At 60.4% G+C, this 56,939-nt stretch carries 53 protein-coding genes and 1 tRNA gene (1 of these 54 only partly in view); 21 read left to right on the plus strand and 33 right to left on the minus strand.

Annotated elements, in window-relative coordinates:
- Nucleotides 1-58 precede the first annotated feature (58 nt).
- Both PH552_RS14945 and olsE read right to left on the minus strand, forming a co-directional pair.
- Entirely contained in the window at nt 59-3,382 is a 3,324-nt protein-coding gene (locus tag PH552_RS14945; RefSeq protein WP_112340387.1) for a thiamine pyrophosphate-dependent enzyme, read from the minus strand.
- Between the two features lie 225 nt (nt 3,383-3,607).
- Nucleotides 3,608-4,603, minus strand: a complete 996-nt coding sequence (gene olsE, locus PH552_RS14950; RefSeq protein WP_112340386.1) for an ornithine lipid hydroxylase OlsE — start codon at nt 4,601-4,603, stop codon at nt 3,608-3,610.
- A gap of 132 nt (nt 4,604-4,735) precedes the next feature.
- On the opposite strand from olsE, the gene aac(6') reads away from it, so the two are divergent.
- On the plus strand, nt 4,736-5,176 hold the full coding sequence (gene aac(6'), locus PH552_RS14955) for an aminoglycoside 6'-N-acetyltransferase (RefSeq protein WP_112340385.1): 441 nt from the start codon (nt 4,736-4,738) through the stop codon (nt 5,174-5,176).
- 21 nt (nt 5,177-5,197) lie between these two features.
- Here aac(6') and PH552_RS14960 read toward each other — a convergent pair whose 3' ends face one another.
- Together PH552_RS14960 and PH552_RS14965 are read right to left on the minus strand one after the other, a co-directional pair.
- Nucleotides 5,198-5,860, minus strand: a complete 663-nt coding sequence (locus PH552_RS14960; protein WP_112340384.1) for a GNAT family N-acetyltransferase — start codon at nt 5,858-5,860, stop codon at nt 5,198-5,200.
- 29 nt (nt 5,861-5,889) lie between these two features.
- The gene (locus PH552_RS14965) at nt 5,890-6,573 is read right to left on the minus strand and encodes a pyridoxamine 5'-phosphate oxidase family protein (protein WP_112340383.1); all 684 of its coding nucleotides are present in this window, start codon (nt 6,571-6,573) and stop codon (nt 5,890-5,892) included.
- A 94-nt stretch (nt 6,574-6,667) separates the two neighbouring features.
- On the opposite strand from PH552_RS14965, the gene pdxR reads away from it, so the two are divergent.
- Nucleotides 6,668-8,092, plus strand: coding sequence for a MocR-like pyridoxine biosynthesis transcription factor PdxR (pdxR, locus tag PH552_RS14970; protein WP_112340382.1), 1,425 nt, complete (start codon nt 6,668-6,670; stop codon nt 8,090-8,092).
- Here the strand turns inward: pdxR and PH552_RS14975 are convergent.
- Entirely contained in the window at nt 8,082-8,945 is an 864-nt protein-coding gene (locus tag PH552_RS14975; protein WP_112340381.1) for a helix-turn-helix domain-containing protein, read from the minus strand. The two genes, pdxR and PH552_RS14975, sit on opposite strands and share 11 nt — an antisense overlap.
- Before the next feature lie 134 nt (nt 8,946-9,079).
- On the opposite strand from PH552_RS14975, the gene PH552_RS14980 reads away from it, so the two are divergent.
- A complete protein-coding gene (locus PH552_RS14980) occupies nt 9,080-10,015 on the plus strand; it encodes a phytanoyl-CoA dioxygenase family protein (RefSeq protein WP_112340380.1) in 936 nt (311 codons plus the stop codon).
- 90 nt (nt 10,016-10,105) lie between these two features.
- Here the strand turns inward: PH552_RS14980 and PH552_RS14985 are convergent, their stop codons facing one another.
- From PH552_RS14985 to PH552_RS15005, 5 genes are all read right to left on the minus strand, one after another.
- On the minus strand, nt 10,106-10,687 hold the full coding sequence (locus PH552_RS14985) for a histidine phosphatase family protein (protein WP_112340379.1): 582 nt from the start codon (nt 10,685-10,687) through the stop codon (nt 10,106-10,108).
- A gap of 131 nt (nt 10,688-10,818) precedes the next feature.
- The gene (locus PH552_RS14990) at nt 10,819-11,025 is read right to left on the minus strand and encodes a hypothetical protein (protein ID WP_112340378.1); all 207 of its coding nucleotides are present in this window, start codon (nt 11,023-11,025) and stop codon (nt 10,819-10,821) included.
- Nucleotides 11,022-11,768: a COG4280 domain-containing protein gene (locus PH552_RS14995; RefSeq protein ID WP_112340377.1), complete on the minus strand. Its 747-nt coding sequence runs from the start codon at nt 11,766-11,768 to the stop codon at nt 11,022-11,024. The genes PH552_RS14990 and PH552_RS14995 overlap by 4 nt, the downstream gene beginning before the upstream one ends.
- 132 nt (nt 11,769-11,900) lie before the next feature.
- Complete coding sequence (locus PH552_RS15000) at nt 11,901-12,800, minus strand: MurR/RpiR family transcriptional regulator (protein WP_112340376.1); 900 nt, start codon at nt 12,798-12,800, stop codon at nt 11,901-11,903.
- Nucleotides 12,801-12,945: 145 nt separating this feature from the next.
- Complete coding sequence (locus PH552_RS15005; protein ID WP_112340375.1) at nt 12,946-13,983, minus strand: LLM class flavin-dependent oxidoreductase; 1,038 nt, start codon at nt 13,981-13,983, stop codon at nt 12,946-12,948.
- A 213-nt stretch (nt 13,984-14,196) separates the two neighbouring features.
- On the opposite strand from PH552_RS15005, the gene PH552_RS15010 reads away from it, so the two are divergent.
- Nucleotides 14,197-14,574, plus strand: a complete 378-nt coding sequence (locus PH552_RS15010) for a cupin domain-containing protein (RefSeq protein WP_112340374.1) — start codon at nt 14,197-14,199, stop codon at nt 14,572-14,574.
- Between the two features lie 54 nt (nt 14,575-14,628).
- Here PH552_RS15010 and PH552_RS15015 read toward each other — a convergent pair whose 3' ends face one another.
- Entirely contained in the window at nt 14,629-16,290 is a 1,662-nt protein-coding gene (locus PH552_RS15015; protein ID WP_112340373.1) for a phosphoethanolamine transferase, read from the minus strand.
- 245 nt (nt 16,291-16,535) lie between these two features.
- Between PH552_RS15015 and PH552_RS15020 the strand changes: the two genes are divergently transcribed.
- On the plus strand, nt 16,536-16,922 hold the full coding sequence (locus PH552_RS15020) for a response regulator transcription factor (RefSeq protein ID WP_183762925.1): 387 nt from the start codon (nt 16,536-16,538) through the stop codon (nt 16,920-16,922).
- 11 nt (nt 16,923-16,933) lie between these two features.
- Here PH552_RS15020 and PH552_RS15025 read toward each other — a convergent pair whose 3' ends face one another.
- On the minus strand, nt 16,934-17,701 hold the full coding sequence (locus PH552_RS15025) for a phosphatase PAP2 family protein (protein WP_112340371.1): 768 nt from the start codon (nt 17,699-17,701) through the stop codon (nt 16,934-16,936).
- Between the two features lie 214 nt (nt 17,702-17,915).
- Nucleotides 17,916-18,293 (minus strand): VOC family protein, encoded by a 378-nt coding sequence (locus PH552_RS15030; protein ID WP_112340370.1) that lies wholly within the window; start codon nt 18,291-18,293, stop codon nt 17,916-17,918.
- A gap of 353 nt (nt 18,294-18,646) precedes the next feature.
- On the opposite strand from PH552_RS15030, the gene PH552_RS15035 reads away from it, so the two are divergent.
- On the plus strand, nt 18,647-19,039 hold the full coding sequence (locus PH552_RS15035; RefSeq protein WP_113250552.1) for a YciI family protein: 393 nt from the start codon (nt 18,647-18,649) through the stop codon (nt 19,037-19,039).
- Between the two features lie 31 nt (nt 19,040-19,070).
- Nucleotides 19,071-20,342, plus strand: coding sequence for an RNA polymerase sigma factor (locus tag PH552_RS15040; RefSeq protein WP_112340561.1), 1,272 nt, complete (start codon nt 19,071-19,073; stop codon nt 20,340-20,342).
- 32 nt (nt 20,343-20,374) lie between these two features.
- Here the strand turns inward: PH552_RS15040 and PH552_RS15045 are convergent, their stop codons facing one another.
- Nucleotides 20,375-21,775: an MFS transporter gene (locus PH552_RS15045; protein WP_112340367.1), complete on the minus strand. Its 1,401-nt coding sequence runs from the start codon at nt 21,773-21,775 to the stop codon at nt 20,375-20,377.
- Nucleotides 21,776-21,895: 120 nt separating this feature from the next.
- Between PH552_RS15045 and PH552_RS15050 the strand changes: the two genes are divergently transcribed.
- A complete protein-coding gene (locus PH552_RS15050) occupies nt 21,896-22,891 on the plus strand; it encodes a LysR family transcriptional regulator (protein WP_112340366.1) in 996 nt (331 codons plus the stop codon).
- Between the two features lie 19 nt (nt 22,892-22,910).
- Complete coding sequence (locus PH552_RS15055; RefSeq protein ID WP_112340365.1) at nt 22,911-23,429, plus strand: GNAT family N-acetyltransferase; 519 nt, start codon at nt 22,911-22,913, stop codon at nt 23,427-23,429.
- Here PH552_RS15055 and PH552_RS15060 read toward each other — a convergent pair.
- Nucleotides 23,426-23,887: a cupin domain-containing protein gene (locus tag PH552_RS15060; RefSeq protein WP_112340364.1), complete on the minus strand. Its 462-nt coding sequence runs from the start codon at nt 23,885-23,887 to the stop codon at nt 23,426-23,428. The two genes, PH552_RS15055 and PH552_RS15060, sit on opposite strands and share 4 nt — an antisense overlap.
- Before the next feature lie 370 nt (nt 23,888-24,257).
- On the opposite strand from PH552_RS15060, the gene PH552_RS15065 reads away from it, so the two are divergent.
- Together PH552_RS15065 and PH552_RS15070 are read left to right on the plus strand one after the other, a co-directional pair.
- Nucleotides 24,258-25,358, plus strand: coding sequence for a porin (locus PH552_RS15065; RefSeq protein ID WP_112340363.1), 1,101 nt, complete (start codon nt 24,258-24,260; stop codon nt 25,356-25,358).
- Between the two features lie 288 nt (nt 25,359-25,646).
- The gene (locus PH552_RS15070; protein WP_112340362.1) at nt 25,647-25,958 is read left to right on the plus strand and encodes a hypothetical protein; all 312 of its coding nucleotides are present in this window, start codon (nt 25,647-25,649) and stop codon (nt 25,956-25,958) included.
- A gap of 333 nt (nt 25,959-26,291) precedes the next feature.
- Here PH552_RS15070 and PH552_RS15075 read toward each other — a convergent pair whose 3' ends face one another.
- The 5 genes from PH552_RS15075 to xylF form a co-directional block, all read right to left on the minus strand.
- Nucleotides 26,292-26,609 carry a hypothetical protein gene (locus PH552_RS15075; RefSeq protein ID WP_112340361.1) on the minus strand — a complete coding sequence of 106 codons (318 nt, stop codon included), beginning with the start codon at nt 26,607-26,609 and terminating at the stop codon, nt 26,292-26,294.
- A 229-nt stretch (nt 26,610-26,838) separates the two neighbouring features.
- Nucleotides 26,839-26,915, minus strand: a tRNA-Arg gene (locus PH552_RS15080).
- Nucleotides 26,916-27,077: 162 nt separating this feature from the next.
- Nucleotides 27,078-27,860, minus strand: a complete 783-nt coding sequence (locus PH552_RS15085) for an ATP-binding cassette domain-containing protein (RefSeq protein WP_112340578.1) — start codon at nt 27,858-27,860, stop codon at nt 27,078-27,080.
- Nucleotides 27,861-27,875: 15 nt separating this feature from the next.
- On the minus strand, nt 27,876-29,189 hold the full coding sequence (locus PH552_RS15090) for a sugar ABC transporter permease (RefSeq protein WP_112340721.1): 1,314 nt from the start codon (nt 29,187-29,189) through the stop codon (nt 27,876-27,878).
- 290 nt (nt 29,190-29,479) lie between these two features.
- The gene (gene xylF / locus PH552_RS15095) at nt 29,480-30,520 is read right to left on the minus strand and encodes a D-xylose ABC transporter substrate-binding protein (RefSeq protein ID WP_112340579.1); all 1,041 of its coding nucleotides are present in this window, start codon (nt 30,518-30,520) and stop codon (nt 29,480-29,482) included.
- 223 nt (nt 30,521-30,743) lie between these two features.
- Here xylF and PH552_RS15100 point away from each other — a divergent pair, with 223 nt between their 5' ends.
- Entirely contained in the window at nt 30,744-31,985 is a 1,242-nt protein-coding gene (locus tag PH552_RS15100) for an ROK family transcriptional regulator (protein WP_112340580.1), read from the plus strand.
- Nucleotides 31,986-32,042: 57 nt separating this feature from the next.
- Here PH552_RS15100 and PH552_RS15105 read toward each other — a convergent pair whose 3' ends face one another.
- The 4 genes from PH552_RS15105 to iolG form a co-directional block, all read right to left on the minus strand.
- Complete coding sequence (locus PH552_RS15105; RefSeq protein WP_112340581.1) at nt 32,043-32,666, minus strand: ATP-dependent Clp protease proteolytic subunit; 624 nt, start codon at nt 32,664-32,666, stop codon at nt 32,043-32,045.
- Nucleotides 32,667-32,711: 45 nt separating this feature from the next.
- Complete coding sequence (locus PH552_RS15110; protein ID WP_112340582.1) at nt 32,712-33,071, minus strand: SRPBCC family protein; 360 nt, start codon at nt 33,069-33,071, stop codon at nt 32,712-32,714.
- On the minus strand, nt 33,068-33,382 hold the full coding sequence (locus tag PH552_RS15115) for an ArsR/SmtB family transcription factor (RefSeq protein WP_112340583.1): 315 nt from the start codon (nt 33,380-33,382) through the stop codon (nt 33,068-33,070). The genes PH552_RS15110 and PH552_RS15115 overlap by 4 nt, the downstream gene beginning before the upstream one ends.
- A 171-nt stretch (nt 33,383-33,553) precedes the next feature.
- On the minus strand, nt 33,554-34,546 hold the full coding sequence (gene iolG / locus PH552_RS15120; RefSeq protein ID WP_112340722.1) for an inositol 2-dehydrogenase: 993 nt from the start codon (nt 34,544-34,546) through the stop codon (nt 33,554-33,556).
- Nucleotides 34,547-34,776: 230 nt separating this feature from the next.
- Between iolG and PH552_RS15125 the strand changes: the two genes are divergently transcribed.
- Nucleotides 34,777-35,037: a hypothetical protein gene (locus tag PH552_RS15125; RefSeq protein ID WP_112340584.1), complete on the plus strand. Its 261-nt coding sequence runs from the start codon at nt 34,777-34,779 to the stop codon at nt 35,035-35,037.
- On the opposite strand, the gene PH552_RS15130 is transcribed toward PH552_RS15125, so the two are convergent.
- Together PH552_RS15130 and PH552_RS15135 are read right to left on the minus strand one after the other, a co-directional pair.
- Nucleotides 35,038-35,505: a hypothetical protein gene (locus PH552_RS15130; RefSeq protein WP_183762927.1), complete on the minus strand. Its 468-nt coding sequence runs from the start codon at nt 35,503-35,505 to the stop codon at nt 35,038-35,040. It abuts the gene before it with no gap.
- 71 nt (nt 35,506-35,576) lie between these two features.
- A complete protein-coding gene (locus PH552_RS15135) occupies nt 35,577-36,584 on the minus strand; it encodes a LysR family transcriptional regulator (RefSeq protein ID WP_112340586.1) in 1,008 nt (335 codons plus the stop codon).
- A 273-nt stretch (nt 36,585-36,857) separates the two neighbouring features.
- On the opposite strand from PH552_RS15135, the gene chvE reads away from it, so the two are divergent.
- From chvE to araD, 6 genes are all read left to right on the plus strand, one after another.
- Complete coding sequence (gene chvE / locus PH552_RS15140; protein WP_112340587.1) at nt 36,858-37,922, plus strand: multiple monosaccharide ABC transporter substrate-binding protein; 1,065 nt, start codon at nt 36,858-36,860, stop codon at nt 37,920-37,922.
- 105 nt (nt 37,923-38,027) lie between these two features.
- Nucleotides 38,028-39,566, plus strand: a complete 1,539-nt coding sequence (mmsA, locus tag PH552_RS15145) for a multiple monosaccharide ABC transporter ATP-binding protein (RefSeq protein ID WP_112340588.1) — start codon at nt 38,028-38,030, stop codon at nt 39,564-39,566.
- Nucleotides 39,563-40,771 (plus strand): multiple monosaccharide ABC transporter permease, encoded by a 1,209-nt coding sequence (gene mmsB / locus PH552_RS15150; protein ID WP_112340589.1) that lies wholly within the window; start codon nt 39,563-39,565, stop codon nt 40,769-40,771. Before mmsA ends, mmsB begins: the two co-directional genes overlap by 4 nt.
- A 118-nt stretch (nt 40,772-40,889) precedes the next feature.
- On the plus strand, nt 40,890-41,888 hold the full coding sequence (gene araD1 / locus PH552_RS15155; RefSeq protein ID WP_113251534.1) for an AraD1 family protein: 999 nt from the start codon (nt 40,890-40,892) through the stop codon (nt 41,886-41,888).
- A gap of 66 nt (nt 41,889-41,954) precedes the next feature.
- Nucleotides 41,955-43,388 (plus strand): aldehyde dehydrogenase family protein, encoded by a 1,434-nt coding sequence (locus PH552_RS15160; protein WP_112340590.1) that lies wholly within the window; start codon nt 41,955-41,957, stop codon nt 43,386-43,388.
- Between the two features lie 62 nt (nt 43,389-43,450).
- On the plus strand, nt 43,451-45,196 hold the full coding sequence (gene araD / locus PH552_RS15165) for an L-arabinonate dehydratase (RefSeq protein WP_112340591.1): 1,746 nt from the start codon (nt 43,451-43,453) through the stop codon (nt 45,194-45,196).
- Between the two features lie 67 nt (nt 45,197-45,263).
- On the opposite strand, the gene PH552_RS15170 is transcribed toward araD, so the two are convergent.
- Genes PH552_RS15170 through PH552_RS15180 form a run of 3 tightly spaced genes read right to left on the minus strand, consistent with a single transcriptional unit; the run spans nt 45,264 to nt 48,452 of the window.
- Nucleotides 45,264-46,082: a transglutaminase family protein gene (locus tag PH552_RS15170; RefSeq protein WP_112340592.1), complete on the minus strand. Its 819-nt coding sequence runs from the start codon at nt 46,080-46,082 to the stop codon at nt 45,264-45,266.
- Between the two features lie 12 nt (nt 46,083-46,094).
- A complete protein-coding gene (locus PH552_RS15175; protein ID WP_112340593.1) occupies nt 46,095-47,036 on the minus strand; it encodes an alpha-E domain-containing protein in 942 nt (313 codons plus the stop codon).
- 6 nt (nt 47,037-47,042) lie between these two features.
- The gene (locus tag PH552_RS15180; protein WP_069612769.1) at nt 47,043-48,452 is read right to left on the minus strand and encodes a circularly permuted type 2 ATP-grasp protein; all 1,410 of its coding nucleotides are present in this window, start codon (nt 48,450-48,452) and stop codon (nt 47,043-47,045) included.
- 395 nt (nt 48,453-48,847) lie between these two features.
- Here PH552_RS15180 and PH552_RS15185 point away from each other — a divergent pair, with 395 nt between their 5' ends.
- Nucleotides 48,848-49,741 (plus strand): DMT family transporter, encoded by an 894-nt coding sequence (locus tag PH552_RS15185; protein WP_112340594.1) that lies wholly within the window; start codon nt 48,848-48,850, stop codon nt 49,739-49,741.
- Between the two features lie 28 nt (nt 49,742-49,769).
- Here PH552_RS15185 and PH552_RS15190 read toward each other — a convergent pair whose 3' ends face one another.
- The 4 genes from PH552_RS15190 to PH552_RS15205 all read right to left on the minus strand — a co-directional run bounded on the left by PH552_RS15190 (nt 49,770) and on the right by PH552_RS15205 (nt 54,986).
- The gene (locus PH552_RS15190) at nt 49,770-50,651 is read right to left on the minus strand and encodes a DMT family transporter (RefSeq protein WP_113251071.1); all 882 of its coding nucleotides are present in this window, start codon (nt 50,649-50,651) and stop codon (nt 49,770-49,772) included.
- Nucleotides 50,652-50,899: 248 nt separating this feature from the next.
- Nucleotides 50,900-52,561 carry a DEAD/DEAH box helicase gene (locus PH552_RS15195; protein WP_112340596.1) on the minus strand — a complete coding sequence of 554 codons (1,662 nt, stop codon included), beginning with the start codon at nt 52,559-52,561 and terminating at the stop codon, nt 50,900-50,902.
- 376 nt (nt 52,562-52,937) lie between these two features.
- Nucleotides 52,938-53,252 (minus strand): hypothetical protein, encoded by a 315-nt coding sequence (locus PH552_RS15200; RefSeq protein WP_112340598.1) that lies wholly within the window; start codon nt 53,250-53,252, stop codon nt 52,938-52,940.
- A gap of 147 nt (nt 53,253-53,399) precedes the next feature.
- Complete coding sequence (locus PH552_RS15205; RefSeq protein WP_112340599.1) at nt 53,400-54,986, minus strand: trimethylamine methyltransferase family protein; 1,587 nt, start codon at nt 54,984-54,986, stop codon at nt 53,400-53,402.
- Nucleotides 54,987-55,202: 216 nt separating this feature from the next.
- On the opposite strand from PH552_RS15205, the gene PH552_RS15210 reads away from it, so the two are divergent.
- Nucleotides 55,203-56,939, plus strand: the 5' portion of a protein-coding gene (locus PH552_RS15210) for a response regulator (protein ID WP_183762930.1). Its footprint extends 1,512 nt past the window's final position; only the first 1,737 of its 3,249 coding nucleotides appear in the window; its start codon is at nt 55,203-55,205; the stop codon falls past the right edge of the window.

Consider the following 56,939-nt stretch of genomic DNA (forward strand, 5'->3'; position numbering starts at 1 on the left):
GGCGATGTTGCGTTCGTCGTTCTGAAGGCTTCGAGGCGCCAGGGGAATGAAACTGAGGTTATTTCACTGTCCGTACGATTGCAGCACCTGCCGTCATGCCACCACCGAAAGCCACGAGGCCGAGGTTGAGCGGTTCGGAGTGTTCGTCGGCAACATGCAGCATGGCGAGCGGAATGCTTGACGAGCTGGTGTTGCCGTAGGTCTCGATGACGCTGAGGGCTGGGCGGCCACTGCGCTTGGCAATCGTGTCGATGATACGCTGGTTGGCCTGATGCGGCACCAGGAGATCGAGATTGGCAAGCTCGATGCCGGCATCGACGCAGGCGTTTTCGATCGAACGGGTCATCGAATGCACCGCTTCGGTGAAGACCGAGCGGCCGTTCATGGCAATGACGCCATCGTCCGGCAGCGGAACGTAGAGTAGATCGCCCGGTTCCGGCCGACCGCTGACGATCGGACGGCTTGCGGTGAAGAGCGGATTGCGCGCCATGTCGCGGCTGGTCACGAGGCTGGCGGTTGCGGCATCGCCGAACAGGATCGCCGTCGAGAAATCGTTCATGTCGAGCAGCGGCGACAGGACTTCCGAGGTGATGATGAGCACCTTGGCGTCGTTCTGCTGGGCAATGAAATCATAGGCCTGCTGCAGCGCGTAGAGATAGCCGGAGCAGGCGGCGCCCATGTCATAGGCGGCAAGCGACGGCCGCACGCCGTCTTCGGCGACGGCAACCGCGACGCGGCTTGCGAGCGACGGCGTGGCGATGTCAGGCGTGCCCGTGGCGGCAATCACCAGATCGATATCGTGGATCGAGATCTGGTTCTGCTTGAGGAGATCGCGAGCCGCCTTCGTCGCGAGGCTCAGCGTGCCTTCGTCAGGCCCGACCCAGAAGCGGCTCTTGATACCCGTCAGTGCAAGAATCTCGTCGGCGCGGCGATTTGGCCAATTGTGGATGATCTCTTCGTTGGTGACGCGGCGGGCGCCGGTGGCGATGCCGATGCCGTTGATGACGACTTCCGAGAAGCTGCCGGTGTGGCGGCGCAGCGCCGGGATGACGTGCGACTTCAGGCGCCGCAGCACGAACTTGTTCTGGATTTCGGAGGCAAGCGCAAAATTCTGTTCGCTCAGATCGCGGTTGGCATCGACGGTCAGAAGCGGGCTGTCGGTGGCGATCTGGTCGCCGACCTTGGCGAAGACTTCCTGCACGACGCCGCCGATATTGGCGCAGATCTCGACAGAGGCTTTCGTCGCCTCGACGACGGCAACGAGCTGACCGACCTCGATCTTGTCGCCAGGCTTGACGAGCAGATCCGTCACCAGGACGTTTTCGTCCGCAGGGCCGGAGCCGATAGCCTTGATAGCTGCCGTCGGGCCGCTGTCATCTTCTTCATGCCAGGTCACTTCGCATTCGAGAACCTCTGCCATCAGATCGACCAGCTTGCGGTAGGAGGGCAAGGTTTCGAGCTGATTGCGGAAGTTGAAGGGAATGTGGGCATCCGAGCGCGCCAGCCTGCGCACGACGACGGGCACGTCGGTCTTTTCGGTGACGGTCGCGATGATTTCCGCACCCATGCCGACGGTGCGATTATCTTCATGGACGACGATCAGACGGCGGGTGCGCCGGGCGCTCGCCAGCACTTCCTTCTCGTCCCAAGGCGAGATCGAGCGCAGATCGATCACCTCGACGGAAAAGCCCTGGGCCTCGAAAGCGCTCGCGGCATTGGCGCAGAGCGAAACGGTATTGCCGTAGCTGACGAGCGTGATGTCGCGGCCGCGGGTAACATGGCGTGACAGGCCGGGATGGACGAAGTGCTTGTCGATATCCTCGGAGGTGCGGCCGTCGGAATTGTTGAGCACGGCCTTCGGATAAAGGAAAACCGTGGGGCGCCGTGAGTCGAAGGCGGCATTGAGAAGCCCCGCCGCATCGCCGGCGCTGGAGGGCATGACGACGTCGATACCCGGTGTGTGCGCCAGCATGCCCTCGAAGCTCTGGGCGTGGAACGGGCCAAGGCCGGGCTTATAGCCGCCGCAGCTCACCATCAGAATGACGGGAGCTTCCCATGCCCCCTCCGTGCGCCAGAACATGCTGCCCATTTCCGAGACGATCTGGTTATAGGCGAGCGGCAGGAAATCGGCGAATTGCAGGAAGGCGACCGGGCGCTGCCCGGCCAGCGCACGGCCGACGGCCGTGCCGACGATGGTGGACTCGCTGAGAGCGGCATTGCGGACGCGATCGGGATATTTCGTGCTGAGACCGCGGGTAACGCCGAAGACGTCGCCCTTCGGATCTTCGATATCCTGGCCGAACAGGACGACGTCGGGATTGGCGGCAAGCTGTTTGTCGAGGACCGCATTCAGCGCTTCGCGCATCGTCAAGGTCGATGTTTTTTCATTGCCGCGATATTCAGTCTTTCCCTTGAAGGAAGCCGGATAGGGAGCCTTCGCCTCCGGTTCGACCTTGGGCGCGTCTTCCTTGCGGGCGAGGGCGGCTTCCGCCTGGACTTCGGCCGTCAATTCCTGTTCGAGCTTTCGAAGCGCGTCGGCGTCGGTGCCTGCCTTCTGCAGCATGGCTCGCAGGTTCGGCAGCGGATCACGCGAGGAGCCGGCCTCGATTTCGAGCAGGGTGCGGTAGGTCTTCTGGTCGTCGGCGTTGGTGTGGTCGGACAGCCGCTCGACATTGAGGAGCACGATGCTCGGCGTGCGGTTGTTGCGGCTGTGGCGGACCGCCTTGTGAAAGGCCTCGCGCGAGGCCCGCAGATCGTCACCCTCGGTGCGGATGATCTCGACGCCATAAAAGCTGGAGGCCGGGCCGCCGGGCAGGTCGAAGAAGGTCTGCTTGCTCGTTCTTGTCGAAATGGAGAAGCTGTTATCCTCGATAACGAAGACGACGGGATACTGGCCGCGCACGGCCTCGGCGACCGCTTCGACGAATTCGCCCTGCTGGGTGGTGCCGTCGCCGACACAGCAGACGGCAATCGGCATGCCGGGCTTGTGCTTCAGGGATGCGGCAACGCCGACAGCGTGCAGCGCATTGTTGCCGACAGGGCCGACGATGGAGGTGATATTGAGAGCGCGGGAAGAGAGATGCGCGCTCATCTGCCGGCCGGCCGAGTGTGAACTGGCTGTGGCGAGCAGGCTGGAGAAGAACTCACGAATGGGCATGCCGCGCGCGAGCATCAATGCCTTGTCGCGATAATGGAGATGCAGCCAGTCGTCGTCTTGGAGAAACTCGTTGAGCAGCGCCGTGGACTCATGTCCGGCGCCGGAAACATGGAAATGTGCTATGCCCTGCTTGATGAATTCTCGCTCAAGACGGTCTATTTCTCTGGAAACGAAAAATATTCTGTGAAGTTGCTTGAGGTATTCTGTTGTAAACCTCCCTTCCATCTCAATGATTTTCCTAATCTTTCGTCCAAATTAATTGCGTGGACCTAGGTAGACCCCTGGGCTACCTTTTTCAATACACGTTAAATGACAATATTTTCTCGGTTTGAAACCGAAATACGTGAATCGCCGGGCTTGAGTTTTTCGCGATGTTTCTGTCCACAGGCATGTATCGATGAACGCATCCGTCCGTGCGCCAGGCGATCGGCGCGTTTATCGAAAGCGATCCTAGCCTGATTTGCGGATCCTGATGTTGCTGTTCCGCCTTGCCGCGGCGGCCTTTGCGGCTTGTTCTTCCTGAAGGATCAATTCCTTCGGCTTCTTGCCGATAATCTCCTTGCGGCCCTTCTTCGAGAAGGGCTGCGCGAGCTGGGCGAGGAAGCCTTTGGCGATCTTGCCGGTGATGCCGATATCCGTGGAGGAGGGGCGCGGCGGATTGTAGAAGGTGCCGAGAAGCTGGTCCCAGATCACGAGGTTTTCCCCATAATTCGTATTGCCTTCGGCAAGCACTTTTGAATGATGCCAGCGATGCAGGCGCGGCGTCGAGAATATGAGGTCGAGCGGGCCGGTGCGCATGTCGACATTGCAATGGGTCAAAAGGCCGATGAAAGCCGTGACCGCACCGATCCAGAGGAAGACCGGCAAAGGCGCGCCGAGCAGATAGAGTGGAATCTGACCGAGCGCGATCTTGAAGAGCGTATCGATGACGTGAAAGCGGCCTGTATTGATGACCCATAGCCGCTCGACGCTGTGATGCAGCGCATGGAAGCGCCATAGCGACAGATGCTCATGCGCGAGACGATGGGCCATATAGAGGCCGAACTCGGCGATGACGAGGCCGAGCGCCACCTGGAATATCATCGGCCACTGATCCGGCCAGAAATGCGAATGGTAGCTCAGTGCCGGCTGCGCAACCGTTGCAACGGCCATGGGGAAAGAGGTGCCGATCGCAGCGGCGATCTGCACGCCGCCTTTGTTCAGCAGCGTATGGGCGACATCGTTGAAGGTTTCGCCATCGCGTTTCTGCCAAGTCTTCTCGTAAGGCATCAACCGCTCGAAGAGGGCGATTATGGCCACCGTCGAAAGATAGACGACATTGAACCAGAGAAGATGCATATCCGACTGGAAGGCGAAATAGGCTCCCGTTAGTCCACCGCATAGGATGGCAGGCCACAACAGGGAGGAAACAGCAGCGTAAAGACGCGAACTGCTTTGAAATGTCATTCCATCATCCTCAGATTCTGATCAGCGAAAAATTTGCGCGTGAGTATGCGGGATATGTAGCGCGATGATTGTGGAGTCGAAAGCGAAATTTTTCCGATCGCTGGCGACGGCAGTTGGAAGGGAGACCGAAACATGCGGATAGAAAAGGCGGGACACGAGCATCTGGAGGGGTGGGTTGGCTTGCGCGCGGCGCTTTGGCCCGGCCATTCGGTCGAACATCACCGCGCGGAACTTGCGCAGTTTTGCTCCAATGAAAACGGTATTGCTTTCGTGGCGATCGATGCTGCCGGTCATATCACCGGTTTTGCCGAAGCAACATTGCGGCACGATTACGTCAACGGTTGCGAGACATCCCCGGTTCTGTTCCTCGAGGGAATCTATGTGCGCCCGGAAAATCGACGGGAAGGGGTGGCACAGGCACTTTGCGAGGCTGTCGCCGCCTGGGGGCGGGAGGCCGGCTGCACGGAGTTTGCCTCGGATGCATTGATCGACAATCTTGCGAGCCATGCCTTCCATGCAGCGCTCGGTTTTGTCGAAACCAGGCGCGTGGTCTATTTTCGAAAGCTGCTCTAGGCCGGAGCTACAGGACTGTGCCTAGGCGAATGTCAATTTCGTTTTCTGCTGTCCGGCCGCATCGAAATTCTCCGGCTTCAGCCAGCGCTCGTAGCCGGCCTTCAGCCGCGGCCAGTCGGCGTCGATCATGGCAAACCAGGCGGTGTCGCGATTCTGGCCCTTGGCGACCATGTGCTGGCGGAAGATGCCTTCGAAAACGAAACCGAACCGTTCGGCTGCCCGCTTCGAAGGTTCATTGAGGTTGTTGCACTTCCACTCGAAGCGGCGATAGCCGAGCGTGTCGAAGACATAGGATGCAAAGAGATAGAGCGTCTCGGTCGTCACGCGGCTGCGGGCGATGGCGGGTCCCCAAAGGATGCTGCCGATCTCGATGACGCCATGTGTATTGTCTATGCGCATCAGAGCCTGCCGGCCTTCGGCACGGCCCGTGCGCTTGTCGATCGTCGCGAAGAAGAGCGGATCGGCGCTGGATGCGGCTTTCTCAAGCCAGGGCGAAAAGGCAGAGCGATCAGCCGGTGCGTCTTCGAAGAGATAGCGGAAACGATCTTCCGCGCCGGGCGCGCGGGCCGAGGCATAGAGATCGTCGCCATGACGGGCCGGATCGAGCGGTTCTATCCGCGTATAATGGCCTTCCAGAGTAATGCGCTCGGGACGGGATACGCCCTTCCAGTTCGTCAGATCCATGTCAAAGTCCTTTGGTCATCAAATACAGCCTAGCGGAGCCGGCCGGAGTGTATCAGGTCTGCGAGGGATTGTGGCAGTTCCATCCCATCGGGCAAGCCGGGGGCGGGCTGTGGCGATACCAGACGGCTTTCGATGGGCAGGACGCCGGCCCAGACGGGATGATCTGCCTCCTCCAAATCGCCTGGCGGGCCGTTGCGAATCTTGGCCGAGGCCTCATCGATCTTCATGCGCAGCACAGAAGTTGCCTTGACCTCCTGACCGGTCATCGGCCTCAAACTGTCCCAGCGGCCGGGAAACAGGTCTTCGATGAAGCGGCGCAGTGCATCGGTCTTCTCCTCGATGTCGTCGACCAGGCGGGCCGTGCCGAAGACCATGGCCGAACGGTAATTGACGGAATGATTGAAGGCCGAGCGGGCCAGCACATAGCCGTCGATGATGCTGCAGGTCAGGCAGACCGGCATATCTTCTGCGGCGCGCAGGAAACGGCTGGCGGATGATCCGTGCCAATAGACATAATCGTCCTCCCGCCAATGCAGGGTCGGCGTCACATAGGGCGCGCCGTTGATGACATAGCCGACGTGACAGAGCGGAGCGGCATCCAGAATGGCATGGACATCGGCATGGGCGTGGCTGCCACGCTTCGGGCTTCGCCGCACCCGGGTGCGTTCGGTGGTCGGATAGGTCTTCGTATCGGGCGCGTTGAGATCGGCCATGGCTTCCTCGTCGATTGAGCATTGATCTCTGGCAGCAAAGAGGTAGGCTATAAATAGCCAGTTTCTTGATTTTTAGCAGACCAGTTGAGGTTCCGTGGCATCGGTGGCGCAATGGCCGGCACTCGACCGGAATTCGGGTGACCTGGAGGGGCAAGTCTATCGCCTGATGCGCGACCGTATTCTGCATGGGCAAATGCCGGCAGGACAGCGTGTGCCGTCGACGCGGGTAATGGCGCTCTCGCTCAGCATTGCGCGTTCGACCGTCGTCAATGCCTATGATCGTCTAAAAGCGGAGGGCTATCTGCAATCGGCACCCGGTGCTGCAACGCGCGTCGCAGCCTTTCCATCGGCACCATTGTCAGGGCAAGCCGCTGCGCCACTGCCGAACCAGCCGCGCGTTACCGAATTCAAAACCGGAGGATTGTTCGAGCCGGGTGTGCCGGATGTGTCAGCCTTTCCCCACGCAGTCTGGGCGCGTTATCTCGGGGCCAGGGGCCGCTCTTTGCGGGTACACGACCTTGGCTATAGTGATCACGGTGGTATCCGCGAACTGCGCGAAGCCATCCTCGATCATATCGCTGCAACGCGGGGCGTGATCGCCCGGCCCGAACAGGTGGTGATCGTCCCGTCGACCGGTGCCGCGATCGGGTTGCTCGCGAGCGTGTTGCTTCAGCCCGATCATCCGGGCGACATCGTCTGGATGGAAGACCCGGGCTATGCCAGCGCGCAAGCGATCCTGCGGATGGCCGGCGCCAGTCTCGTGCCGGTACCTTGCGATGCAGAGGGTATCGATATTGCGCGAGGTGCAGGGCCACCGCCGCGGCTGATCTATGCTACGCCTTCGCATCAATATCCGACCGGCGCCACTATGAGTCTACCGCGCCGTCTCGCCTTGCTCGAATTCGCCCGGGCCAATGGTGCGATCGTGCTGGAAGACGATTACGACAGCGAGTTCCAGTATGCGTCGCGTCCAATCGCCGCCTTGCAGGGTATCGATCGCAGCGAAGTCGTTGCCTATGTCGGCACCTTCTCGAAGACGCTCGCGCCCGGCCTGCGTGTCGCATACGCCGTCGTGCCGTCCCGGTTGGTGGCGGCGACCGAGGCGGCGCAGCGGCTCAGAGGCACCGTCGTACCGATCCATATCCAGGCGGCCCTCGCCGATTTCATGCGCGAGGGGCGGTTCCGTGCACATCTGAGGCAGATGAACGCCATTTATGCCGAGCGCATGGCGGCGACCGTATCGGCACTCGATCGCTATTGCTGCGCTTGGCTGGAGATCGGAGCGGGCGGCGGCGGGTTGCAGCTGGCAAGCTGGTTCCGCGACGGAAAGACCGATGATGTCGCCGTAGCGCGTGTAATCAACGCCAATGGTTTCGCGGTTCGGCCCATCTCTGCGCTGTACCTGGGTGCTGCGCAGCCCGGACTGTTGCTCGGCATCGCCCGCATGGAGGCGCACGCAGCGGATGCGGCGGCGGCGAGGATTGCAAGACTGCTCGAAGCAGTGCCGGTCAGCGCCTGAGAAACATCGCCCGATATTCGCGTGGCGTCATGCCCTTGAGTGCCCTGAACTGCCTGTTGAAATTGGCAAGCGAGGCATAGCCGACGGCATCGCTGATATGGTGGACCGCCTGGCCGGTGGAGGAGAGGCGGGCGCAGGCATCGCCGATGCGCATGCGCATGAGATAGTCCGATATCGTCCCGCCGGTATGGCGGCGAAACATGCGGTGCAGGCCGGAGACGCTAAGCGCCGCAATGTCGGCCAGTTCATCGAGGCTGATCGCGCGGGCATAGTGAAGATGCATATGCGTCAACACACGGTCGATGCGCTCACGGCTTTCCTTGAGATCCGGAGCCTGCGCCGGCGCGCTGGCGAGCGGCGTCGCCTGACGGTCTTCCGCGACTTTCACCAGAATGCCGAGCAAAGCCAGAAGGCGCTCGACAGCCGGCTTTTCGAAAATGGTTTCGAAGGCAGGGCGGACGGCGGCGGAGGTCGCCTCGGAAAAGTGCAGGCCGTTGTCTCCACGCCGCAGCATGGCTTCGATCGACCGGAATTCGACGGCGCCGCCCGTCATCTGCAAAAGCCAGTCGCGATTGAACCAGAGCACCAAGGCAATATGCGGCTTTTCTTCCTTGATCTTGGCATGCGAAACCCAACTGTGCGGCAGATTGGGGCCGACGAGAACGAGGTCGCCGTCACCATAGTCGCCACTGTGATCGCCGATGAAACGCTGACCGATGGAATTCAGCGTCAGCGTCAGCTCGAATTCCGGATGGTGGTGCCATTGGAATGGAATGCAGTCGTCGAGCCGGCGGTTCAGCATGCTCCACGATGCTTCCGGTGAACGAGGCAGAACTTCAAGATAGGGCCTCATGGAGCGTCCGTAATAGATGACAAGCCAGAATAGTATCAGAAGTGGCCAGAGCCGGGCAACATCGAAACTCCTGTTGGAGCTACAACTTCTTCCGTAACCCGAGAACAAAAGGGTCAGCGAGATGGAGGAGACCGATGCAGCCTGCCTTGAAACGAGACGCTCACCCGACCGCGTCAGCGGTCACGACGCAACTGAAGGATATTCGGAAGATTTTGCCGCTCAGAGTGCTGTCGAAGGACGATTGGCAGCATTGGATCACTAGGGGTTATGTGATCGTGCGGCAGGCTGTGCCTGCTGTCAATGTCGAGCGGCTTGTCGAGCTCTTGTGGCGTTTTGACGAGAAGGACCCGAACGACCCTTCCACCTGGTATGCGCCGCAGCGGCGCGAGCACAAGATGAAGGAACTCAACAATACCGGCATGCTGGAGATCTATAATCACCAGTATCTCTGGGATAACCGCATGGAAAAGCGGATTTACGATGTCTTCGTCGATATCTGGGATCGCGAGGATCTCTGGGTCACGATCGATCGCGCCAATCTCAACCCGCCGAAGAAGGTGAAGGGCAATCCGAACGGCTTCATCCACTGGGATGTCGATACTTCGATCCGGCCCCTGCCGATCGGCGTGCAGGGTGTTCTGAGCCTGAAGAAGCAGGATGGCGATGTCGGCGGATTTCAGTGCGTGCCGCAGCTCTTCGAGCATTTCGAGGAATGGGAAAAGACGCAGCCCGCGGATCGCGATCCCATGCATCCCGACATGGCGGGTCTCTCGGTCGTCAATATCGACATGGAGCCCGGCGACCTGATGATCTTCAACTCGCTGCTGGCGCACGGCGTCCGTCCCAACCATTCGGACAACCGCGTTCGCATGGCGCAATATATCTCCATGCATCCGGCGGAATACGACAATATCGCCGAGCGCGAGGAGCGCATTCGTCTGTGGCGGGAATTGGACTCCCCGAAGCGCGACGCCTTTCCGGGCGACCCCCGCGAATGGGAAAAGCACAATGCGACGACGGCCAAACTGACGCCGCTCGGCGAGAAGCTGCTGGGTCTCAAGGCCTGGTAAACGACAGAGACCGGGTTCTTGAAAAAAGCTTCGAGCGGCCTTGGGCCGCTCGAAGCGTTTGTGGAGATTTGGCGGGCAGGCGCGGGTCCGTCAGATTTCGTTCCAGCGGCGGATGACCGGCTCGGTCAGGTCATGCTCGTAGCCGAGCACGCTGATGCTCGTGGTGTCGAGGACCAGATGCGCACCGCCCCCCGGCGGCAGGCCAACCCAGCGGGCAGCGAAGACGCGCAGGAAATGGGCGCTGGAAAAGATCAGGACGGAGCCGGCAATGCCGCGAAGTTCGCCGATGATGCGGTCGGCACGCGCGCCGACATCGGCGGCAGATTCGCCATTCGGGCAGCCGTCGCGGAAGACTTGCCAGCCGGGACGTTCGGCAAGGATCGCCTTGGTGGTGATGCCCTCATAGGCGCCGTAATCCCACTCCGCCAGATCGTCCTTGACGACGCGACGGTCGCCGAAACCGGCCAGTGTGCAGGTATTTTGCGCCCGCTGCGATGGACTCGACCAGACGGCGGCGAAATCGATGGCAGGCAGGCGACCGGCGACCTTGCGGGCGGCCTCTTCGCCGGCAGCGGTGAGCGGAATATCGGTCCGGCCGGTGTGCCGGCCGGAAAGGCTCCACTCCGTCTGTCCATGGCGTACCAGATAGACTTCGGGATAGGCGCTGCTCATGCCGTTTCTCCTTTGCATTTGCCGTGCGAAATTCTTCGCATCTGCGAAAGCGTCTGTCGAGAGCTAAAGCGGATTGGCAGCTGACCCGACAACCTTCTGCAAATCCAAGCTCTTGCAGAGGATTGTGAATCTCATCGTTTCACGGCGCGGCGGACGCTGTAGAACAGGATGGTGAGGCAGCCGACCAGCAAGAGAAGGCCACCCGCGAGTGGTGGAAAGGCGAGGATTTCCACCGCTCCGGCAATAAGGAGAATGAGGATAAGGCAGAGCGTGGCAAGGCTGCCGTCGTCGATGAACATGCCGATAAGTTCGGAGAGAGCGATGCGCAGGATGGTCATTGGGCTGCCTTTGTTGCTGGGTTGCCGCGCAGGCCGCGGATGATGGCGTAGGAGGCGAGCGAGACGATCGCGAAGATGGCGATCAGGGCGAAATCCTCGCCCGGCCAGTGCGCACCGATGCCTTCACCGGTCCAGAAGATGCCGAAGCTTGTCAGCATGAGGCCGACGACGAATTTGAGGGTGTTTTCCGGCACGGTGGCGAGCGGGCGATGCACCAGCAATCCGATCAGCATGACGAGCACGAAAGCGGCAAGCGCGCCGAGGCCGGCATAGAGTGTCAGGCCATGCGCGCCGCCGACGGCGATGACGATGAAGACCACTTCGACACCTTCGAGCAGCACTGCCTTGAAGGCGGCAAGGCCGGCGAGATAATCGGCGCGGCGATCTGTGGACTGCGCCTGTAATGCTGCCGTCTCCTTGGAGAAGGCTGCTTCCTCGTCGTGCAGGGCGATGACGCCGAGGGAGCGAAGTATGGCTTTGCGCAGCCAGCGCATGCCGAAAAGGATCAGCAGAACGCCGACGACGAATTGCAACATCTCGATCGGTATCAGCGCCAGCAGCGGTCCGAAGACGAGGACGAGGGCAGCCAGCACTGCAAGGGCGAGCGCGGCACCCGTGAGGGCCGGGCGCCAGCTTCGTGTGACGCCGACGGCAAGGACGATGGTGAAGGCTTCCACGACTTCGACAAATGAGCCGAGGAAAGATGCCGTCACGGTGGAGAGAATGGGCGTGAGGCTGTTCATGAACTGATTCCCGAATGACGATTAAGGCGTTGAATGCGAACGGTATTTGCCGGACGATGGTTCTTCATGTCTTGGATGAGCCGAGGCTTGGCCAAATGCCGATATCGCGTGCGCGCTGCACTTTGGCGTGGTTCACTTGCGTTTCCTCGTGCCGCGTTTGCTCCATGATTTATCGAGCGCACCGCGCAGCTGGCTGAGCTGATCGAGGCGGTCGATGGCAGCATCCTTGCCCTTCGCGGCTAGCGCCACGATCAGAGATTCGATCAGCACCAGCGTGCCGGCATGCATGGCGAGGTGGCCGGCGTTGCCACGCGGCACAGGCAGGACTTCAGTCACCTTGTCGGCAATCTGTAAGCCGAGATCGTCGCTGATCAGGATGATCGGAGCGCCATGCTTGCCGGCGTATTCCAGCAGCACCTCGACCTCGCGATAGAGCGGCGCATAGGCCATGACAAGCACGACGTCGCCTTTGCTAATCCCAAGCAGGCGATCCGCAAGCGCTATGCCAGATGCCGAGAGCGCGCTGCTCGGCAGGCCGATGCGATTGAACTGCAGGCTGGTATAATCCGCTATCGCGCCCGAAGGCCCGATGCCGAAGACATGACGTCGGGCTGCCTTGGCGAGACTGTCGACGCAGCGTTCGAAGCTTGCGGCGAATTCCTCGCGCCGCAGAACCTCCAAAGCCTGTTCGTGTATGCTGATGACATGGTGAAGCACATCGCTGGCCTGGCTGCCCGTTTCAGCCAGCGTGCGCTGCATCCGCGTTCCGGGGGATGGCGCTCCGGTCAGTTCCTCAAGCAGAGCGGCCCGCAGCGTCGACAGACTTTCGAAACCGAGGGCGCGGGCGGTGCGGACGACCGTCGCGTCGCTGGTGCCGGCGAGCTGCGCGATCTGGGCGGCCGAATTCAACAGTGCGGCCTGCTTCTGATCTACGAAGAAACGCGCGATACGTTGCTCTGAGGGTGCGAGGGTCTCGATCACATCGAGAACGCGGTCTTCGAAAGTGCGAGGTTTCTGCGTCGCTTCTGCCATCGGACATCTTCTGTAGTGAATGCTACCAATTGGATTATCTGTAGCATTTGCTGCAAAAGAATGACAGCACAAATAAAGGGCGCTTCGCTGTATCGCAAAGCGCCCTTTTGATCGCGTTAAAGGTCGGCGGGAGAGTTGGCTATGGCTATTCCGCCAAAGCGGCTCGCACCGCCGGGATCACCTTCTGGCCGTAGAGTTCGATACAACGCAGCATCTTGTCATGGCCGAGTGCGCCGGCGCTGTATTTCAGCTGGAAGCGGCTGATGCCGAGCGTCTTGACGACCGGGGCGAGCTTGGCGGCGACCGTTTCCGGCGAGCCGACATAGAGCGAACCCTTTTCGATCTCGTTGTCGAATTCCGCGCGCGTCATGGGCGGCCAGCCGCGCTCGCGGCCGATGCGGTCGCGCATCGCCTTGAAGCAGGGCCACAGCTCCTCGCGTGCCTGTTCATCCGTCTCGGCGATATAGCCGGGCGAGTGGATGCCGATCGGCTTGACGGGCTTGCCGAGCTGTTCGAAGGCGCGGTGGTAGAGATCGACATAGGGCTGGAAGCGATAGGGGCTGCCGCCGATGATCGCCAGCATCAGCGGCAGATCGTAGTGAGCGGCACGCACCACCGATTCCGGGCTGCCGCCGACGCCGATCCAGGTCTTCAGCTGGCCGCTCTCGATGGTCGGGAAAACCTTTTGATTGCGCAGCGGCGGGCGGATGCTGCCCTGCCAGTTCACCGGCTCATTCTTGAGCAAGGCCGCGAACAGATCGAGCTTTTCCTCGAAGAGCTGCTCGTATTGCGACAGCTCGAAGCCGAACAGGGGGAAGGACTCCGTAAACGAGCCACGACCGAGAATGACTTCGGCGCGGCCGTTCGAAACCGCGTTCAGGCTGGAGAAGCGCTGGAACACGCGGATCGGGTCGTCCGAGCTCAGCACGGTGACGGCCGATCCCAGATGGATTTTCGATGTACGGCTGGCGATGGCGGCCAGGATCGTTTCGGGCGAGGAGACCGCAAAATCCTCACGGTGATGCTCGCCGATGCCGAAAAAGTCTATTCCAAGCTGGTCGGCAAGGACGCCTTCCTCGACGACATTGCGCAGGACCTGCGCATGCGGCAACGGCGCGCCCTTATCGTCGAAGGTCACGTCGCCGAAAGTATCCAGGCCGAATTCGACGTTGTTTGTCGTCATGATTTTTCCTGTCATGTGTCGAAATGATAATGTTGAGACAGCATGTAGTGTCGCTCCCGACCATCCACTACCCGGAAAGTTTCGGCTGAAATCTTCGAAGAATTCGATATGCCGATGGCAACCGGCGATATTCGGCAGTGCCGGCGTTGCGATCGGTGGTACTCACGCCAATATTAGCTCCGAAGTGAGCGCGGTTGAATCAAGGAGAAACACATGGTCGCACTGAAAAAGGTGAACCTTACCAAAGCCTTTGCAGCCTTCGATGAGACTTGGAGCCCGCGCGTCGGCGGCGACATCAACGATTTCCAGGTCAAGCTCGTGAAGCTGGATGGCGCTTTCCATTGGCATCATCATGAAGAAGAGGATGAGCTGTTCTTGGTCGTCAAGGGCACGCTGCGCATGAAGCTGCGCGAGGAAAACGGCGGCGACATCGTCCTTGGCCCTGGCGAATACATCATCGTTCCGCATGGGGTGGAGCACTGTCCGGTCGCCGAGCCGACCTGCGAGGTCGTGTTGTTCGAGCGCAATACGACGCTCAATACCGGCAATGTCGAAAACGAGCGGACGATCCGCGCGCCCAAGCGGCTTTAACCGATCCCGATGGTCCGGCAGCCCGTCAAGGGCTGCCGGACATTGACCAGTCCATCAGTTGAGCGCCAGCTTGTTCGACGGCGTACGGCAGGCCGCGAAAACATCCAGCTTCGGATCATAGACCTTCGTCGAGACGTCCATCATGCCGAGAACGCTGTGGAAGATGTTGTCGTGAGAGTAGGTGCCCTCGGCGGCCTGCTTGGCAAGGCAGGCCATGTCGAAGCCGGCGGCCTTAGCGAGATCGTCAGCCATCCATACCAGCATCGGCACATGCGTCTGCTGTGAAGGGGCGATGATATAGGGCGTGCCGTGCAGATAGATGCCGTTTTCGCCGAGCGACTCGCCATGATCGGAGAAATAGAGCACGGAGCCGGACACCGAGTTCGAGCGCTGCTTCAGCTTGTCGATCACCATGGCGACGATGTGATCCGTGTAGAGAATCGTATTGTCATAGGCATTGGTGATTTCCTCCTGGGAACAGGAGCTGAAGTCATTGGAGCGGCAATCCGGCTGGAACCGGCGGAATTCTTCCGGGTAGCGCTGATAGTAGGCCGGGCCGTGGCTGCCGAGCTGGTGCAGCACCAGCACGCTGTCGCCCTTCACCTTGTCCAGCCAGCCGTCGATCTTATCTACGAGGATTTCGTCCCTGCATTCGCCGTCCTTGCAGAAGCGCGGATCGGCAGAGGGCGGCAGGTAGGTATAGGAGACGCGATCGGTGACGTTGTAGCTGCCGGTGTCATTATCCAGCCAGGTTACATCCACCTTGGCATGGGTCAGGACATCGAGCAGGTTCTCCGTCTCAAGCCCCTTACGGTGGGTGTATTGCCCACGCGTGTAGACCGAGAACAGGCAGGGTATGGAGGTTGCCGTCGCCGTCCCGCAGCTGCTGGTATTGGGGAAGTAGACGACATCGCGCTTTGCCAGTTCCGGATTGGTCATCTTGGCGTAGCCGCCGAGCGAGAAGTTCTGCGCGCGCGCGGTTTCGCCGGCAACGATGATCGTGACGCGCGGTTTGCCGTTATCGACCGCGCCGACCCTGCGGGCATCCGTACCCAGCGGCTGCGCGACGACGTTGGCGTTCTTTTGGGCATCGATTGCGTAGCGCACAGCGCTGGTGATCGGGATGACCGGATTAAGTGTATCCATCAGGTCGCGATGAGCGCGGCCGACGCCGGCATAGGTCTTGTAGAAGCTGGTGCCGGCAACGACGAAGATCGCCGAGCAGGCGAGAATGACGGCGGTATTGTAGGCAAGCTTCTTGAGGATGGGACGATGGACGATCCGGATCCACATGATGACCAGCGAAGGTAAGACGCCCGTCAGCAGGACATAGGTCACGAAGCGCACCGTGATCAGGTGTCCGCTTTCCGCTCCGGTCGACACTGCGGCATTGCGGATCATTTCCTTGTCGATGATGACGCCGAACTGATCGTTGAACCAGGAAGAGACCGATGCCACCAGCACGAAGAAGATCAGGGCCGGCTTCGTGAGGTATTTGGCGGAAAAGAGCGTGAAGAGCGCCAGGATGGCAGCGGAAATGCCGATTACGAAGGCGGCGAAGGCGGCGGGTTCAGCGATAAAATAGCCGTATGCCTTGGTCCAAAACATCCGGTTTGTCACAAGAAGTACATATAAAGCGGCTATGAAGCAAAGCGTGACACTGCCGATGGCCGGCCTGAATTTTTGCCGGTCCGGCGTGGCGTTTCTATTGGTCAATAGTCTTCTCCGCGCATCTGCTGGCGGTTGGGGCGGAAGTGCCCACTACCGCAGGGTGCGTTTTGGCTGCCAAAGTTGGCCACCATGGTGATCAATACTGACATTTACCTGAATGACGGACCGTTGTGCAGTGCTGTTTCGAGCCCTGTTCGGATTATCTTCGCTTTTTGTCAGCCTCCCGCTTTGAGTTCAGGTCGCCGTCAGAAATAGGCATCATAGCTGCCCGCTTGCAACGGGGAGCAATCGTGCGGCTCTTATTGATCGAAGACAATCCGGCTATAGGCAATGCCGTGCAGGATCATCTGCATGCGGACGGCTGGTCGGTCGACTGGTCGATCACTCTCGAATCCGCAACGGCCGCGGCCGCGTCGAGTAGGCATGATGTGGTTCTTCTCGACCTTCGATTGCCGGATGGAAGCGGCCTCGACATGCTGAGGCTCATGAAAGCGCGCGGCGATACGACGCCGGTCGTCGTCATGTCTGCCTATGATCAGCTCTCGGACCAGATGACCGCCATGAGCATCGGCGCCGTGGATTATCTGGTGAAGCCCTTTGCGCTCGCCGAGATGGCGGTCCGTGTGCGGAAGGCAGCCTCGCGCGGCAGCTTGAAGCGCATCCGCAATGTCAGCTGAGTCGCGGCTTTTCAGGATTGGGCTGACCTTGCCAGCCGCAGGACGTCGATCACGGCCAGGGCAGCGGCAAAGACCACCAACGACATGAGCCAGCCCAGAACGGCATCCGACAGGTAGTGCGCCCCGGTTATTACCCGCAGGACCGGCATCATGATCGAGATGATCGCGAGCGGAAGCCCGAGCCGGAGGCGCAGATGTGGCGGCAGCAGCAATATGAGGCAGAGCAGCCAGCCGCCGGACGACGCTTCTCCGGAAACGAAGGAGCAATTTCCAAGGCACTTACCGGCAAACGATCCTGCCTGGACGAAGTCGAGCGAACCGCCGAAGAGATCGGTGCTGCGCGGCCGCGGCCTGCCGGAATAGCTTTTAAGCAAGGTGTTCACGATGAGGCCGCAGCCGATGGTCAGCGATATCAATGCGGCGACATATCGATCCGTTATCGGCGTGCGCCATCGAGCGCCATGTTTGCGCCAGGATGAAATCAAACTCGCAACCAGGGTGACAGCGGCGATGTAGGGCAGGGCAAGCGTCACAGCCCGCACGATCTCGAGAAGAGGATTCTTGGCGAGTGCAAAGGCGCCACACACTTTGCCGGCTAGCGTGATCGACGCGCAAGGCGCCGCGGTGAAGACGCTCCTGGCGACGAGGAGATCGATAGCGGGGAAATGATAGAAGACGAACAGCAGCACCCACCAGAGCGTGAAGAGCGCCAGAAATGCGACGAAGGATCTGCTTACCGGGACCGTTCGTTTTGTATAGGCAATGGAATTATCGAACATCGGGAACGCCGGCCACGGTCTGAACAAGTTCAAAAGAGCGCCCGCCCGGGTTTGCAAAAAAAGCTGAGGCGGCCACTATCGAGTGTCCACTACGACAGAAGCCTGACAGCAGCCTGAAAGATCAAATGCTTAAGAAAATCGAACGGCACGACCAATGCCGGTCAGGTCGATCCTGACCGGTCGAACAGATCTCGACGTTGCCCTTGGTTGCGCTCTATTCGCCCGTCTGAAAATAGGCTTCCAGCCGATAGCCATCGGGATCGATGACGAAGGCGGCATAGTAGAACTGGCTGTAGTCCGGTCGGATGCCCGGCTTGCCGTTGTCTTCGCCGCCACTGGCGATGCCTGCGGCATAGAAGGCATCGACGGCAGCCTGGCTCGGGGCGATGAAACAGAAATGCAGGCCGGAGCCACGGTCGGCGGGCACGGGGCGCTCCACCTCGCTGACCCAGAACTGGGCGCGTTCCGCCCCATATCCGACCGTGCCGTCGAAATTGGTCAGACGTTCATAGCCAAGCGGTGCCAATGCAGCATCGTAGAACGCCTTTGCCCGCGCCAGATCTTTGACGCCGATCGAGATGTGGTCGAACATGAAAACCCGCTCCGTGTTGTCTGCGGAGTATTGCGAAGCCGCCCCTGGAAGATGCCAGCTTTCGAAGCCCGCAGGTTCAATTGGGTCTCACCATCTTGCAATGGTGATGGGAAGTCAACAAAGCGAAGCGACGGGTTATCGGATCGTTCGATCCAAATTTCCAATCGCGAATCGTCTGGGCGCTGTCGATCTTGATGAACTGCGCGGCGCCGGACATGGATTTGTCGGCGCCCGGCCGTAAGCTGATTTTTTTGAAACGATTGTCGATTTGCGAATGACTGCTTCGTCGTCAATATGAGCGGGCTTGTTAAGCGGCAATGGTGCCGGTGTCTCGCTTCCGGAGGATTTTTTCCATGCGTTTCATGTCTATCGTCACCTCTTCCCATCACATGGCTCCGACGCCGGAACTTGCCGAGGCCATGGGCAAGCTGGCCGATCGGGAGATCAAGGCCGGCCGCATGCTCGACACGGCCGGGCTGATGCCGCTTGCGACCGGAGCCCGCGTCACCATCAAGGATCGCAAGCTGAGCGTGATCGACGGCCCCTTCGTCGAGGCCAAGGAGATCGTCGGCGGCTATGCGATCTTCGAGCTGCAAAGCAAGGAGGAGGCCGTGGCGCTCGCGGTCGAGTTCATGCAGCTGCACAAGGATTTCATGCCCGGCTGGGAAGGCACATGTGAAGTGCGTGCCTATTTCGAGCCGGGCGCGGAGGGGGTATGCGATCCTCGCGCCGAAGCAAGGGCATGATGATTTCGGCCTGTCATCGGGGCGGGTGGCCGTGACGCCCGCCGGCACCCATCGGGCGATTCTGGCCGTCTGGCGGATCGAACAGCCACGGCTGATCACCAGCCTGGCGCGATTGCTGCGCGACGTACCGCTGGCCGAGGATCTCACTCAAGAAGCACTGATCGTGGCTCTGGAGCGATGGCCGGAAACGGGCATCCCCGAACGCCCTGGCGCTTGGCTGATGACTACCGCCAGGCGCCGGGCGCTCGATCATTTGCGCCGCCGCCGGATGCTTGACCAGAAGCACGAGTTGATCGTTCGGGAGATGGAGGAGGACGAGCGGATCATGCCTGATCTAGATACCCTTCTCGACGATGATATCGGCGACGAAATGCTGCGCCTGATCTTCACGGCGTGCCATCCGCTGATTTCGCGCGAGGCACGCGTGGCGCTGGCCTTGCGGATGATCTGCGGCCTGACGACGGAAGAGATCGCAAGGGCTTTTCTGGTGTCTGAAGCGACGATCGCCCAGCGCATCGTCCGCGCCAAGAAGACGTTATCGGAATCGGGGCTTTCCTACGAGACGCCGCACGGCGAGGAATTGTCGGAGCGCCTGGCCTCGGTGCTGGAGGTTGTCTATCTGATCTTCAACGAAGGCTACACGGCCGCACGCGGCGAGAACTGGCTTCGGCTGCAATTGTGCAATGAGGCACTGCGGCTGGGCAGGGTGTTGACCTCCGTCGCCCCGCTGGAGCCGGAGGCGCATGCGTTACTGGCCCTGATGGAACTGAATGCATCCCGCGTAGCGGCCCGGACGGACGCCGACGGCAACCCGATACTTTTGCTCGAGCAGAATCGCGCCCGCTGGGATCGCCTGCAGATTCGGCGCGGCTTGAAAGCGCTGAGGCGAGTAGAGCAGCTTAGGGGCGCCGACGGCCTTTATGCTTTGCAAGCCGCGATCATCGCATGCCATGCGAGGGCGAGGACATCGGATGAAACCGACTGGAGGCTGATCGCTGATCTTTACGCAGAGCTTGCCGAACTCACGCGTTCGCCGATCGTCGAGCTCAATCGCGCGGTTGCCGTCGGCATGGTCGAAGGTCCCGAAACGGCATTGGAGATCATTGAACGTCTTCGCGACGAGCCGGCGCTGAAGGGCTATCATCTTCTGCCGAGCGTTCGCGGCGATCTTCTTTATAAGCTTGGTCGATACGGCGAAGCGCGGCTGGCCTTCGAAACGGCAGCCACGATCGCTGAAAATCAAAGGGAGCGTGACCTGCTGCTGCGCCGCGCCGCCGAAGCCGCCGACGCGGAGAAGAGCTGATCCGCCCGGGAGGCGGATCAGCTTGTTTCAAGCTATTCTGCAGCCTGATAATTTGCGGCTCTCGCGGCGGATGAGCGCGGGCCGATGGCGGCAAGCAGCGTGATGGCAGCCGCGAGGATCGTCACGAAACCGATGCCGGCAATGTAGGGATTCCAGCCGAAGCTCGGTGCAGCGCTGAAGACGGCCGAGGCCGCTGCCAGGATAATGCCGCCGCCGATCTGGAAGGAGGCAAACAGCATGCCCGACGCCAGGCCGGATTCATCCTCGCCGACTTCGGACAGGGCCGCGACCTGGATTGACGGATAGGTCATGGCATAGCCGATACCGAGCAACAGCTGCGAGACGATAACGAGCACGATCGTATCGATCTGGCCGGCCGACAGCACCCAGAAAAGATAGCTGATGGCCTGCAATCCCACGCCGAAGGTCATCAGGAGCGTCGTTCCGCGGCTCTGGCCGATCGTGGCGAAGCGTGGCGCGAGGAACATGACGCAGGTCCCGCCGATGGCGAAAGCAAAACCCGTGGCAAAGGCCGACCAGCCGATGACGGTCTGATAATAGAGTGTCGCGATGAACTGGAAGCCGACATAGGCTCCCTGGTACAGCGCGGCAATGGCATTGGCATGGCTGAGCTTGGCACGCCGGAACATGGCGAGCGGCACCATCGGATCCCGGTGGCGGGACTCGACGACCAGGAAAAGCAGGATCAGAACGAGCGCTGCCACCAGAGAACCCCAGGTTGCAAATGCCTGCCAGCCATCGGCGGCGGCATTGGTGACGCCGAAGACGAAAAGCAGAAGGCCGGGTGTAATCGTCAATGCGCCGGCCCAATCGAAGGGAGGTCGCACGCCGCTTCTCTTGTGATCGGCGGGCAGGACGAGCGGCGCGACGATCAGCGCGAGGATGGCGATGGGAGCCCCCATGACCAGGGTCGCACGCCAGCTGATGATAGTCGCCGCACCGCCGAGCACCATGCCGAGCACGAAACCGGCGGCACCGGTGGAGGAGAAGACGCCGAGCGCCTTGGCGCGGGCGTTGCCTTCTCCGAAGACGGAGAGCAGGAGGGCAAGCGCGGCAGGGGCCGTGAAGGCGGCGGCGATGCCCTTGATCAGACGGGCGGCGATCAGGGTCGGAGCGCTATCGACGAACCCGCCGGCAATGCTGGCGGCGGCAAAGACGGCAAGCGACCAGAGGAAGACGCGGCGGTGGCCGAAAAGGTCGGCAACGCGGCCGCCAAGCAACAGAAAGCCGCCATAGCCGAGCACATAGGCGCTGACGGCCCATTGCAGCGAGGTGGCTTTCATACCTAATTCTGTCTGGATTGCGGGCAGCGCCACTCCAATGGTGGATACGTCCATGGCGTCCAGGAAATTGGCGGCGCATAGCAGCAGCAACGCCAATCCGGCCCCGCTTCGGGTTTGGGAAGAAGTCATCGGGATCGTTCCTTTCTAGGCTGCCGCCTCTTGGGAGGTTGAAAACGGCAGGGAACGAGAAAATGTACACCTTCAAACCCTATTGCAAATTGATAGTAACCATGTCAGGTATTACTGATAATGATGAATGATGCCACGCTTCGAAAGATCGATCTCAATCTGCTGCTCGCCTTCTCCGTGCTGATGCAGGAGCGGAATGTGAGCCGTGCGGCCGAGCGGCTGCTGCTCGGCCAGCCCGGGCTTTCTGCGGCGCTGCGCCGCCTGCGCGAGACGCTGGATGACGAATTGTTCGTGCGCGTCGGGCGCGGCTTGCAGCCCACGCCGCGGGCGCTGTCTATCGCGCCGGCGATCGAGGATGCGCTTTCCGGTATCGAGCGTGCCATCCGCCCGCCGGCGGCCTTCGATCCGGGAAGTTGGCAGGGGGAATTCCGCGTCGGACTCTGCGACAATCTCGAATCATCCTTCTTCGGGCCGCTGGCGGCGCGGCTGCGCCAGCTCGCGCCGAATGCCCGGCTGACCAGCGTTGCCTTCGACCGGCGTGATGCCGTGCGGCTGCTGGACGAGGGCGCCTTCGAATTCAGTATCTCCGTGCATGATGAGCCCGCTTCCTGGCATGTTCGCGCGCCGCTGTTCGAACAGGCTTCGCTCTGCATCTATGATGGCCGGCATCTCAAATGCGCGGCGCCGCTGAGCCTCAAGCATTTTGCCAGCGCGCCGCATGTGACTGTTTCGCTTGAAGGCTCCATATCCACCAGTGTCGATGTCGCTCTCGCGCGCCTCGGCCATCGCCGGCAAGTGGTGGCGACCGTTCCCCGCTTTTCGGCCCTGCCGACGACGCTACAAGCCATTCCCGCCATTGCGACGGTTCCCGAGGCGATTGCCCGCTGCATGGCGCAACTGCATGATCTTACGATTTCGGAGCCGCCTTTCGAGCTGCCGGCTGATCCGGTGACGATGCTCTATCGCCGCGTCGATCAGGCCGACAGCCGCTCGGTATGGTTCCGCCGCCTTTTCGTTGATGTCGTTAAGAAAGCGCTCGAGGCGAGCGGGTGCCGCATGGGTGTTTCCACGGATGCCTGCTGCTACGATCCGCCTGAACTCGCGGAAGCTGTTTGACCCTTCGAGCGGAGGCGCCATGATCCGTCGTACCTCGCGCCTTTCCCTGCGGATGCCGGAGGAGGGGGATATCGACTTTCTGACGGCCCTGTTCTTGCGGCCGGAAATGGTCGTCCATCGGCCGGATCCGAGGCCGGATTCTCCCAAAGAGAGTGCCCGGCGCCTGGCCCGTGACCGGGCACATTGGCGGCTGCATGGATTCGGGCGTTGGGCGATCGAAACGGAAGGGCGGCTGATCGGGTTCGGGGGCGTTACCGTTTCCACCGAATTCGAGGGGCTCAATCTCTCCTATCATCTGCATCCTGATCATTGGGGAAACGGCTATGCGACCGAGCTGGTGAGGGAGGCGCTGGCTTTCGCCCATAACGATCTGCAGGCGAAGCGCGTTATCGGGCTTGTACGCCCCGTCAATCTGGCCTCCCTGCGCGTGCTGGAAAAATGTGGATTCCATTTCGAGCGTGAAGTCATGCTGCATGGTGCGCCGACCCATCTGCTTTCCCATCGGCTGGCTGCGGCTGATATCGACGAGCCGACTTAGCCGTCCGGATAGGGCATGCCGTCCTTGTGCACGAAGCGTCCATCGGTGCTGGAGCTCATCATGTCGACATCCGAACAGGTAATTAGATCCGTGGGCGAGCGCGTGCCGGCCTCAAGATAAACAGCCGTCGTAGCCGATTTGTTGATCATGTGATGGCCGTTGCCCGAACCTTTCGGAAAGGCGGCACAATCGCCGGCGCGTAAGATGGTTTCACCATCATCCTCGATCAGCGTCAGTTCGCCCTCCAGTATATAGACGAATTCATCCTCCTCGGAATGCCAGTGCCGCTGGCTCGACCAGTTCCCCGGCGGCAGCCGCATCAGGTTGACGCCGAAATCCATGAGGCCGCCGGCATCGCCCAGCCGCTGGCGTATGCGCTCGGCGCAGGGGTCATTGAATGGGGCGGGATAACGCGTGCCTTTGACTTCGGGTATGGCTGCAATATCGATCTTCGGCATGATGATCCTGCCTGCGATTTGCCGTGGATGGATGTGCTGTCTCTGCAGAAGAGTCTACCAAAATTCGTCGCCACCAGTCCAGCAATGTATCTCGGTGGAGCATGGCAAACGGGGTTTAACTGTCTGTGTTGTCATCTAGTTGTCACCCGGTTGTCATCGTTCATACACATATGCGTTGTTTGAGCAACATGCCATATCTGGGTGCTGTCACATATGTTGAGGGCCTAGTTAAATCCTTGTCACGGGAAAATAGTAAATGCAGCTTACTAATCGAAGTGAGGCTTGTGCTTCGAATTAGGCACTGGAACTTGATGTCGAGCGACCCCCAGGTTCGTCCATCGCGCAAGTTCATTCGACGGATGGAGTTACCATGAACATCAAGAGTTTGCTTATCGGTTCTGCCGCTGCCCTCTGCATCGTATCCGGCGCACATGCTGCCGATGCCATCGTTGCCGCCGAACCGGAGCCGCTGGAATATGTCCGTATCTGCGACGCGTTCGGTGCGGGCTACTTCTTCATTCCCGGCACGGAGACCTGCTTGCGCGTCGGCGGCAAGGTTCGCACCGAAGGTCAGTGGAAGGATCCGTACAATCGCGCCAGCAACTTCGGCACCAAGTGGCATACCCGCGCCGAGCTCAACCTCAATACCGCAACCGATACCGAATATGGTCCGCTGAAGACCGAAACCATCGTGCGCTGGGATTGGAACGACGGCGGTTCCACCGGCACGAACCTGCTGTGGGCCTACATCAACCTCGGCGGCTTCAGCGTGGGCAAGACGGACTCGCAGTACAACCAGTTCATCGGTTACGCCGGCGACGTGATCCAGGACGACGTGATCTATGACGGCCCGTACGAGCTGAACCAGATCACCTACAACTACGACAGCGGCACGGGCTTCACCGGCGTCATCTCGCTCGAAGACAGCAACTCCGGAACGACGACCAGCGCCTATGGCGGAAGCTGGCAGCTCTCCAAGAGCGATCATTACGCTCCGAATGTTGTTGCCGGTCTCGGCTATAAAGCCGGCGCCTGGCAGTTTCGCGTGGTCGGCGGTTATGACTCCATCGTCGAAGAGGGGGCCATCAAGGCGCGCGTTGATGCCGATTTCGGCGTTTTCTCTGCCTTCCTGATGGGCGGGTGGAATACCGACGGCGACAAGCTCAACCAATATGCCGGTTCGAACCAGAACGTCTCGGCCTGCACGACTTCCGACGGCGTCGTTCACGGCGCAGATTGCGGCTGGGGTGACTGGGCAGTCTGGGGCGGCGTCGGCGTTCCGATCAACGACAAGCTGAAGTGGAACCTGCAGCTCGCCTATACCGATTCCAAGATCTTCGAAGCGACCACCAACGTCAAATTCAATCCGGTGAAGAACCTGCTCGTCGAGCCGGAGTTCACCTATGTTCACTATGATCTGCCGAGCGATGATAGCTTTTCGGGTATCCTCCGCTTCGAGCGAACCTTCTGAGGCTTTTGGTCTCGGCTGACGTTCACAGAAATGAGGCCCGGTCTTCGTATCGGGCCCCATCTGTCGTGACGGACGATTTCTGAATCTCCGTTCGCACCGCATCCTGCCGACCGGCACCGTGCGACGCATAGTGACCTCCAGCGCAGTCGTATCCAGACAGGCGTCGGTCACCCTTGGCAGTGGTCAAACAGCCGATAAAGGGAAGTCGGTTCGCTGTCATAAACCCAATGCTAATCAACGACTATCTCATTTTCGATAGCGCCCTTCGGCGCGACCAAAGGAAGCCCCATGAAGACGATCATGATACTTGCCGCAGTTGGAATGTTCTCCACGAACGCGATGGCCATGTCAGCCTATAATTCCAAGTCGATGACCTGCGCAGCCGTGCATGAAAAGATGGCTCAGGAAGGGTCGATCGTGCTGCGATATCCCTCACACCATCCGGGCCTGATGATGTACCATCGGACCGTCTCGAATTCGATGGCTTGCCTGGGGCAAGGCGCCATGGCCAGCGCCAGCGTGCCCACCAGCGACGATCCGAACTGCAAGATCAAGACCTGCAGCTTCGCGACCGGCAAGGGGCCGAACAAGAACCATTAGGTTGAGGAAAAGCCGTTTTCTTATAAAGCGAATGCCGGCGCGGCGGGGGCTTGCCGCCGGCTGGCGGGTTGAATTGATTACTGCCCCGCAAAGGGCAGGCACCCATTGTCGATCTGATTTCTGTCATCTCAACCGGATGTAGTGGTGTTGAAGCTGTGAAACCGCCTCTTTGGCCGGTTTCCGCAATTCCATTATGCGCTCGCCGCGTCGCTCATTGAGCTATCACAAGCTTATCGCTGCCGGATGGGAAGACGACCCGGAAAATGGCCGGTCTCCCCACGCCGATCTATTTCATCCACCTGAGCTGAAATCAGGCCGGGGCGTGGAGGCTTATCAATCGCAGACGCGGGTGCGGTACATATCGCCCCAAGCATTCTGGTGCCAGACCACATGGCATTGGGGATAATAAGCTGCCGGCGGTAAGTAGCTGGGTGCATAGGCGGGGCCGGCGTACATGGGCTCGGCATAGGCGTGAGGCGCGGTCGCACCGGCAATCAGAGCCCCGCCGATGACGGCGCCAGCGATGCCGGCGGCAAGGCCGCGGCCGAAATTGTTGTGAGCTTCAGCCTGGGAAGCGGTGGCAATTGACGTGCCTGCAATTGTCAAGGCGACCAGACCGGTGGCAACGAGCGTACGCATGGTGGTCCACATAGTCTTGATCCTTATGTCCAATAGGAGCGGCGCTTGGCCGCTGAGTACGATCAGACAATAGCGTGCCGAAGATTACCGCCGGACGTCCGTTGGGTTAAACCTTGGTAAGGTGGGGTGACTGGCGCTTGCCGGCATTTATCCTCGGAAGACATACGGGACGGCGATTCCAATTGAGCAGCTTCGCTTGCTTTGGATCTTCTTGATGCAATCGTTGCCGACCATAAGAATCTGGCGCACCCGACAGGATTCGAACCTGTGACCTTTGGAATCGGAATCCAACACTCTATCCAGCTGAGCTACGGGTGCATGCCTTGGGCGGTTTGAATCGCCTGTCCGATGGCTGGTTCTTAGCCCAGGAAAGGCTTGGCTTCAATGCGGAAAATTCAGGAAAGCGTGAGATCGGGCGTTTTGTTGGGATAAGGCCGCGGGCTTTGGGCGCGCGGCCTTGGTGTCATCGGCCGTTCCGGCTCATTCCTTCATCGCGCCGGGGCCGGGGGTGGCCTTCGGGGGGACCTTGCCGAGGATGATCATGCCAAGGACTTCGTCCTTGGTGACGTCTTCGGTGCGGGCGTGGCCGACGACCTGACCGTTTTTCATGACCGAGACGCGGTCGGCGAGGTCGAAGACATCGTGGATGTCGTGGCTGATGAGGAAGATGCCGATGCCTTCCTTCTTCAGCTGCTTGATCAGCTCGCCGACCTGCGCCGTCTCCTGGGGGCCGAGTGCCGCGGTCGGCTCGTCCATGATCAGGATGCGGGCATCGAAGAGGATGGCGCGGGCGATCGCGACCGACTGGCGCTGGCCGCCGGAAAGGGCCTTCACCGGCTCCTTGAAGCGTTTGAAGTTGGGGTTGAGGCGCCCCATGACCTCGCGGGCCTTGGCCTCCATCGCGACGTCATCGAGCGTTCCCCAGCGGGTCTGCAGCTCGCGGCCGAGATAAAGGTTGGCGGCGGCGTCGACATTGTCGGCGACGGCGAGCGTCTGGTAGATCGTCTCGATGCCGTATTTCTTGGCGTCGCGCGGGGTGCGGATATCGGCGGGTTCGCCGTTGATCAGGATATCGCCGCTGTCGCGCTTGTAGGCGCCGGAGAGAATCTTGATCAGCGTCGATTTGCCGGCGCCGTTATGGCCGAGAAGTGCGACGACTTCGCCGGGGTAGAGATCCACCGAGGCATTGTCGACCGCGTGGATACCGCCGAAGGAGATGGAAATGTTCTTCATTTCCACAAGCGGAGTGGTTTGATCCGTCATGGTTCAGAATTCCTTTTACTTGGCGCGCGAGCGGTAGACGATGTCGAGCCAGACGGCGATGACCAGGACGACGCCGACGACGACGTTCTGGATCGGCGTATCGACATTGGCGAGCCCCATGCCCGATTGCAGCGACTGCATGACCAGGGCGCCGAGCATGGCGCCGGCGATCGTGCCGCTGCCGCCGGCAAGCGAGGTGCCGCCGATGACGGCCGCAGCGATGGTGAAAAGCTCGTAGGTCGTGCCCTGCGAATTGGCGGCGGCGTTGAGGCGGGCCGTGGAGATAGCCGCGGCAACCGCCGCAAGCAGGCCCATCAGCGCGAAGATGCGTACCGTCACCCAACGGGTCTTGATGCCGGCGAGTTCTGCCGCTTCCGGATTACCGCCGATCGCGAAGACGTAACGGCCGAAGCGCAGGCGGGTGGCGATGAAGGTCATGACAATGCCGATGCCGACGGCGATCAGCACGGGCACGGCAATGCCGTAGGGGATATCGAGCCCGGTTTCCGGCCAGGGGATATTGTGCTCGGTCGCGTATTTCTTCGCGATGCCGACAGGCCAGTAATAGATGTTGAAGACGTAGATCGTCACAAGGACGAGGGCTGAGCCGAGGACGGCGAGGAAATATTCCGCCCAGAGCGGCCGGCGCGGGAAGTTGAAGCGCTTGCGCTGGTGGCGCCCGCCGACGATGCCGAGAACGATGAACAGGCAGGCGAGCCCGCCGAGGATCCAGCTCCATGTCGCACCGATCGAGCCCTCAGCGCCGCCGCCCATGATGCGGAAGGTGGCATCGAGCGGGGCAACCGTCTGGCCGCTGGTGACATACCAGGCAAGGCCGCGCCAGGCGAGGAAGCCGCCAAGGGTGACGATGAAGGAGGGAACATTGAAGAAAGCGATGATCACACCCTGGAAGGTGCCGAGCAGCGTGCCGACGGCGAGGCCGCAGAGCAGCGTGATGACCCAGGTCCAGGAGCTGTCGAAGCCGAGATAGGCCGGCAGATATTTCGCCTGGACGACGCCCATGACCATGGCGACGAAACCGAGCAGCGAGCCGACGGAAAGATCGATGTTGCGCGTGACGATGACGAGCACCATGCCGGTGGCAAGTACCGCAATTTCACAGGTCTGGACGGAAAGGTTCCAGAGATTTCGGGGCGTCAGGAACAGACCGCCGGTATAAAGATCGAAGCCGATCCAGATGATCAGCAGTGCGCCGACCATGCCGAGCAGGCGGGTATCGATTTCGGTGGCACGCAGGAAGCGCGTGATGACGCCTTCCTCTGCATTGCGCGGACCGCTCGATGTTGTGGAATGCGTCAGGTCGGCCATCGCTTTGCCGTTCTCCCACTGTTGGGCGCAGGCCAGCGAATGCTCTTTCTCGATCGCTGGGCAGTATCCGCGCTGGTCACAATAGACGTCATCGCTCGCCCATCCGGGTTTCCCGGTTCCACGACCGCCATCCGGCAGGCCGATCGGATATGCGATGACGCAACACATGCGGGAAGCCTTGTCCCTCCATTCTGGGTGGAGTTGCGGGCCTCTTATCCGCATTCGACGCCGCAACGGAGAGCCCCTTGCGGCGTCGGCATTATCTTCGGGTCAACCCGTCAGCCAGATGCTTACTTGCAGGCAGCGACGCTGCCGGCCTTGACGCCCTGGCAGGCTTCAGCCTTGCTGATCCAGCCGGCGTCGATGACGACGTTCAGGTTGTCCTTGGTGATCGGGATCGGGGTCAGGAAGACCGACTTCATCGCAACGTGCTTCGGGCCGCCGTTGAAGGTCTGGACGCCTTCGATCTGGTCCTGGGTCTTGCCGCCGGCAAGAGCGATGGCGATTTCAGCAGCGCGCTTGCCGAGTTCGCGCGAGTCCTTCCAGACCGAAACGGTCTGCGTGCCGAGCGCGATGCGGTTCAGAGCTGCCTTGTCGGCGTCCTGGCCGGAAACCGGAACGGAACCGGCGAGGCCCTGGGCGTCGAGTGCTGCGACAGCGCCGCCGGCGGTGCCGTCGTTGGAGGCGACGACCGCATCAACCTTGTTGTTGTTGGCGGTCAGGAACTGCTCCATGTTGCGCTGCGCGTTCTGCGGCAGCCAGCCGTCCGTGTAGGCTTCACCGACGTTCTTGATCTTGCCGGCGTCGATGGCGGACTTCAGCACTTCGATCTGGCCGGAGAAGAGGAAGTCGGCATTCGGGTCGGACGACGAGCCCTTGATGAAGACATAGTTGCCTTCCGGCTTTGCCTTCAGAACTTCGCGAGCCTGCATGCGGCCCACTTCCTTGTTGTCGAAGGTGATGTAGAAGGCGGCCGGATTTTCGATCAGGCGGTCGTAGCCGACAACCGGAATGCCTTCGTCGGCAGCCTTCTCAACGGCCGGGCCGATGGCGTCGGAATCCTGCGCCAGGATGATGAGGGCATTGGCGCCCTGCGAAATCAGCGACTCGACATCAGTCAGCTGCTTGGAAGCAGACGATTGGGCGTCGGCGGAAATATATTTGGCGCCGGCTGCTGCAAGCGCCTTCTTGATGGCTGCTTCATCGGTCTTCCAACGCTCTTCCTGGAAATTCGACCAGGAAACGCCGACGACGAGATCCTTGGCGAATGCGGCCGTCTGCATGGTCAAAACGATGGCCGCGCCCGCAGCCAGCTTGATGAAAGCTTTCATGTGATCCTCCCGATTGAATGCGACCGCACGTATCCTGAACTCCCGTCGGCCGCGGCGAAAATGCTGACAAGAAAAGCTTTGGACTTTTTTCTCGACAGTCGAGAAATTTAGTGTCAGAGATTTTTTCAGCTGTCAACACCCGCGCCGCCAGGTTTCATCGGTCGTCCGAAAAAGCTATCAGGGGCTGCGGAGGAGGAGGGTTGAATGAGCAGGGAGTTTGCCGATGCTGGCCAAATCGAGCACCGAATTGGTCCGTCAAAAGAACAGCGCCTTGGTCTTGTCGGCGCTGCGCCGGCACGGCCCGCTCGCCCATACGGAGCTCTCTGATTTCACGAAGCTTTCCTCCGCGACCGTGTCGGTCATCACGGCCGATCTCGAACGGGCGCAGATCATCGAAAAGGCCGAGCAGCAGGCGGCCAGCGGCCGCGGGCGGCCGCGTGTTTTGTTTTCACAGCGGCGTGACTGCGGCTATCTGATCGTCGTCGTCATCTCGTCGGATGCCGTGCAATATTCCCTTGTCGATTATACCGGACGCCTGATCGATCGTTTTACCGAGGATCGGCAGCAGAATGTCGTGGGTGTCGACCGTTTCGTGGCAGGATTGCGCGATGCCTTGGACCGGATCGTCACCCGTTCGCAATTGCCACGCGACAAGGTGCTGATGATCTCGATCAGCAGCAAGGGGCTCGTCGATACCTCGGAGCCGGTGCTGCGCTGGTCGCCGATCTTCGGGCGTGAGGAAATCGATTTCGCCGCCGTGCTTCGCGACGAATGGTCGGCGCAAGTCATTCTCGGCAACGAAACACTGCTGGTGGCCGCAGCCCTCGGGCGGCAGGAGGAAATCAGCACGCATGGCGGTTTCCGCGCAATGGCGGCGCTCTCGCTTGGTCATAGTATCGGGCTCGGCATCGTGCGCCGGGATCAGGAAGGCAATCATCATATATCGGCGCCGAATTTCGGGCATATGATGCATGTGCCGGGCGGCGGCCTTTGCCGCTGCGGCGCGCGCGGCTGCATCGAGGCCTATGCCGGTTTTTACGCCATGCTGCGCACGGCCTTCGATGTGCCGCTCGACACGATCCCGGCGAAGTTCGTTCCGATTGCCGAGCTGGATAAGATCGCCGCGAGCGCGCGTCATGGCGGACGCCGCAATGTGCTGGCCTTCCGTCAGGCCGGTCTGGCGCTCGGCAATGGTCTTTCGCGTGTGTTGAGCCTGCACGAGCGGATGCCGATCGTCATCACTGGGCCGGGCGTACGCTACTATGATCTGCTGATCGAGGGCATAACAGAAGGCCTGGCGGAATCGCACGTCGTGCGCATGGAAGGCATGCCGGAGCTGCGGGTCATCGCCGACGAGCCGACGCTTGTCTTCGAAGGGCATCTGAACCGCGCATTTTCGATCATCGACAATGATATCGTGAAGAGGGGAGCCTCGGTCGTCGAGCTGCGCGATCAGGCGGGTTGAGAGGTGAGGGCGGGGCAAGGCTTGGCAATGCGGCTGGCCGCAGGGTCGTCATCCCGATCAATCTGACAGGCCCAAGGGCTGTTCGTCTTCGCGGACCTGAAGAATACGGTCGATCAGCCCCCATTCCAGAGCCTCTTCCGCCGTCATGAAGTGGTCGCGATCCATGGCGCGTTCGAATTCTTCGTAGGAGCGTCCGCAATGCTCGGCATAAAGCCGCGTCATGCGATGCTTCGTTCGCCTCATTTCTTCCGCGTGGATAAAGATGTCCGATGCCTGTCCCTGGAATCCGCCCAATGGCTGATGAATATGGATGCTGGCATTTGGAAGCGCGGTGCGCTCACCCGGCTGGCCGGACATCAAGAGGAAGGAGCCCATCGAACGGGCGGTTCCCATGCATAGCGTATGCACCGGCGCGCGGATGTAATGCATGGTGTCGTACATTGCGAGACCGCTGGTCACGACGCCACCGGGTGAATTGATGTAGAGATGGATCGGCCTCTTGGGATTTTCGGCTTCCAGGAAAAGCAGTTGCGCGCAGACGAGGGCGGAGACGTCATCGTTCACCTCGCCATTCAGGAAGATGATTCTCTCGCGCAGCAGGCGGGAATAGATGTCGAAAGACCGCTCCCCTCTGCTGGATTGTTCGACAACCATGGGGACGAGTTGCATCGCTTCGCGCATCGGCGAACTCCAATGTTCTTGAGATTTGAGGTGTGGTCGATGCCGTCAGGCGGCGCGCATGACGGTCAGGCTGTTATTGTTTGCCGCAGCCTTTTCAGCCGTGCGAAGCCGTACATCATCCAGTTCGTGGATGATTCGCAGGCTCGTGCCGCCATTCGCATTCGGGGCTATCCTGAAGGTTACGGTACTTTCGAGGAATGGTGGTGCGTCGTCACGCAGGCGGTAGCGCACCTCTTTACCCGGTGTGACGGAGATTGCCTGAGGATCGGCCAGGGCTTCGTTCGGCAGCCAGTTTTCGCGAAGTTCGGGGGTGCTGACCGCGCGCCAGACCTTCTGGGGAGGCTCATCGAGATCGTACTCAAGTTGGACGCCAGGTTTTCGCAGAGCTGTCTTCAGGTCATTCATTGATCCATATCCTTCAGCAACACCTTGAGAGCTTCGATGCGGGCGGGCCAGTAGGCGCGGTATTTCGCCAGCCATTGCGCGATGAGGGCCAGCCCCTCCGGATCGACTTCATAATTCACGAACCGCCCCTGCCGTTCTTCCCTGACCAGCCCGGCGCCCCGCAGAACGGCGAGATGCTGGGACATGGCCGGTTGACTGATATCAATGCCTTCGCGCAGAGCGCTGGCGTTCATGCCGCCCGCAGCCAGCTTTTCAAAAATGGCGCGCCGGGTCGGATCCGCCAAAGCCCGGAATATCTCGTTCTCTATCATGAGAACAGATAAGCATGTACTTATGTGATTCGCAAGAAGTTTCGGTGAGGGAACGGCGCAACCTCGAAGGGCAGAGATGCTTGGGCCTTGCTGCCAAAGAAAAAGTCCGCCGCGAAGCGATTCGCGGCGGACTTTTGGGAGGATTGTATTCCTGCGGGAATAGGGGACTGCTTAGCCGATCTTTACCAGACGGCCTTCCTTTACCGACTGCAGGGCGGCATCCGCCAGCTTCAGTGCGGCAAGACCATCGGTGCCCGAGGGGGTGATGGTGGCACCCTTTTCGATCGCGGCGATGAAGCTCGCGATCTCGTTGGCATAGGCTTCGGTGTAGCGCGTCATGAAGAAATCGTGCAGAGGCGGGCGGGTGTAGCCATCGCCGTTGGCGACTTCGATCGAGAAGGGGCGCTGGTTTTCGGCCGATACCATGCCCTTCGAGCCGTGAATCTCGATGCGCTGATCGTAGCCATAGGTGGCGCGGCGGGAGTTGGAGATGATCGCCTGCTTGCCCGACGCGGTCTGGAGGATGACGGAAACGCTGTCGTAATCGCCGGCTTCGCCGATCGCCTTGTCGACCAGCACGGCGGCGGTGGCGGTGACGGCCACGGGCTCTTCGCCGAGCAGGAAGCGGGCCATGTCGAAATCATGGATGGTCATATCGCGGAAAATGCCGCCGGAGCGCTTGATGTAATCGACCGGCGGGGCGCCCGGATCGCGCGAGGTGATCGTCACCATTTCGACCGTGCCAATGCGGCCTTCGTCAATGGCCTTCTTGACGGCCATGAAATGCGGATCGAAGCGGCGGTTGAAGCCGACCATCAGCTTGCCCTTGGTTTCATTGACGACCTTGATGCAGGCCTCGACACGGGCGACGTCGAGATCGATGGGCTTTTCGCAGAAGACGGCCTTGCCGGCGCGAGAGAAGCGCTCGATGAGATCGGCATGGGTATCGGTTGGTGTGCAGATGACGACAGCATCGATATCCTTGGCCGCCTCAATCGCCTCGATGGTGCGTACTTCGCAGCCATAAGCGGCCGAAATGGCTTCCGCAGCCGCCGGAAAGGCATCCGCGACAGCGACAAGCTTGGCGTTGGCATCGCCGCTAACGGCCTTCGCATGCACCTTGCCAATGCGTCCGGCGCCGAGCAGACCAAATCTGACAGTCATTTTTACCTCCCTGGATTCGGAACAAATGAGCCGAATATCAATTTCTTCGGAATTTTCATTCCATTTTCCCGGGAAGCCGTCAAGCCGCCCGGACTTCACAATTCCGAAAATCATAGCGCCCTGCCGGCATATCCGGAATTTGCCCGCGACACCTTATTTTATCCAGGCGCTTCACAATTTTCCCGATGATGCGCTAAAGACAAGTCTTCTTGAACAGGCAAAAGAGACCCATGCAACTGATCGATCCCAGCCACCCACTCTATAAACCGCTTTGGGTACGCATCCTCATCGTGGCCGTCTGTTTTGGCTGGGCAGCCGTCGAAATCCTTGGCTCGCAGCCGTTCTGGGCGATGCTGTCGGGTGCGCTCGGCGCCTATTCGGCCTGGATGCTGCTTCTGAATTTCAAGCCGCAGCCGCCTGCGGCAACCAGCGACGCGCCCGCGCAGGATGATGCCGCCGGAGATGACGAGCCCACCGAAGACAAGAAATAATCATTGCCTGAGGCGGCGGATGGCTTCGTCGATCAGCTGATTGGCAAGCGTCATGCGGGTCGTTGCCTGTTCGCGGAACAGGGCTGCGACGCTATCGGGATGATTGGCCTTGGCGAAGCTGCGGCGTTTTTCCTGCAGGGCTTCACGTGTGTGTTCGAGAGTGATTGCGAGTTCCGCGGCGATCTCTTCCCGTGACGTCCGGCTCAGATATTCCGGCATGGTTGGCGGCTCCGGCTCTTGCGGCGCGGATTCGGGTTCCGGTTCAGGCGGGATGATCGTGTCGCCGAGATTGTCGCGATAGGCTTCGTCGGGCCGATGGGCGTCCGGCGTCTCGCCGCCCAGCACCGTCGCGGCAAAGCTGACGTTCAGGCCGCGGATGCGATGTGCGGCCTCTTCCTCTTCCGCAGGCTCCTCTTCGCTGTCGAGGCGATAGAGCACGGATTGAAACAATGATTGCTTGAACAGCATGCGTGGTCTCCACGCCACGTTTCATAGGAGCGGAAGTTGGCGCGGAGCTTATGGCGCCAGCGCTTCTTCGTTCAGCTCAGCGAGAGATGCCGGCTCTCTTCCAGGATCATGTCGTGTAGCAGCCGTGCGCTCGGCGGCATGGCGCGTTCGCGGGCGGTGATGAGGCTGTAGGGCCTTACGTCGATATCGAAATCGATCGGCAGGATAGAGGATTCGCCGGCCTGGGACGTTTGCCCGCAGATGAATTGCGCCATGTCGAGGGCAACCGGCGCGATCGCATCCGTCTTGCAGACCACGGCCAGCGTCAGCAGCAGCGACGAGGTGTTGACGACGTTTTCGGGCAGGGGCACGCCGGCGGCGAGAAAGATGTCTTCCACCTTGCGGCGAAGCAATGTGCCCGGCGGTTGGAATACCCAGTCGTAACCGGCCAGATCGTGCAGGCTGGCCACACCTTTTTCAAGCAGCGGATGTCCGTTGCGAACCACCAGGCATGCCTTTTCGACACCGATTTCGTGGGTGGTAAAGAGGCGCGGATCGAGGTCGTCGGGAATGCGGCTGATGATGAAGTCGTGACGGGCCGCCAGCAGCTCGCGCGCGAGCACATTGCTGTTTTCCACTTCGATGTTGATCTCGATGCCCGGATAGGTGCGTGTCACGCGCTGGATCGCCGGCACGACAAGGCTGATCGCCGGCGCGGTCACAGCCCCCAAAAAAACGGAGCCGCCCTTGCCCGTTCGCAAAGCGCCAAGCTCCCGACCTGCCTCGCGCAGCTCCAGCAGGATCTTGCGCGCCCGTTTCGCGAGCGCAAGGCCGAATGGGGTCAGCACGACGCCCCGGGCGACGCGCTCGTAGAGCGGACTTTTAACAATCGACTCCATTTCGGAAAGCATGCGCGAAGCCGCAGGTTGTGACATGTTCATGGACTCAGCGGCCGCGGAAATTTGCCCGTGATCCTCGATCGTAACGATCATTCGCAGGTGATTGAGCTTCAAACCGGCTTTCAGCAACGTGTCGTCGCGAAAATTGTCGGAATGAATCTCAATGCCTTCGCTCAAATAATCGTTATATATTTTCTCCATGGCGGCCAAATTTCCCCTTCATCGGCAAAAAAGTACTATTTTTTAACATTATATCAAACTTGGTATATGTTTTACCAGTTATTCTATTTGACAGTTATACGAAATCATACGAGTTTGCCGATCGTGCGCTGGTTACAGCTCACAAACCGTGAGAGCGTGGAGGAGACCTACTTCGTTTCTCACAATTAGAAGTAAACCATTCCTTCTACGGAACCTGCCGCAGTTTCGGGCGGGCATTTTTTGTCCGCCGCATTAACAACAAGGGAGAGAGTAATGAAATCCATTATCTCATTGATGGCTGGCGCTGCGTTCGGCGTCGCTACGCTGGTGGTACCTGCCTTCGCGGCGGATAAAGGCACGGTAGGCATCGCCATGCCGACCAAGGCTTCGGCCCGCTGGATCGATGACGGCAACAATATCGTCAAGCAGCTCCAGGCTGCCGGTTACGGCACCGATCTGCAGTATGGCGATGACGACATTCCGAACCAGCTCTCGCAGATCGAAAACATGGTCACCAAGGGCGACAAGGTTCTCGTCATCGCTTCGATCGACGGCACCACGCTGTCCGACGTCCTGCAGAAGGCTCACGATGCCGGCATCAAGGTCATCGCCTATGACCGCCTGATCCGCAACAGCCCGAACGTCGACTATTATGCGACCTTCGATAACTTCAAGGTCGGCGTCCTGCAGGCAAATTCGATCGTCGACGCTCTCGGCCTCAAGGATGGCAAGGGTCCGTTCAACATCGAGCTGTTCGGCGGTTCTCCGGACGACAACAACGCCTTCTTCTTCTATGACGGCGCAATGTCGGTCCTGAAGCCGTACATCGACAGCGGCAAGCTGGTCGTAAAGTCCGGCCAGATGGGCATGGACAAGGTCGGTACGCTGCGTTGGGACCCGGCAACGGCCCAGGCTCGTATGGATAACCTGCTGTCGGCTTACTACACCGATTCCCACGTCGATGCCGTTCTGTCGCCGTATGACGGCCTGTCGATCGGTATCCTCTCCTCGCTCAAGGGCGTTGGTTACGGTTCCGGCGGCGTGAAGCTCCCGATCGTTACCGGCCAGGACTCCGAAATTCCGTCGGTCAAGTCGATCATCGCCGACGAGCAGCACTCCACGATCTTCAAGGACACCCGTGACCTCGCCAAGGTCACCGTCAACATGGTCAACGCGCTGATGGAAGGCAAGACGCCTGAGGTCAACGACACCAAGACCTACGACAACGGCGTCAAGGTTGTTCCGTCCTACCTGCTGACCCCGGTCGCAGTCGACAAGACCAACTACGAGAAGATCCTCGTCGAGGGCGGTTACTACAAGGCTGATCAGCTGAAGTAATTTTCCAACATAGCGGTCAGGGCTCGCCGAAACGCGGGCCCTGGCTTTGATATTTAAGACGATCGCGCGGTCTGCTATGTTCGATCGCGGCGTTGGATACGGACAATGGACAATACCATCCTCGAAATGCGGAGCATTACCAAGTCGTTCCCCGGTGTGAACGCCCTGGAAAATGTCAATCTGAAAGTCCGTCAGGGCGAGATACATGCTTTGGTCGGCGAAAATGGAGCCGGCAAATCCACTCTCATGAAGGTGCTCTCGGGCGTTTACCCGGCCGGCACCTATGACGGCGACATCTACTATGATGGTGCGGTTCGCCAGTTCAGGACCATCAAGGATTCCGAAGAAATCGGCATCATCATCATCCATCAGGAGCTGGCGCTCGTGCCGCTGCTGTCGATTGCCGAAAATATCTTCCTGGGCAATGAAGTCGTCGCCAATGGCATGATCAATTGGCAGGAAACCTTCACCCGCACCAAGCAGCTCCTTGCCAAGGTCGGCCTCAAGGAATCTCCGAACACGCTCGTGACCGACATTGGCGTCGGCAAACAGCAGCTCGTCGAGATCGCCAAGGCCTTGTCGAAGAGCGTCAAGCTTCTCATTCTCGACGAGCCGACGGCATCGCTCAACGAAAGCGATTCCGATGCTCTCCTCAATCTCCTCATGGAGTTCCGCAACCAGGGCATCACCTCGATCATCATCACGCACAAGCTCAACGAAGTGCGCAAGGTGGCCGATCAGATCACGGTGCTGCGCGACGGCATGGCGGTGAAGGCACTGGACTGTCACGAGGAAGAGATCAGCGAAGACATCATCATCCGCAACATGGTGGGGCGCGAGCTCGCCGACCGCTATCCGCCGCGCTCGGTGCCGATCGGAGAGACCATCTTCGAAGTCAGGAACTGGAATGCGTTCCATCAGCAGCACCGCGATCGTCAGGTTCTGCACAACATCAACATCAATGTGCGCAAGGGCGAAGTGGTCGGTATTGCCGGCCTGATGGGTGCGGGACGCACCGAATTCGCCATGAGCGTCTTCGGCAAGTCCTATGGCCACAAGATCAGCGGCGAAGTCCTGGTCGATGGCAAGCCGGTCGATACCAGCACCGTTCGCAGGGCGATCGACGCCGGCCTCGCCTATGTGACGGAAGACCGCAAGCAGCTCGGCCTCGTTCTGACGAACAATATCCTGCACAATACGACGCTTGCCAATCTGATGGGCGTCTCTAAGGGAACGGTCATCGACGACGTACGCGAGCTGCAGGTGGCGACGAATTATCGCGCCAAACTGCGCATCCGTTCGTCCGGTGTTTTCCAGGAAGCAGGCAATCTGTCCGGCGGCAACCAGCAGAAGGTGGTGCTGTCGAAGTGGCTGTTCTCGGATCCGGATGTCCTGATCCTCGACGAGCCGACGCGCGGCATCGATGTCGGCGCCAAATACGAAATTTATTCCATCATCAACCAGCTTGCCGCCGACGGAAAGGGCGTTCTGATGATCTCATCGGAAATGCCCGAGCTTCTCGGTACCTGCGACCGCATCTACGTCATGAATGAGGGTCGAATCGTTGCCGAGCTGCCGAAGGCAGAGGCAAGCCAGGAGAGTATCATGCGCGCTATCATGCGCTCAGGGGAGAAGCATCAATGAGTTCGGCCAACCCAGCCACGGAAAGCAGCCACGTCGTTTCGATCGGCGACCACATCCGCAACAACATCCGCGAATACGGCATGCTGATTGCGCTCGTCGTCATCATGCTGTTGTTCCAGTATCTCACCAACGGCGTTCTGTTCAGGCCGCAGAACCTGACCAACATCGTGCTGCAGAACTCGTTCATCGTCATCATGGCGCTTGGCATGCTGCTGGTCATCGTGGCCGGGCATATCGACCTGTCGGTCGGTTCCGTCGTCGGCTTCGTCGGCGCGGTTGCGGGCGTACTGGTCGTGCAGATGCATATGAACCTGGCGCTTGCGACGGTCATTTGTCTTCTGATGGGGGCCGCGGTCGGGGCCTGGCATGGATATTTCATCGCCTACCACCGCATTCCGTCGTTTATCGTCACGCTCTCCGGCATGCTGGTCTTCCGCGGCTTGACCTACACGATCATCAACACGACCGGCAACGGCAGCAGCATCGGTCCGTTCCCGCCGGCGTTCCAGATCGTCGCGACCGGCTTCGTTCCCGATTTCATCGATATGGGCGGCATCCGTTCGACATCGATCTTCCTGACGATCGCCATCCCGATCGTCATGTTCCTGCTTGCATGGCGCCGCCGCAGCGTTAACGAGAAGCACGGCATCGATGTCGAGCCATTCGGCTTCTTCGTCGGCCAGAATATGGTGGTTGCCGCAGCGACCATCTTCATCGGTTACCAGATTTCCTCCTACAGAGGACTGCCGAACGTTCTGGTTCTCATGCTGTTGCTGATCGCGCTCTACAGCTTCGCGACGCAGCGCACCACGATCGGCCGCCGCATCTATGCCATGGGCGGCAATGAGAAGGCGACGAAGCTTTCGGGTATCGATACCCGCCGGCTGACTTTCTACACCTTCATCAACATGGGTATTCTTGCCAGCATCGCCGGCATCATCATCGCCACGCGCCTGAATTCGGCAACGGCCAAGGGCGGCGACGGCCTTGAGCTCGACGTGATCGCGGCCTGCTTCATCGGTGGCGCTTCGGCCTCCGGCGGCGTCGGCAAGGTGACGGGTGCCGTTATCGGTGCCTTGATCATGGGCGTGCTGAACCAGGGCATGTCGATCCTCGGATACCAGACGGACTCGCAGAAGATGATCAAGGGTGCAGTCCTGCTCGCCGCCGTGTTCATCGACGTCTACAACAAGAACAAGGGCTGATCGCTCAAGCGACCAGCCGAGACTTTAAAAACCAAATCCATGACAGAGTCCGGCTCTCGCTGAGAGCCGGAACGGGAAACTGCATCCGATCTCTGTCTGTTAGGAAAGGATGAAAGACATGCTCATCTCGCAGATCAAGGGTTCGAACGGCGAGATCGTCGTTGCCGTCCGCAATGGACCCGGCGAGGCCGCCAAAACAGTCGTCAACGGCGGCAGCGTCTATGCTTTGGCTATGGAAGCTGCCGACAGCGGCAAATCGCTTGCATCGGTCATCGAGGCACATGGTCTCGGCGAAACGGTCGATCTCGAAAAGGTCTATGCCGAAGGGCGTTTCCTTCCGCCGATCACTCATCCGGATGCTGCCCATCTGCATCTGACCGGCACCGGTCTGACACATCTCGGCTCCGCAGCCACACGCGATTCCATGCACAAGAAGACGACGGAAGCGGCTGAAGAGACGCTGACCGATTCCATGAAGATGTTCAAGATGGGCATCGAGGGCGGCAAGCCGAAGGCAGGCGAGAAGGGCGTTCAGCCCGAATGGTTCTACAAGGGCAACGGCTACGGCGCTGCGGCCCCGGGCGCTGCGCTGGTGTCGCCTTCCTTCGCGCTCGACGGCGGCGAAGAGCCGGAAATGGCCGGCATCTATGTCATCGCCAGGGACGGCACGCCGTTCCGCATCGGCTTTGCCCTGTCGAACGAGTTTTCCGATCACGTCACTGAGCGGATCAACTATCTCTATCTCGCCCATTCCAAGCTGCGCCCGGCAAGCTTCGGTCCGGAAATCCGCATCGGTGTTGCGCCGGAAGATATTCGCGGCACGTCCCGCATCAAGCGCGGTGACAAGGTGATTTTCGAAAAGCCGTTCCTTTCCGGGGAGGCGAACATGTCCCACACCTTCGCCAATCTTGAATATCATCACTTCAAGTACGGCCTCTTCCGTGTTCCCGGCGATGTGCATGTCCACATGTTCGGCACGGCGACGCTTTCGTTCGCGGAAGGCATCAAGCCGGAAGCCGGCGACGTCTTTGAAATCGAGGTTGCCGAATTCGGCCTGCCGCTGCGCAATCCGCTGGCCGTCGACGCAGAAGAAGAAGTGGCTGTTCGCCAGCTGTAATGCATCGAGCCCGGCTGCAAGGGATCGGCCGGGCATTTTCAATACGATCCAGGAAGGCATGACGCCATGACCATTCATCAGAACTTGATCGCCGGGGAATGGACGGGGACGAACGGCACCGAGAACATCAACCCGTCGGATACGAACGAGGTCGTCGGCCTCTATGCGAGCGCAAGCGCGCAGGATGTCACGGACGCGATCGCGGCGGCGAAGGCTGCCTTTCCGGCATGGTCGCGCTCCGGCATTCTGGAGCGCCACACGATCCTGAAGAAGGCCGGTGACGAGATCCTGGCGCGCAAGGACGAACTCGGCGCGCTGCTCGCCCGCGAAGAGGGCAAGACGCTTCCCGAGGCGATCGGCGAGACGATCCGCGCCGCGCAGATCTTCGAATTCTTCGCCGGCGAGGCGTTGCGCCTGGCAGGCGAGGTGGTGCCTTCCGTGCGCCCGAACATCGGCGTCGAGATCACCCGTGAGCCGCTTGGTGTCATCGGCATCATCACGCCCTGGAACTTCCCGATCGCCATTCCCGCCTGGAAGATCGCGCCGGCGCTCTGCTACGGCAACACCGTCGTCTTCAAGCCGGCCGATCTCGTTCCCGGCTGCTCATGGGCAATCGTCGATATTCTCCATCGCGCCGGCCTGCCGAAGGGCGTGCTGAACCTCGTGATGGGCAAGGGTTCGGTCGTCGGCCAGGCGATGCTCGACAGCCCGGTTCTTTCCGGTATCACCTTCACCGGTTCGGTCGGCACCGGCAAGCGTGTGGCACTGTCCTCGGTCGAGCACGGCCGCAAGTACCAGCTTGAGATGGGCGGCAAGAACCCGATGGTGGTGCTTGACGATGCCGATCCGACGGTTGCCGTCGAAGCGGCTGCCAATTCCGCCTTCTTCTCGACCGGCCAGCGTTGCACGGCTTCATCGCGCCTCATCGTCACCGAAGGCATTCACGACAGGTTCGTGGCGGCGCTGACGGAGAAGCTGAAGACGCTGAACGTCGACAACGCCATGAAGGCTGGGACGCATATCGGTCCGGTCGTCGACGCCAAGCAGCTGAAGACGGATACGGACTATATCGAGATTGGCCGCCAAGAAGGCGCCAAGCTCGCCTTCGGTGGTGAACTCGTCAGCCGCGACACCCCCGGCTTCTACCTGCAGCCGACGCTCTTCACCGAAGCGACGAACCAGATGCGCATCAGCCGCGAAGAGATCTTCGGGCCGGTTGCTTCTGTCATCCGCGTCAAGGATTACGAAGAAGCCTTGGCCACGGCCAACGATACGCCGTTCGGCCTGTCCTCCGGCATTGCCACGACCAGCCTGAAGCATGCGACGCATTTCAAGCGCAATGCGGAAGCCGGCATGGTGATGGTCAACCTGCCGACGGCAGGCGTCGACTTCCATGTGCCGTTCGGCGGCCGCAAGGGCTCGTCCTTCGGTCCGCGCGAGCAGGGTAAATATGCCGCCGAATTCTTCACCACCGTCAAGACGGCTTACACGCTAGCCTGATCATCGATTTCAAAGCCCAGGCGCGAACGAGGCGGCCTGGGCGACGCAAAGGGTACTGAGACATGAAAAAGAAAGCTGAATGGCCGCGCAAGCTGCGCTCATACGATTGGTTCGGCGGCACCGGCAAGAACGCGATCATGCATCGCTCCTGGATGAAGAATCAGGGCCTGCCGGCCGATACGTTCGACGGCCGTCCGATCATCGGCATCTGTAACACCTGGTCGGAGCTGACGCCCTGCAACGCACATCTGCGCGATCTCGCAGAGCGCGTCAAGCGCGGGGTCTACGAAGCGGGCGGCTTCCCGGTCGAGTTTCCGGTCTTCTCCGTCGGCGAAAGCACGCTGCGCCCGACGGCGATGATGTTCCGCAACCTGGCGGCCATGGATGTCGAAGAGGCGATCCGCGGCAATCCCGTCGATGGCGTCGTGCTGCTCGGCGGCTGCGACAAGACCACGCCAAGCCTGCTGATGGGCGCGGCTTCCGTCGACATCCCCGTCATTCTCGTTTCCGGCGGCCCGATGCTGAACGGTAAGTGGCGCGGCAAGGATGTCGGCTCCGGCACGGCGATCTGGCAATTTTCAGAAATGGTGAAATCCGGCGAGATGTCGCTGGATGAATTCATGGATGCGGAGCAGGGCATGGCTCGCTCGGCCGGCAGCTGCATGACCATGGGTACGGCTTCGACCATGGCGTCGATGGCCGAAGCGCTCGGCATGACGCTGCCCGGCAATGCCGCCATCCCGGCTGTCGATGCACGCCGCCGCGTCATCTCGCAACTGTCGGGCCGCCGCATCGTCGACATGGTCAAGGAAGACCTGAAACCATCAGACATTCTGACCAAGGAAGCTTTCGAAAACGCCATTCGCGTCAACGGCGCCGTCGGCGGTTCGACCAATGCCGTTCTGCACCTTTTGGCGCTTGCCGGCCGCGTCGGCGTCGATCTGTCGCTGGATGATTGGGATCGTCTCGGCCGCGAAGTGCCGACGATCGTCAACCTGCAGCCGTCGGGCAAGCACCTGATGGAAGAGTTCTACTATGCCGGCGGCCTGCCCGTCGTCATCAAGGCGGTTGGCGAGATGGGCCTGCTGCACAAGGACGCCATCACCGTTACCGGCGATACGATCTGGGCCGGCGTCAAAGATGTGGTTAACTACAACGACGACGTTATCGTTCCGAAGGAAAAGGCTCTGACGCAGTCGGGCGGTATCGCCGTTCTGCGCGGCAATCTCGCACCGAAGGGTGCCGTCCTGAAGCCATCGGCCGCTTCGCCGCATCTGATGCAGCACAAGGGCCGTGCCGTGGTCTTCGAAAGCATCGAGGACTATCACGCCCGCATCAACCGCGACGATCTCGACATCGACGAGAACTGCATCATGGTGCTGAAGTATTGCGGCCCGAAGGGTTATCCGGGCATGGCGGAAGTCGGCAATATGGGCCTGCCGCCGAAGGTGTTGAAGAAGGGCATCACCGACATGATCCGCATTTCCGATGCGCGCATGTCCGGTACGGCCTACGGCACCGTCATCCTGCATACGGCTCCGGAAGCTGCCGATGGCGGCCCGCTGGCGCTGGTGCAGAACGGTGACATCATCGCCGTCGACGTTCCCGCCCGCACCATCCAGCTCGAAGTATCGGATGAGGAACTGGCAAAGCGCCGCGCCGCCTGGGTTTCCCCGGTCAAGCCGCTCACCGGCGGCTATGGCGGTCTTTATGTGAAGTCGGTCATGCAGGCCGACACCGGCGCCGACCTGGACTTCCTCGTCGGCCCGCGCGGCTCGGAAATCCCGAACAATCGCGACAGCCACTAAAAACTCATCTTCTGAAATTGGAAAAGGGGCGGGACGAGAGTTCCGTCCCTTTTTCTTCCAGGAGCTGCTAGCTCTGGCTCTGACTTTGCCCCTGGCTTGCCACCGTCACCTTGACGGTAAGGGTTTCGCCGGGTGTGCCGATCCGCATGCCGGAGACGGGAGCGGCGTCACGATAGCAGAGGCCTGTCGCGATGTGGACATAACGGGCATCGGGGCAGACATCGTTGGCGGGATCGAAGCCGACCCAGCCCAGGCCGGGAATATGGGCCTCGGCCCAGGCATGCGTGGCCGCCTGCTCGTTCTTGCCATCCATCATCAGATAGCCGGAGACATAGCGAGCGGGGATTCGCAATGCGCGGGCGCCGGCGAGGAAGATATGGGCGTGGTCCTGGCAGACGCCGCTCTTGGCCTCCAATGCCTGTTCCGCCGTCGTCTCCGTGTCGCTGGTGCCCGGCTTGTATTCCACGGTCTCGTGGATTGCCCTCATCAGCGCGTGCATCTTGCTGAGTTCATTGTCCCCGGAAACGCCGCGCAACAGCTCCTTCGTCAGCTTGCCGGCCTTGGTGCGCGGAGATTCCCGCAAGTAAAGCCAAAGCGGAGCAAAACCGAGATGCTGCCCTACGACGCCATTCAGATCCCGCGTTTCGATTTCGCCTGATGCGACGATCCTCGTCGCGTCCTGCTGGCCGTCGAGCGAGACGAGCGTGATGCGATTGCCGAACTGGTCGTCGTATTCCACCTCGGGCCGGGCGCCCTCGACCGTGAGCTTCCAGTCGATGACCGTTTGCCCGACGCCGGTCAGCGGCGTCAGGCGCAGGCGCTGCAGGGAGAACTGCGCCGGCTCGTCATAGCGATATTCGGTGATGTGGCTGATCGTCAGTCTCATGATATCGCCCGCCTACTCGTAGAACCGATAGCCGTCGGAGATCTCGGCACCCAGCTTGTTATTGCTTGCAACGAAATCCTCCAGGAATTCATGCAGACCCTGATCCATGATGTTCTTGATCGAAAGCCGCTGCAGTGATTGGCGAATGACTTCGGCCGTTTCGTGCGCCGGCAGCCGCTTCTCGTATTCGGTGCCGAGATAGCCCAGATTGCTGACGATCTTCTCGTAGCAATAGGCAAGCGAACGCGGCATCTGTCCGTTCAGGATCAGGAAGTCGGCGATGTTGGCCGGCTTGTATTCCGGATCGTAAGCCCATTTATAGGCTCGGTGCGCGGAAACCGAGCGCAGGATCGATTCCCATTGCGCATTGTCGAGCGAGGAGCCGACATGGGAGACAGATGGCAGCAGGACGTAATATTTCACGTCGAGAATACGAGCCGTGTTGTCCGCACGCTCGATGAAGGTGCCGATGCGGGCGAAATTATAGAGCTCGTTGCGCAGCATGGAGCCGTGAAAGGCGCCGCGGATCAGGCCGGCGCGCTGCTTGATGACGTCGATCATCTCGGGCAGTTCCGCGGTCTTGAGCCGCCGGCCGAGCAGCGACTTCAGCTCGATCCAGCATTCGTTGGTCGCTTCCCAGGTGTCGCGCGTCAGCGCCGTGCGTACCATGCGGGCATTGTTGCGGCCATATTCGATGCAGGACATGACGCTCGACGGATTGGAGCGGTCGCGCATCAGGTAGTCGATTGCGTCGGTGCCGGTCAGCCTGCCATGCACTTCGTCATAGGCTTCGCGCACGCCGGCGCTTTGCAGGACGCCGTCCCAGTCGTCGTCAACGGCGTCGCTGCGCGTCAGCGACATGCGCTGGCCGGCGTCGACCAGGCGGGCAATGTTTTCGGCGCGCTCGATGTAACGGAACATCCAGTAGAGGCCATTCGCGGTTCTTCCCAGCATGTCCGATCAGTCCTCCAGAACCCAGGTGTCTTTGGTGCCGCCGCCCTGGCTGGAATTGACCACCAGCGAGCCTTCCTTCAGCGCCACGCGGGTCAACCCGCCGGGGATGATCCGCACCTTGTCGGAGACGAGGACATAGGGCCGCAGATCGACGTGCCGCGGCGCAATGCCCTTGTTGACGAGGATCGGCACGGTCGACAGCGAAAGGGTTGGCTGCGCGATGTAATTGTTCGGCTTGCTCTTGAGCTTCTCGGCAAAGGCCGCCCGTTCCTTCTTGGTGGCCGTCGGTCCGACAAGCATGCCGTAGCCGCCGGAGCCGTGGACTTCCTTGACGACGAGATCGGCAAGATTATCGAGCACATATTGCAGGCTGTCGGGCTCGGAACAGCGCCAGGTCGGCACGTTTTCGAGGATCGGCTTGCGGCCGGTATAGAATTCGACGATCTCGGGCATGTAGGAATAGATCGCCTTGTCGTCGGATATGCCGGTGCCGGGCGCATTGGCGATGGTGATGTTGCCCGCGCGGTAGACGTCCATGATGCCGGGAATGCCGAGCGCGGAATCCGGGCGGAAGGTGAGGGGATCGAGGAAATCGTCGTCGACGCGACGGTAGAGCACGTCGATGGCCTCATAGCCGCGCGTCGTGCGCATCTTCACCTTGCCGTCGATGACGCGCAGATCCGAACCTTCGACCAGTTCCACGCCCATCATGTCGGCCAGGAAGGAATGCTCGTAATAGGCGGAATTGTAGATGCCGGGCGTTAGCACGGCGACGCGTGGCTTGCCTGTACAGCCGGGAGGGGCGAGTGACGCCAGGCTCTGGCGCAGCAGCAGCGGATAATCCTCGACCCGCTGCACCTTGTTCTGGTGAAACAGCTCAGGGAACATCTGCATCATCGTTTCGCGGTTTTCCAGCATGTAGCTGACGCCGGAAGGGGTGCGGGCATTGTCCTCGAGCACATAGAACTGGTCTTCGCCGGTGCGTACGATATCGGTGCCGACGATATGGGTATAGACCCCGCCCGGCGGACGAAAGCCGATCATTTCAGGCAGGAAGGCGTCGTTCTTCTCGATCAGCTCGCGCGGGATGCGGCCGGCGCGGATGATTTCCTGCTTGTGGTAGATGTCGTCGAGGAAGGCGTTGAGGGCGATGACCCGCTGTTCGATGCCCTGGGCGAGCTTGCGCCACTCACGGCCTGATATGATGCGGGGAATGATGTCGAAGGGGATGAGCTTTTCGGAGGAGTCTGCGTGTCCGTAGACCGCGAAGGTGATGCCCGTTTTCCGGAAGATAGTTTCCGCATCGCGGGATTTGGCAATGAGGTGGCCCCTGTCCTGGCCCGAGTACCACTCGAAGTATTTCTCGTAAGGCGCGCGCGGACTTTCATCCGCAGTAATCATTTCATCAAATGCCAAAGGTGTGGTCCCCGTGTTTTTACCCATTTGAATACAACGGTTTTTACAATGCAAGAACTATGCGCAGTTGCCGTTGCGAATTTCGCAGCCTCTAAAAATGCCGGATTTACAGGCATTTAAGAATAGCCGGATCGTCATCCGCCGGGTTTTGCCGCAATGCTCGGATCAAAATTTGAGCATCTGCTTATCTTGCGGGCCGAACGTCTGGGTAGTGGGTGAAATTCCTGAAACCAGCAATGGCTCGTCAAACGTGAAGAAAAATTGATTGCTGTTTTCAGCAGATCGATTTTGACCGCTCCACCGCCATCGGCTATCAGCCTTCAACCTCTCCGCGCGAAACCCGAGTTCGACCAGGATTCCGGCTCCGACGCGCCAAACATATCGGTCCGATTTCCATGTCCCTCGATAAACTCGCGCCGGCGATCTTCGTCCTTCTCTGGTCCACCGGCTGGATCGTTGCAAAATATGCGTCGCAGCATGCGGGTCCTTTCACCTTTCTGATGATCCGTTACAGCCTGTCGGCGCTCGCTTTCGTGCTGCTTTGTTCGATCGTCGGCGCCCGGTGGCCGCGCGATTGGTCGAGCGTGTTCCGGGCCATCTATTCCGGCATTTTCCTGCACGGCATCTATCTGGCGGGTCTCTGGTGGGCGATCGCCGAGGGCGTGCCGGCCGGCATTGCCGGCGTTATCGCGGCGCTGCAGCCGCTGATGACCGCCATGGCCGCGCCGCTCCTCGTCGGCGAACGGTTGCAGTCGATCCAGAAGGTCGGCCTCCTGCTCGGTTTCCTTGGTATCGCCATCGCGATCTCGCCCAAGCTCCTGACGACGGATACGGCCGATCTCTGGCAGTCTGCCGTTCCTCTCATCGTCAATCTGCTGGCGATGGTCTCCGTGACCTATGGCACGCTCTACCAGAAGCGCCACCTGCAGACCGGCGATCTGCGAACCATCGCGACATTGCAATATGTCGGTGCACTGATCGTTACCGTTCCCTTGGCTTTCATCTTCGAAGGTTTGCATTTTGACGGCACGCAGACGGCGATCCTGTCGCTGCTCTGGTCGGTCTTCGGCCTGTCCATGGGCGCCGTCGGCCTGCTGCTCTATCTCATCCGCCGCGGGCAGGTGTCGCGCGCCGCGTCGCTGATCTACCTGATGCCGCCCGCCGTCGCCATCGAGGCTGCGATCGCCTTCGGCGAACCGCTGACGATGCCGATTATCATCGGCACCGTCATTGTCGTAATCGGCGTTTATCTCACCAACCGGCGCGCGGCGGATGTAGTGCCGGAATAAGCTGGGACGTCTTGCCGATGTCGATATCTCACCGCCATCGCAAGAATCTGCCATCGACAACAACCAGGCTTGAGATGATCAAGGCCAATCCAAAAAACTCATAAGGCTCCAGACGTTCGCCGAGGAACGTAGTGCTCAGGATGATTGCACTTGCCGGAACGAGGAGCGTTACCAGAGATGCATTTGTCGCGCCGGCGGAAGCGATGAGATTGAAATAGAGAATGAAGGCGAAGGCAGTCGTCAGAATTGCGAGAGTGCCGACAGCCATCCAGATCGATATATTCGAGCTTACGATATCCCTGGGCTCGTAAAGAAGAAGGACGATCGGCGTCATTAAGACGGTGGATGCGGTCAGCTGTCCGGTGGCAACGACCACCGGCTTCATATCCCGAAACTGTTTAGCAAAGACAGCTGCAAACGCATAGGAAATCGCTGCACCGATGACAGCGAACTTCGCCCATGTCGGTCCGCCGAAATTGGAGAGGAAACCGGGACCGATCATGGTGGCGGCGCCGACAATCCCGAGTGCCACGCCCGCGAGCTTGCTCGCGGAAAGCTTTTCGTCCGCCGTCAGTAGATTCGCTGTCAGGACCGTCCAGAGGGGCGTCGTTGCGTAGAGGACCGAGGCAAGTCCCGCGCCGATCGCCGTTTGCCCAATGAATATGAGAGAAAACGGAATGACATTGTTCAGCAATGCCAGGATCAGGAACGAACCCGATCTGGCCAGAGCCGGCATGAAGGAAATGCTGTTTATGCGCAACCAGACATGCAGGACAAGCGCGGCAATCGAGACCCGGTAAAGGACCAGCGCCAGAGGCGGAATTTCCGCCACCGCTATGCGCGCAAAGAAGAATGATCCGCCCCACAGCGCACCGAGAAGCAAGAGCTGGCCCCAGTGGCTTGTGGTCATCGGCTGTGTCGCCGTCCTCTGCAACGTGCGTCCCTCCAACTCCATGCACGCTCTAAGCTATGCCGGGGAGGGCCTGGTTGGAGGAAACAGTCATCCAAACATTGCTCGCTAAGCGAAATCGAAATGTCAGGCGGCCATGAAGTTTCGAATTTACACGCACGACCGCGTCGGAAGTCATGCGTACAGGCCCTATTGGCCATGGAACCGGCGATAAAAAGGGGGCCAATCGGCCCCCTCAATTCACTGCATCAGGCGCGTTCGCGGCGCTGGCCGCCATTGCCGCGGCGGCGCATGCGGCCGTTGCCGCCATTGCGTTGTTCGCCCTGGGCGCCGCGCTCTTCATTGTGGCGGCCGGTTGGACGGCCATGGGAATGGCGCTGGCCGCGATGGGCGCCGCCCTCATGCGCGGCGCCGTTGCCGCTGGACTGCCCGTTGTGCTGCTTGCGAGCGGGACGGAAGTCCGAGGTGGAGACGAGATCGTTGTCGGCTTCCGGACGCGGCGTCGGCTCGTTACGGCGCTGGCCGCGGAAATCGGCATTGCGATTGTTGTCGCGCTGCGGACGATCGTCGCGTTGGCGGCGTTCCTGGCGCTCGCCGTTCTCACCACGGGTTTCGCCGTTTTCGTTGTCGAAGAACGGACGGCGGGCCGGGCGCTGCGGGCGGCCTTCGCCGCGCTCGCGTCCCTGGCCGTTCTGGCCTCTGCCCTGGCCGCCATTGCCGCGATTACCGTTACCTTGGCCGCCGCGACTCTTGCCGCGAACGGGACGGCCGCGATCGGCCGGAGCCTCGCCGCTGGCAACGGCGATCTCGATGCCCATCAGGCGCTCGATGTCGCGCAGCAGGCGGATTTCGTCAGGAGCGCAGAAGGCGATGGCGATGCCGTCGCGACCGGCGCGCGCGGTGCGGCCGATGCGGTGGACATAGGCATCCGGCACTTCCGGCAGGTCGAAGTTATAGACATGCGAAACGCCGGGGATGTCGATGCCGCGGGCAGCGACGTCGGTCGCGACGAGAACGCGGACATCACCATCACGGAAACCCTTGAGCGCGCGCTCGCGCTGGCCCTGGCTCTTGTTGCCGTGAATGGAGGCGGCGGCGAAGCCGACGTGATCGAGGTGCTTCATCAGCTTCTCGGCGCCATGCTTGGTGCGCAGGAAGACGATGGCGCGGCCATCCGGATTGGCAGAGATGGTTTCTTTGAGGATCTCGGTCTTGTGGTTCTGGCCGGCAACGAAGTGGACATACTGTTCCACCTTGTCGGCTGCCTTGCCCGGAGGCGAGACTTCGACCTTGACCGGGTTGGTCAGGTAGTCGGAAGCGAGATCGGCGATCGCCTTCGGCATTGTGGCCGAGAAGAGCAGGGTCTGGCGCTTGGCCGGAACCATCTTGGCGATCTTGCGCAGGTCGTGGATGAAGCCGAGATCGAGCATCTGGTCGGCTTCGTCGAGGACGAGGTGGGTGACATGGCCGAGCGACAGGGCGCGGCGGTTGATGAGGTCGAGGAGGCGGCCGGGCGTTGCGACCAGAATATCGGTGCCGCGCTCGAGCTGGAGCTGCTGTTTGTTGATCGACGCGCCGCCGACCACGAGGTTGATCCGCAGCTGCGTCTTGCGCATGAAGAGACGGAGGTTATCAGCGATCTGATTTACCAGTTCGCGGGTCGGAGCGAGGATCAGCGTGCGGACGGTGCGGTTATCGGGACGCTTGGCTTCCTTCAGCAGCATCTCGATGATCGGCAGGCCGAAAGCGGCCGTTTTGCCTGTGCCGGTCTGGGCGAGGCCGATGAGATCACGGCCCTGGAGAACGAGCGGGATGGCCTGAGCCTGGATGGGCGTTGGCGTCGCAAAGTTGTTCTGCGACAGTGTATCGACGATCTGCTTGGAGAGACCAAGCGAGTGAAAATCGGTCAATTCAATACCTTTCGGGGCGCCAAAGCAAATAGGCCGGATCGCACCATGCGGTCCGGTCTGTCTCTGGCGTCAAGAACCCCGCGTGAAGTGGGAACTTGTAAGTTGGAAATAGCTTTCCCAGCGCATCGGCCGCAGCGCCTGGCGCGGCCTCATTCATAAAAGCGCTTTTGTCCTTCTCTTGCGTACAGATTGTCCCGCAGGGCACGCTCACGCGGCGGCCGGAAGGTGAAAGCTGAGGCGCATTTGGTCTTAAACGTCAGGAATGTCAAGAGGTGTAAGCGAAAGCTTTTCATCAGGCGTACAAAAATGCCGCCGAAATCCGGCGGCATCCAAGATCTGATAAGGGCGCATGCCTTCGATAAAGCAGTTCCTGATCCTAGCGGCAAACCTCGACGCGATAAGGGCGGCCCCAGCCATCGTGACGCCATGCCCAATAGCAGCTGGGGTAGGGGCGTACATAGACGCGCTCGTAGACTGGGCCGTCATAGTAGGCCGGATATGCCGGATAATAAGCCGGGTAGGCGGGCCGCGCAGCCCCGGCGATCAAGGCGCCGCCCACAACACCGGCGGCAAGACCGCCGAAGAAGGCACCGCGGCCGGACGCGTTGGCGGTAGTGGCGGTTGCGGTGGCGGCGCTGCCAAGCGTCAGCGCGATCAAACCGGCCGTCGTTAATGTGCGAAGCACAGACATTGACATCCCTTTCCCAAAACACAGGCTGGCTCCTAGCCAAACCCGAGCTTGACGTTGCGCAGGAAAGGGGGCGAAGTCGCGGCCAAAAAGGGCGGCGCGAAATTAAATTTCGTTCATGATCTGGAGTATAAAGCCTTTGATTTTCAATTAGAAATCTGTAGGGACACCGCCCTCTGCCTTGCGCTTAGCGACAAAGGCGTCGAGTTCCTCCTCGATTGCCGGATCGAGCGGGGGCCGTTCATAACGCTCGAGCGTTTCCTTATAGACACGGTTGGCATGATCGTAAGTCGTGGGCCGCCCGGCTTCCGTCCAGGTTTCGTTGTTTCGCCAGTCCGACAGGATCGGCGAATAGAAGGCGGTTTCGTAGCGGGCGAGCGTATGCGCCGTGCCGAAATAGTGGCCGCCGGGACCAACGTCGCGCACGGCGTCGAGCGCCAGCGCATCGCTGCTGACGTCGAGCGGCGTCAGGAATTCGGCGACCATCTGCAGCATGTCGACATCGAGGATGAACTTCTCGAAAGAGGCGGTAAGCCCGCCCTCGCTCCAGCCGGCAGCATGCAGCACGAAATTGCCGCCGCCCTGGGTCAGTGCCCACAGTGATAGCGCCGATTCGTATGCCGCCTGGGCGTCGAGCGTATTGGAAGCGTTCGTATTGGAGGTGCGGTAGGGGATGCCGTAGCGGCGGGCGAGCTGACCGCCCGCGATGACGGCCTTCATATATTCCGGCGTGCCGAAGGCGGGCGCGCCCGTCTTCATGTCGACATTCGAGGTGAAGCCGCCATACATGACCGGCGCGCCCTTGCGCACCATCTGTGTGAAGGCGAGGCCGCAGAGCGCTTCGGCATTCTGCTGCACCAGCGCGCCGGCGATCGTCACCGGCGCCATGGCACCAGCCAGCGTGAACGGCGTCACCACGACTACCTGGCCGCGCGAGGACATTTCGATGATGCCCTGCAGCATCGGTCCGTCGAGACGCAGCGGCGAGGAGGAGTTGATGATGGTGAAGAGCGAGGGCTCGCGCTCCATCTGCTCCATGCTGATGCCGCGGCCGATGCGGGCGATCTCGATGGCATCGAGATTGCGCTGCTTGCCGAGCGAATAGCAATGGAATGCCTTGTCTGTGAGCTTGACGATGTCGGAGAGGCAATCGAGATGGCGGACCGACGCGTGGATATCGATGGGCTCGACCGGATAGCCGCCGGTCATGTGAATGACGTCGTAAGATTGGGCGAGCTTGATGAGCTTGCGGAAATCCTCCTGATTTCCCGCCCTCCGGCCACCCTCGCGGTCGGCGACGAAGGGGGCGGAGGCAACCTGGGCGAAGACGAGATTGCGGCCGCCGATTTCGACGTTTCTCAACGGATTGCGGGCATGCAAGGTGAAGGCCGAGGGGATCGAAGCGATCAGCTCCATGATCATGTTGCGATCGAAGCGGACGCGTTCCTTGCCCGGCGTGACATCGGCGCCGGCCGCCTTCATGCGCTCGCGCGCTTCCGGCAGGATGATATCCATGCCGATTTCTTCGAGAATGGTCAGCGACGCCTCGTGAATATCGTCCAGAGCCTCAGGCGACAGGAGTTCCGTGCGAGCGAGATTGTTGACCAGATTGAGATATTTCGTGCCACTCGGCTTGCGGATGCGCTCGGCGCCGCGCCCTCCGGCCCGCCGCCGCCGTTCGCCCGTCGCAGTCGCGATCTGCGCTTCGTTCAAGGTCAGGCTTTCTTCGTCGCTCATGGCGCTCGCTCCCAATGATCTGTTGACCGATTCTTGGCAGAGTTTCCCTCCGTGTGCCGCCGTCGTTTGCGACCAAGGGATGACCGTTATAGGACAGTGCATAGTCTGAACGCGACGTTGGCGCGGCCGCCAAACATGGTTAAGGCTTTGTTAAAGCCACTTGTGCTAGAGCGTCGTTTCATGAACTATCATGCGCGGTGAAAAGAGAGGCTCCGTTTGACCCTGGACGGTGAACTGCTCGACATAGCGTGCCGCCGGATCGCCAATCTGGACAGGCCCGCCTACATCAAGAACAGCGAGCTTCGGTACGTCGCCGTCAACGATGCCTATGCGCGTTTTTTCGGTCGCGATATTTCCGATTTCATCGGCAACCGCAGCCAGGATCTTCTCGATGCCGGTGAGAGTGCCGATAGGGAGGACAAGGAGCGCCGCGCCCTCGTCTTCGGTTCGGAGGAGGTTGCGCTTTGCTTCGATGCGTCGGGCCGCCAGCGTTCGCGCGTGGAGATCGAGAGCTTTTCCCCGTCGGAAGACCGTGTCTACATATTCGGGGTGTTCTTCGCCGTACCGGCTGTCGCGCGCGATGCCTCCTCTGCCGGGGCAGTGCAAAGCGAGGCTGATGAGCCCGACTTTTTCCGCAGCATTCTGGAAGGTCTGCCGGTTGCCACATTCGTGCGCGATTCCAACCATCGACTGGTCTATGCCAATGCGGCCCATGCCGATATCACCGGGCTCGATCGCAAGGAAATGCTCGGTAAGACCGAGCATGAAATGTTCGACGTCGGCGCCGACGACTTCTTCGTGAAAAACGAAGCCGTGCTGCAGGGCGGGCAGGGCCACGAATTCGAAAGCGAAATCGTCGACCGAAAACAGGTGACGCATCCGGTGAAAATTCACCTCAACCGAACGACGACGGCGGAGGGAAAGCATTATGCGGTGGGTTCGGTCACCGATACTTCGGCGCTGAAGCAGCGTGAGATGCAACTCATCGAGGCGCAGGCCCGTGCCGAAGCGCTGCATCAGGATCTCGATAACATCCTCCGCTCGATGCCGATCGGCGTGCTCATCCATAATAGCGACCATATTGTCGAATACGTCAACGATGCCTTCTACGACATTTGGGAATATTCGAAGGACGAGCGTTTCGGAGGCCGCCCCTATCGCGATATCATCGCCAAGCACTATTCGCTGGCACGTTTCGGCGCCGATGGCCGCAGCATCGACGACATTTATCAGGCGTGGCTGACCACGCTGCGCAAGGGCGGCGCGCATCTGCAGACGGAAGTGAATTTTGCCGACGGCAAATCCGTCATCATCGATGCGCGCCAGATTTCCAATGGCCGGACATTGATGTCCTACACGGATATTTCGTCCGTGAAGCAGCAATCCAAGGAGATCACCGAGACCCGACTGGCGCTGGAACATCTCGGCGAGTTGATGGCTGATGCCATGCAGGCCATGTCGCAAGGTCTGCTGATCGTCCAGGATGGCACGATCCTGCTGGCCAACGACCGGCTGAAAGACATGCTGAAACTCCCGGCCGAGCTCCTGGAGATCGGCAAGGACTGGTCTGCTGCGTTCGACTATTGCGCGGAACGTGGTGACTTTGGCGATGGTTCCGATGGTCTGCGGGAATCATGGGCGCAGAGCGTTGCGGCGGGCAAGCCGATCTCCTGCGTCTTCCAGGTCGTCGGCGACCGCTGGATACAGCTCGGCGCCGCGATCGGCGAGCATCGCCGCTGGACGGTGGTGTTCACCGATGTCACCGAGATGAAGGAACGCGAGGCGGACCTGCAGCTGCTGCTGGCGCGCAGCAATGCGGCGGACCGCGCGAAATCCGAATTCCTTACCCATATGAGCCATGAAATCCGTACGCCGATGAATGGAGTGCTGGGCATGGCGGAGCTGCTCGGCAAGACGGATCTCGATCCGCGGCAAAAGACCTTTGTCGATATC

It is taken from the genome of Rhizobium aureum, from assembly GCF_030182495.1.
In the GTDB taxonomy this organism is placed as follows: domain Bacteria; phylum Pseudomonadota; class Alphaproteobacteria; order Rhizobiales; family Rhizobiaceae; genus Rhizobium; species Rhizobium tropici_C.

Excerpts from the sequence above, each read along its gene's own strand:
- PH552_RS14960 (WP_112340384.1), bottom strand. The coding sequence starts at position 5,860 with ATGGATCTGACGAACTGGAAGGGCGTATCCCGTCCCGAGCGCATTACT.
- PH552_RS14965 (WP_112340383.1), bottom strand. The coding sequence starts at position 6,573 with ATGGCCGATCTCAACGCGCCCGATACGAAGACCTATCCGACCACCGAA.
- PH552_RS14995 (WP_112340377.1), bottom strand. The coding sequence starts at position 11,768 with ATGAACAGCCTCACGCCCATTCTCTCCACCGTGACGGCATCTTTCCTC.
- PH552_RS15110 (WP_112340582.1), bottom strand. The coding sequence starts at position 33,071 with ATGAATGACCTGAAGACAGCTCTGCGAAAACCTGGCGTCCAACTTGAG.
- xylF (WP_112340579.1), bottom strand. The coding sequence starts at position 30,520 with ATGAAAGCTTTCATCAAGCTGGCTGCGGGCGCGGCCATCGTTTTGACC.
- PH552_RS15205 (WP_112340599.1), bottom strand. The coding sequence starts at position 54,986 with ATGAGCGACGAAGAAAGCCTGACCTTGAACGAAGCGCAGATCGCGACT.
- PH552_RS15160 (WP_112340590.1), top strand. The coding sequence starts at position 41,955 with ATGACCATTCATCAGAACTTGATCGCCGGGGAATGGACGGGGACGAAC.
- PH552_RS15055 (WP_112340365.1), top strand. The coding sequence starts at position 22,911 with ATGATCCGTCGTACCTCGCGCCTTTCCCTGCGGATGCCGGAGGAGGGG.
- PH552_RS15085 (WP_112340578.1), bottom strand. The coding sequence starts at position 27,860 with ATGACGGATCAAACCACTCCGCTTGTGGAAATGAAGAACATTTCCATC.
- PH552_RS15125 (WP_112340584.1), top strand. The coding sequence starts at position 34,777 with ATGCAACTGATCGATCCCAGCCACCCACTCTATAAACCGCTTTGGGTA.
- PH552_RS15175 (WP_112340593.1), bottom strand. The coding sequence starts at position 47,036 with ATGCTGGGAAGAACCGCGAATGGCCTCTACTGGATGTTCCGTTACATC.
- PH552_RS15105 (WP_112340581.1), bottom strand. The coding sequence starts at position 32,666 with ATGCGCGAAGCGATGCAACTCGTCCCCATGGTTGTCGAACAATCCAGC.
- araD (WP_112340591.1), top strand. The coding sequence starts at position 43,451 with ATGAAAAAGAAAGCTGAATGGCCGCGCAAGCTGCGCTCATACGATTGG.
- PH552_RS15190 (WP_113251071.1), bottom strand. The coding sequence starts at position 50,651 with ATGACCACAAGCCACTGGGGCCAGCTCTTGCTTCTCGGTGCGCTGTGG.
- PH552_RS15170 (WP_112340592.1), bottom strand. The coding sequence starts at position 46,082 with ATGAGACTGACGATCAGCCACATCACCGAATATCGCTATGACGAGCCG.
- PH552_RS15115 (WP_112340583.1), bottom strand. The coding sequence starts at position 33,382 with ATGATAGAGAACGAGATATTCCGGGCTTTGGCGGATCCGACCCGGCGC.
- PH552_RS15090 (WP_112340721.1), bottom strand. The coding sequence starts at position 29,189 with ATGGCCGACCTGACGCATTCCACAACATCGAGCGGTCCGCGCAATGCA.
- araD1 (WP_113251534.1), top strand. The coding sequence starts at position 40,890 with ATGCTCATCTCGCAGATCAAGGGTTCGAACGGCGAGATCGTCGTTGCC.
- PH552_RS15065 (WP_112340363.1), top strand. The coding sequence starts at position 24,258 with ATGAACATCAAGAGTTTGCTTATCGGTTCTGCCGCTGCCCTCTGCATC.
- PH552_RS15005 (WP_112340375.1), bottom strand. The coding sequence starts at position 13,983 with ATGACGACAAACAACGTCGAATTCGGCCTGGATACTTTCGGCGACGTG.
- PH552_RS15135 (WP_112340586.1), bottom strand. The coding sequence starts at position 36,584 with ATGGAGAAAATATATAACGATTATTTGAGCGAAGGCATTGAGATTCAT.
- PH552_RS15075 (WP_112340361.1), bottom strand. The coding sequence starts at position 26,609 with ATGTGGACCACCATGCGTACGCTCGTTGCCACCGGTCTGGTCGCCTTG.
- chvE (WP_112340587.1), top strand. The coding sequence starts at position 36,858 with ATGAAATCCATTATCTCATTGATGGCTGGCGCTGCGTTCGGCGTCGCT.
- PH552_RS15010 (WP_112340374.1), top strand. The coding sequence starts at position 14,197 with ATGGTCGCACTGAAAAAGGTGAACCTTACCAAAGCCTTTGCAGCCTTC.
- PH552_RS15070 (WP_112340362.1), top strand. The coding sequence starts at position 25,647 with ATGAAGACGATCATGATACTTGCCGCAGTTGGAATGTTCTCCACGAAC.
- PH552_RS15200 (WP_112340598.1), bottom strand. The coding sequence starts at position 53,252 with ATGTCTGTGCTTCGCACATTAACGACGGCCGGTTTGATCGCGCTGACG.
- PH552_RS15035 (WP_113250552.1), top strand. The coding sequence starts at position 18,647 with ATGCGTTTCATGTCTATCGTCACCTCTTCCCATCACATGGCTCCGACG.
- PH552_RS15060 (WP_112340364.1), bottom strand. The coding sequence starts at position 23,887 with ATGCCGAAGATCGATATTGCAGCCATACCCGAAGTCAAAGGCACGCGT.
- PH552_RS14975 (WP_112340381.1), bottom strand. The coding sequence starts at position 8,945 with ATGAGGCCCTATCTTGAAGTTCTGCCTCGTTCACCGGAAGCATCGTGG.
- PH552_RS14990 (WP_112340378.1), bottom strand. The coding sequence starts at position 11,025 with ATGACCATCCTGCGCATCGCTCTCTCCGAACTTATCGGCATGTTCATC.
- PH552_RS15025 (WP_112340371.1), bottom strand. The coding sequence starts at position 17,701 with ATGTTCGATAATTCCATTGCCTATACAAAACGAACGGTCCCGGTAAGC.
- PH552_RS15185 (WP_112340594.1), top strand. The coding sequence starts at position 48,848 with ATGTCCCTCGATAAACTCGCGCCGGCGATCTTCGTCCTTCTCTGGTCC.
- PH552_RS14985 (WP_112340379.1), bottom strand. The coding sequence starts at position 10,687 with ATGAGCAGCGCCTATCCCGAAGTCTATCTGGTACGCCATGGACAGACG.
- PH552_RS15130 (WP_183762927.1), bottom strand. The coding sequence starts at position 35,505 with ATGCTGTTCAAGCAATCATTGTTTCAATCCGTGCTCTATCGCCTCGAC.
- PH552_RS15030 (WP_112340370.1), bottom strand. The coding sequence starts at position 18,293 with ATGTTCGACCACATCTCGATCGGCGTCAAAGATCTGGCGCGGGCAAAG.
- PH552_RS15050 (WP_112340366.1), top strand. The coding sequence starts at position 21,896 with ATGATGAATGATGCCACGCTTCGAAAGATCGATCTCAATCTGCTGCTC.
- PH552_RS14945 (WP_112340387.1), bottom strand. The coding sequence starts at position 3,382 with ATGGAAGGGAGGTTTACAACAGAATACCTCAAGCAACTTCACAGAATA.
- PH552_RS14980 (WP_112340380.1), top strand. The coding sequence starts at position 9,080 with ATGCAGCCTGCCTTGAAACGAGACGCTCACCCGACCGCGTCAGCGGTC.
- olsE (WP_112340386.1), bottom strand. The coding sequence starts at position 4,603 with ATGACATTTCAAAGCAGTTCGCGTCTTTACGCTGCTGTTTCCTCCCTG.
- iolG (WP_112340722.1), bottom strand. The coding sequence starts at position 34,546 with ATGACTGTCAGATTTGGTCTGCTCGGCGCCGGACGCATTGGCAAGGTG.
- PH552_RS15045 (WP_112340367.1), bottom strand. The coding sequence starts at position 21,775 with ATGACTTCTTCCCAAACCCGAAGCGGGGCCGGATTGGCGTTGCTGCTG.
- PH552_RS15000 (WP_112340376.1), bottom strand. The coding sequence starts at position 12,800 with ATGGCAGAAGCGACGCAGAAACCTCGCACTTTCGAAGACCGCGTTCTC.
- mmsB (WP_112340589.1), top strand. The coding sequence starts at position 39,563 with ATGAGTTCGGCCAACCCAGCCACGGAAAGCAGCCACGTCGTTTCGATC.
- PH552_RS15100 (WP_112340580.1), top strand. The coding sequence starts at position 30,744 with ATGCTGGCCAAATCGAGCACCGAATTGGTCCGTCAAAAGAACAGCGCC.
- mmsA (WP_112340588.1), top strand. The coding sequence starts at position 38,028 with ATGGACAATACCATCCTCGAAATGCGGAGCATTACCAAGTCGTTCCCC.